Genomic DNA, 56375 nt, shown 5'->3' on the forward strand with positions numbered 1-56375 from the left:
AGGCGCTGGCCACCCCCGAAGGCGTGGCCGGATGGTGGGCCGAAGACACCCATGGCGACCGCGAGGTCGGCGGCACGGTCAAGGCGCGTTTCACGAACAACGGCCAGGAGATCGGCGCCATGGAAATGAAGCTGGAACAGCTCATCCCCAGCGAGCTCGTGCTCTGGCGATTCCTCGCCGGCCCTGCCGAATGGATCGGCACCCACGCGCGTTTCGCACTGAAACAGGAAGGCGACTACTGCATCGTGCTGTTCACCCACGAAGGCTGGAAGGAGCGTGTCGAGTTCACCTCCCACTGCAGCACCAAGTGGGCGGTGTTCCTGATGAGCCTCAAAGCGCTGCTGGAAACCGGCAAGGGCCAGCCCAACCCGCATGACGTCAGGATCGACAACTGGAACTGAAGACGCCCCGCATGAATGCAGACAAGGTGTTCAAGGCCCTGGCCGACCCCACGCGCAGAACGCTGCTGGACCTGCTCTGCGAAGACAACGGCCAGACCCTGGGTCAGCTCTGCGAGCACTTGGACATGGCCCGGCAATCGGTCACCCAGCACCTGGGCCTGCTGGAAGACGCGAGCCTGATCAGCACCGTGCGTCGTGGTCGCGAAAAGCTGCACTTCATCAACCCGGTGCCGCTGCATGAAGTCTACGAGCGCTGGGTACGCAAGTTCGAGCAGCAGCGCCTGAGCCTGCTGCATGACCTGAAACGAGAACTGGAAGGAGAATGACGATGTCCGCAGAGACCACCCGCTTCATCCACGTGATCTATATCGCCTCCACGCCACAGAAGGTGTTTGAGGCCATCACCCGACCCGAGATCGCCAGCCGCTACTGGGGCCATGAAAACGTCTCGGACTGGAAGCCCGGCTCGCGCTGGCAGCATGTGCGCGCCAACGAAACGCGCTCGGTCGAGTTGGTCGGCGAAGTGGTGGAAAGCACCCCGCCCTCGCGTCTGGTCATCACCTGGGCCGCCGCCTCGCAGGCCGACAACCCGGATGCCTACAGCCGGGTGACCTTCGAAATCGTGCCCTACCAGGACATGGTGCGGCTGACCGTTACCCACGACGAGCTGGAACCCGGCAGTGGCATGGATACCGGCATCCGCCAAGGCTGGCCGATCGTGCTGTCGAGCCTTAAGTCGCTGCTGGAGACGGGCAAGGGGCTGGATGTGTTTGCCAAGCCAGCGTAGCCGTCGGGAGGGTTGGCCCGCGCGAGCGGCACCGGGCAGATGGCCCCCTGTCGCCGCCGCCGCGCAATCCCCAATCGCTCCCGCACATTGCATTTCATGGAACAATAGGGAGCACATGGTTCTCGAGTTCCGATATGTCCCCCGCGTTGCTAACCGTCGATCAGGCTGCCCAGCAGCTCAGCCTGCACCCCAAAACCGTCCTGCGGCATATCCGTAGCGGCCAACTGCGCGCGACCCGCATCGGCAAGTCCTATCGCATCACCGCTGAAGACCTCGACGTGTTCACCGGCACCGTGCGTGAGCCCTCCGCTGCGCGCCCACAGCTGACCACAGTGGTGGATATTCCAGGATGCGGTGCGGCACGTGCCGCCGACCTGGTCCGTGCCCTGCATGCGCGCGTCACCGGCCGCGAGGCCGACGATGAGCCGCTGCGCATGGAGACGATCTATTCGCCTGAGCACGATGTGCTCAAGCTGATCGTGATCGGTGGCCTGGCGGGTTCCGCAGCGCTGCTGGTCAGCCTGCAGCGCCTGCTGCAGGACCGCAGCGCATGAAGCGGCAGCGCCCCGGCATTCCTACGCAGCACGTACTTGCCGCCTATCGCCAGGTGCTTTCGGACTGGCCGGTACCCCACGAATCGCACCATCTCGCCACCCGCGCCGGTTCGACATTTGTGGTCAGCTGCGGCCCGGAACACGGCCCTGCCCTGGTGCTGCTGCATGGCACCCTCAGCAATGCCGCCAGCTGGATGTTCGATGCCGAACGTTGGAGCGAGTTCTACCGCGTGCATGCCGTCGACATCATTGGCGAACCGGGCCTCAGCGAAGGCACGCAACCTGCGCTGGACAGCGATGCGCATGCGCAATGGCTGGATGATGTCCTCGACGCACTTGGCGTGGAAAGCGCAGCATTCGTGGGCCTGTCGTTCGGCGGCTTCCTGGCACTGGACTACGCGCTGCGAAGGCCTGCCCGGGTCAACGCACTGGTCCTGGTCAGCCCCTCGGGTATCGGGCGCCAGCGTGCATTCCTGCTCAAGGCGCTGCCACTGTTGCTGCTTGGCCGATGGGGACGCGAGCGCCTGCGCCGCGCGGTCATGGGTCCCGCGCCACTGCATGCACCTGCACGTGCGCAGCCGCTGCTCGACCTGCTGGCATTGATCCGTGCCGAGGTTCGGCCACGTCCGCTGCGCATTCCCCGCATCAGCGACGAGCGCCTGGCTACGTTGCATCCGCCGGCAGCCCTTGTCATGGGCGCGCGTGATGCCCTCATCGACGCCCCTGCCGCCGCCGAACGCATGAAACGGCTCGTCCCGACGGCGGACGTCACCCTGCTCGCAGACGCCTATCACTACATCCCCGGCCTGCGCGAAGACATCCTCGCCCGGCTGCGTCAACTGCAGAACCTCCAGCATGAATGATTCCATTGAACACCTCGGCACCACCCGCCTCCTGCGCATCGCGCCGCGGGGCCCCGCACTCGATGCCGACGGCCTGCGCGATCTGGTCGGCGATGCCCTCGGGCATCAGGCCGAGTGGATTGCCGTGCCGGTGCAGCGCCTCTCTCCAGAATTCTTCGAGCTGCGCTCCGGCATGGCCGGGCAATGGCTGCAGATGCTGGTGAACTACCGCCTGCACTTCGCCGTGCTGGGCGATGTCAGCGACTACCGCGCACAGAGCGAATCGCTGGACGCCTGGATCACCGAATGCAACCGCGGCCACAACGGCTGCTTCGTGTCCGACTGGGATGCCCTGCTGGCACGTCTTTCGGCCCCCGCCATCGCCGGCTGAACGCCGCCCCCACGCTCACCCTCACCGAACCCGGTTACGACTGCACTCCGACGCCGCCCGCCACAGCATCGCCCACAGGCTCCCCTGGCGACGTTCGATGCGTGCTTCAGACGCAGATTCCCTGCACAGCAAAGTGGCGGCGGTCACCCTCGGCTTCTGGGTGATGAAGATCGCCGCCACCACGCTCGGCGAGACTGCGGGCGACCTGCTGTCGATGACACTCAACCTGGGCTACGTGGCCAGCTCGGCCATTCTGCTGACGATCTTCGCCGGCCTGCTGGGCATGCAGTTGTCGGCACGGCGCTTCCACCCGGTGCTGTTCTGGTCGGTGGTGCTGGCCACCAGCACCGCCGGCACGACGATATCCGACCTGCTCGACCGCACGCTGGGCTTGGGCTACGCCACTGGCGCCAGCCTGCTGGCCGGTTGCCTGGCGCTGGTGCTGCTGGCCTGGCGGCTGTCGGAAAAGTCGATCTCGGTCAGCAACGTCGCATCGCGCCGCGCCGAAGGCTTCTACTGGACCGCCGTGCTGTTCTCCAACACGCTCGGCACCGCGCTGGGTGATTTCCTCGCCGACGATTCCGGGCTCGGCTTCACCGGCGGCGCACTGCTGATCGGCAGCCTCATCGCGCTCACCGCGCTGGCCAGCCGCATCAAGGGCATCAACCGGGTCATCCTGTTCTGGATCGCCTTCGTGCTCACCCGCCCGTTCGGCGCCACCTTCGGCGACCTGCTCACCAAGCCGCTGGAAAAGGGTGGTCTGGGCTTTGGCACGGTCGGCTCGTCGCTGGTGTTGTTCACCATCCTGGCCACGCTGGTGGCGCTGCCGATGCTGCAGCGTAAGGCGCAGCCAGCCAGCTAGCGCGCCGTCCAACCCCCATCCACCGGCAGCGCAGTGCCGGTGATCTGCGCCGCCGCGTCCGAGGCCAGGAACACGACCATCTCGCCCAGCTGCTCGGGCGTCACGAACTGCAGCGAAGGCTGCTTCTCGGCCAGCAGCGCGCGGGCGGCGGTCTCCTGATCCGTGCCTTCCTTCTGCGCCAACGCGGTGATCTGTTGCTCGACCAGCGCGGTTCGCACCCAGCCGGGGCAGATGGCATTGGCGGTGATGCCGGTGCCCGCATTCTCCAGCGCGGTCACCTTGGTGAACCCCACCACGCCATGCTTGGCCGCCACATAGGCGGACTTGTTCACCGAGCCCACCAGCCCATGCACCGATGCAATGTTGATGATGCGGCCAGCGCCCTGCTGCTTCATGTGCGGCAAGGCCGCTGCCGTTGCATGGAACACCGCCGACAGGTTCAGCGCCAGGATCGCATCCCACTTCTCGACCGGGAATTCCTCGATCGACGCGGTGTGCTGGATGCCCGCGTTGTTCACCAGGATGTCGATGCGGCCCATCTTCGCGACGGCGTGTTCGATCATCCCGCGCACCGCTTCGCCCTTGGACAGGTCAGCGCTGTCATGCGCCACCCGCACGCCGAACTCGGCTTCCAGTCCAGTACGGATGCGTTCGATCTCCGCCGCATCGCCGAAGCCGTTCAACACGATGTCGGCCCCTTGCCGGGCCAGCGCGGTGGCGATGCCAAGGCCAATACCGCTGGTGGAGCCGGTGACCACCGCAACCTTTCCACTGAACATGGGCGAGCTTCCGTCGGAGGTAGGCCGCCAGTGTAGCGCTACCGGCCGCCGCACCCTCCTCCTACGTGCCCACGTCCAACGAGTACGCGAGTAGGAACTCCCTCGCGTACTCATTCCCACCCTGCGCCGAAGCACGGATCAGGTACACCGCACGCGGCACGTCGCTGGCGACACCCTTGCCATGGAACAGCGCCAGGCCAAACTCGGACATGGCCGACGGATAGCCGGCCTCCGATGCCCGTTCAAAATGCGCGGCCGCCCGCATGACGTCCTGCTCGACGCGGTCACCGGTCAGCAGGCACAGCCCTACCGCATGGATTGCCGGGATATAGCCCTTCTCTGCGGCCTGCTTGAGGGTCGCGAAGCTGTCCGCCTCGGCATGTGCGTCGTCCTCCCCTACAGGCATCGAAGAAGAGAGGAACAACGCTTCGGCGCACCCGCGTGCAAGCTGCGGGGCCAACAGCCGCCGCGCCTGGGCAATGCCACCACGGTCGAGCACCGCATCGAAGTCGGTCGTGAGCTGGGTTGGCATGTTCGTCATGGCGCAGGCTTCCTTCCTGTTTGCGGGCATCCGTTCGCCCCATTGGGATTATGAATGCGCATTGCCGTACATTCCTCCAGCCCACGAGGAATGGCGACCCAATGATCTGATTCGCGGGCCAAATCGACACAACCCATTTGCCTATACGTTGTCGCAAATAGTATTGGACCCACCAAGGCATGTGGGGATATTCTCGAATCTACGTGGATCTGCCCAAAAGGTGACAATCTTGACCCTTTCCTCTCCGCCCGTTCCAGCCAAACTCCGGGAAATGCTCAAGGACTATCCGGAACATATCGAACGACTGCAGGAAGTACTGAATCGATCAGCCGAACGATCACGACAGATTCCTTTAATGCCGTTCGACGACGCGATCTCCGCATTGGAGGGCAGGCTCGGAACGTTCATCATGGAGGCACGGAGTGAGCTTGCCGCTGCTGAAGCGGCTGGGAATCCCCAGGATATTGCCAATGCACTTGAAAAAGAACGGTTAATGCTTAGGGCGCGCCTACAAAGCCAATGGATAGGAGATGAGTCGATGTACTCCTATTTTCAGGAGCTAGAGCGTTGAGTTCAGCCGATTGGAGCCTCGCGCCCCAGGCGCATGCGCAGGTGTTTACGGAGAAGGTGCTTCCCCATAGTGGTCTGGACAGTACCACTCCTCAGGAGCACCCCAAGGCAATTGTACTCGCTGGACAGCCAGGCGCAGGTAAGAGCGGGGTTGCCGGTGCTGCGATTCGAGAGCTTGCTGGTGATGCCATTCCCATCGATCCCGACGCGCTGCGGGAGATGCACCGTGACGCTCCGCAGCTTGTCCAGCAGCACCCATACACCTGGTCAGGGCATACTCACAGCGATGCCAGCCAATGGGCAAAAGAGCTGCGATCCCTGGCAGTCGAGGGCCACAGGAATCTCATCCTCGATACGACACTAGGAAATGGCGACGCCGCAGTTAATCTGATCAAGAATCTCCAGGCCAAGGGCTACGAAGTGGAGATTCGGGGAGTTGTCGCACATCGGTTGGAAAGCGAGCTTGGTGTCGACCGAAGGTTTACTGACAAGCTGGACGACGAAGGCTTCGGCCGCTACGTCCCCGAAGATGTACGCAAACACGTTTACGATGCCCTGCCCGGCAATCTGGACAAGGTCCAGGCCGAGACCGGCATCCAGATTCGGCTCTACGGACGCGAAGGCGCTCAGGTCTACGACAGCCATAGCGATACCCGCCTACCGGGCGCAGCGCTGGAAGCCGAACGCGAAGCTCGGCTGAAAGACCCTCGAATCACCCAATCATTGCGCGATGGCTGGCGCGCACAAGGCCGCTGGCACGCCGAGCTTGGGGACACCCTGCCCCTCAACGACAAGGTCAGTCCACCAACAGCGGCAGCCGTTTTCGATGAGCGCGCAACGCTCAAGGTTGTTGAAGGCATTACACCCAACATCCAGGAAGCACGCGTCATCGACCACACCATCCGCGTGCGTCCAAACATGGTGCGGGGCGCCGTCATCGGTGGCGCCGCAGCGACGGTCGTTGAAGCCGCGACGGAAGGAACAAAGATTGCCGACCTGTACGCGCGCGACAACCGGACGGGCGCGGAAGCCGCGCTGCTGGACCTCGGAGCACGCAGCGTCGGCGGTTGGACCGGCGCGGCAGTGGGCGCCAAGGTCGGTACGCTGCTGGGCATCGAGTCCGGCCCTGGCGCCATTGTCACCGGCATCATTGGTGGCGGTTTAGGCGCCTGGGGTGGCAGTGAGATCATCGATTGGATCGAGAAATACCAGATCAACAACCAGGCCGACGGCACCGGCAGGGTCTGGACGTTTGACCCGGCGCATCCCGAAAAGGGCTGGACGCACAGCGAGCGGGAGATCATAGGCACCGTCGGCACCCTGGCCGATCGCCCTATCTACGGCGCGACTACACTGCTCACGGCCGACGCCGAATTGACCCAGCAACTGAACTACCAGGCCTCAAGCCGGGCCGTCGGGCTGCGGCTGTCCGCGCCGGATCAACCGATCAATCCCTTCAGCATTGCCGGCGATGCCAGCGATACACCCAGCGCACTGCCACGCTCCTGGGAGCGCAATCCGGAAACCAGCGAATGGCGGCGCGAGGTCGTCCATCAGGTCCTCGAACACGGCATCAAGAACACCACTGTAGAGGTAGCCGACGCAACCAAGGCAGCCCAGCTTGATGACGCCGCACAGGGCATCATGGCCTTCAACGCCGCCCGAAGCTCGGCGGCCTTTGCCAAGCAGTATGAGGAGGCCTACACCGCACAGGGCTGGTCCCAGTACGGAGCTATTCCTGATGAAGTGATCTGGGCCCGTGAGCATCCCGATCACGTACTCGCCTCCGACGGACGCACCTATCAGCATCAGGGCGATGGTGAGTGGCTGCATGACGGCTGGATCTACGATTCGCTGGCCGAGGGCAACATCCGCGACGAGTTGAACAGTACCTACCCGCAGATCCGGGCCATCCAACAGATGGAGGCGCCCGTACCCAGCGCCCACGAACGCAGTATCGAGGCATTGACCGCCAACGAGCGCGATGCCCACGAACAGGCCATGCAGGAAGCCAATCGACTTGGCGTCGCTGCACCGCAGGTGCAGCAGATGGCCGCCGCTGCCGTGGCTGAGGTTCGCGGAGAGCACGCCGAAGAACGGCTGACGCCACAAGCCGTGATCGATGCGCACAGCGCTGAACGCGCTGCACTGTCGCCCAACACATCACCCTTGGTACAGGAGCATCGCGCTCCTGCGCCTGCAGCGCCGACGCCTTCGGATCGTGTGGGATCCGTGCAGGAACCGGCTCGCCGCGAAGCACCACGACGGGAGCCGATCGCGACCGCTGCAACGCAACCTGCACCGGATGAGTCAAGCGAGCGGCAAGCGCATACCGAGGCAAATCCTCCTGCGCACCCGATGCCGGCAGCTCCTGTGCCGTCACCCGACATTCCCTCCGCTGAGCGATCTCCCGCGCAGCCAGAAGTGAGTGCGCTACCGACGCCGGATATCGGGCACCCGGCTCCTGCGCAGGAGCCCGTTGCAACTGACCCACACTCCCCGGCCCCGTCAATCCAGACCGAAGTGGCTGAAGCCGCGCCGGCTACTGCCCGCCTCCACGAAGCCGAAGCGAAGTCGGCGCCGGTCCAGCCGGAGTCAGACGCTCCAGCCACACTCGCGAGAGCCGAGCCCGCTGCGCCCCCGCTGATGACAGACGCGGCGACCCAAGTCTCGCAGCACGAGCCCCCCTACACGCCACCACCCGTGGAGGCACCGGCGGCATCACCCTCAAGCGCAACGATCCAGGAACCCGAAGCGCCGCCCGCGCCCCTGCTGCCTACCCAGCCCGAGCATCCCGATCATGCGCTCTATCAACAGGTGCGCGAAGGCGTAGCGGCGCTGGACGCCAAACACGGTCGCACCTTCGACGAAGCCAGCGAGCGCATGACCGCCAGCCTGCTGGTGCTGGCCAAGGACAACGACCTGGACCGCGTCGACCACGTACTGCTGAGCAACGCCACCGCAGACAAACCCGCCGGTCATACTCTGTTCGTGGTCCAGGGCGAGCCCAGCGACCCCGCACACCAGCGCGCCGCAATGCCGACCGAACTGGCCGCACAGACCTCGGTCGAAGAATCAATGCAGCAGTTCGACGCCGTCAGCCGCGAAGCGCATCAGCGCGCCATCGCCAACCAGCTGGAGCAGCAGCTGGAAGATCAGCGCGTGCAGCAGGATATCCAGATCCGTGCCGCCAGCATGGGCTGAGTGTGTAAGACACGCGCGAAATCATTCACAACAACCCGCCCTCCTGGTCCCTCTGCTTGCCAATCGGCGCTATTGATATCGCCGCACAATCAGAAGAACGGACTCGCTCGCTCAACGGTCGCGAGCGGATTGGCCTTCCGCACCGCCTCCAGAAAGAGCAGAAAATCGCGGTTGAACAGCGAAAGGTTGTTAGTGAACGTCACGCACTTTCTACCCGATGCTCTGCTGAAGCATACCTGCCAGACATAGCGCGCATAGATGACGTCGGACGTTCGAGTTACTGAGGTGATCTGCGAAAGCGGAACTGCCGTGGGCACCGGCCCACGCCGCAGATAAAAGGACTCCGCATCAAAGAAGTAGTGCTCCCGATCCTCTTTGCCATCCACCATCACCAATGTCATGGATGTACCGGAGATCCGGCGAGGGGGATCCAAACGCAGCCCCGTTTTCACGGACGAGCGAGCAGTTGCCGACATTCGCCGAAGGATGAACCAGAGGATCACCAACGGAAGCGCCGCAAGGACAATGAAACCTGCGGTCTTCAGAACAGTTTCCAGCGTGCTGGGCATACAGATCTCCGGGATGAACGTTCAGGCGATGCCCAAGTAGATCCACGCCACACGTGGATGACTCTCCCTCAACGCCTTTTCACTTCCAATGATCCGGCCCCAAAAACGGCAGGCTCAACACAAACACCGGCACCGCCACAGGGGTCAACGCCGCGCCCAGCACCTTGCCCGCCGCCGAACCCACACCCGGCTTGTCCTCCCTCTCCGGCAGGATCCGCTGCGCCCGCGCATTGATCGGCTGTGCCAGCTTCCCCTTCTCCGCCAGCGCCGTAGCATCCGGCAACTTCACCCGCTCGCCGTCGCCCTCGAACAGCGCGCTGTAATAGCTGCCACCCTTCTTGGAAAGATTGCAGGCACGGTCAAACGCCAACGCGTAGCGGCTCCGGTCCTGCGGCAGGTAGTAGCGCGCACGCTCATCCACATACTTCGCCTCGCGCGGGAGCACTTCAATCCGCTCCAGCTTGATCTGCGCGGCCTGTTCCGGCGTCACCTGCTCCGGCCGCAGCAGCAGCGCATAGCTGCCATGCACCTTGGCCTTGTTGGCCGGGTCGCGCCAATCCTCATGGAAGTACATCTGCGCGCAGGCCACCGCATCGCGCAGCGGGCTGTCCATCAGTGCCCGGTACTCGCGGAACGGCGCGGCATTGAAGCGCATCGGCTCGTCATAGCGCGGCAACAGGTACAGCTGGCCGTCGTCGGCCACGAACGCACTGGTGATCTCGCGGCTTGAGGCGTGCTCCTCCGGGCCACTGGCACAGCCAGACAGCAGGCCAAGGCACAGCGCGGAGAGAATGAAGCGGATGGACGTTCGCATGTCGTGTTGAATGGCTTCCTTGGAAAACCGGCCTCGCCGATAAGGACGGGGCCAGTCCGCCATGGTGCCACGGCGCCGCTTGCGATGCAGAGCCCGCCTTACTTCAACCGCTCCACCAACCGCTGCCCCACTTCCAGCGCCGAAGCCGGGTTTTGCCCGGTAATCAGCTCGCGGTCCAGCACCACATGCCCGGTCCATGGCGTGGCATTGCTGCTGAACCGCGCCCCCGCCCGCTGCAACGCCGTCTGCGGGTAGAACTTCATCTCGCCGCCGCCCAGCAGCGGCTTGGCCTGCTCTTCTTCCTGGTTGCTGATCACCGTCATCTGGTAGCCGCTGTAGATCCACTTCGGCGTGGCCGGCGTCGCACCCGCCTCCAGCTTCGCCACAAAGCTACCCGCATCCGGCAGCGTGGACAGCAGCGCGATCGGCCCGTGGCAGACCAGCGCGGTGGTCTTGTTGCGTAGGTGGAAGTCGGCCAGCAGCCGGCCCAGCGCCGGGCTCTTCAGCAGGTCCTGCATGGGCGCGTGGCCACCGGGAATGTAGACCGCATCGAAACGCGCGTAACCCTGCTGCTCGACGCGCGCCAGGCTGACCACCGGCGAGGCCGTCGGCGAGGTCAGCGCCAGTTTCTCCAGCAGATCCTTGTGCAGCGTCAGCTGCGCGGCATCGTTGCCGAAGTACGCCGCCGTCACCGAGGACGCATCTACCGTCGGCGCCCGCCCCTGCGGCGTGGCGAAGGTCACCTCGTGGCCCGCGTCCAGCAGCAGCTTGACCGGCTGCATCAGCTCGTTGAGATAGAAGCCGGTGGACAGCACCTTGCCGTCCTTCAGGTCCAGATGGTTTTCGTCGGACAGCACCACCAGCACGTTGGCGGCATGCGCGCCGGTGGCAGCCAGGGTCAGGGCCAGCCCTGCGGCCAGTCGGGTCATCAGGTTCATGGGGAGCTCCTATCGGGGAATGGCGGCCACTTTATTCATCGCCCCAGCGGCGATAAATTGGTCACATCGCAAAACATCTGTTCCCCGGAGAGCCAAATGAGCCGCAAGTTCGACTACCTGGGCGATGTGGAGGTGTTCCTGGCGGTGGTCGAGCACGGCTCGTTCACCGCCGGCGCGGTGGCGCTGTCCACCACGCCCTCGGTGCTGAGCCGCGCGGTCACCCGCCTGGAAGCACGGCTGGGCCGGCAGCTGCTGCAACGGACCACCCGCCGCGTGGGCCTGACCGACGCCGGGCGGCTCTATCTGGAACAGGTGCGCACCGCCTTCGGCCTGCTGGACGACGCCGAGCGCGACGTACTGGCCCAGGACGGTGCGCTGGCCGGCCGCGTGCGCCTGAGCGTGCCCACCACCTACGGCCACTACCGGCTGCCGCCCGTGTTGGCGCGCTTTGCGCAGCAATACCCGCAGGTACAGGTGGAACTGAACATCACCAACCGCAACGTGGACCTGGTGGCCGAAGGCTTCGACCTGGCCATCCGCCTGGGCCAGCTGCCGGACAGCGGGCTGGTGGCGCGAAAGCTGGAGGACGCGCCGCTGCTGCTGGTGGCCGCGCCGGACTACCTGCAGCGCCGCGGCACGCCACAGACGCTGGACGACCTGCAGCAGCACCTGTGCCTGCCCTTCGTGATGCCGCGTACCGGGCGGTTGGCGCCGTGGATCTTTCGCGACGACGGGCGCGACGTGGACTGGCTGCCGCGTTCGTCCATCGAGACCTCCGACGATGTGCTGGGCGTGGTGTCGCTGGCCGAACAGGGGATCGGGATTTGCCAGAGCTATGCGTTCATCGTGCGCGAGCGGTTGCAGCGTCGGCAGCTGGTGGAAGTGCTGCCGCAGCTGCGCGGGAGATCGCGCCCGTTCTCGGTGATCTATGCGCCGCATCGGCGGCAGTCGGCTGCGGCGCGGGCGATGATTGAGTTGTTGGTGGGGAATGCGGGGCATGCTGACGATGCCGTTGATTGAAGCTACGAGCTTGCTAACGGTGTCGGCTTTGAACCGCTTTTCGGGATGTGCGGCTGATCGCGCGCCGTTGCTTGGCGAGGCGGACTAGGAACTGTTGCAAAGGAAGCCGTCGCGCTATTCGCTTGTGGCGTGGGCGATTGCGCCACTTTGATTCGCCATCAGCATAGCAGCTGCGCGAATGCGTCTTATGGCGTCGCGTGCTGCACGAATGGTGCGTGCAACAATAGTCCTTCGCTCTCGGATTCCGCGATTCCTTCGCGAATTTCTATTGGCATTCGAAGCAGCAGCGTAAACACCATGGCGCGCCACCGACAAAGGGTGGTCGGGTCTGCAAACCCGAAGAAAGCGATGTCTGTAGTTTGCGCTTGCCCGTCGGCACCGTCCTTAACCGGTGCCGGCGGGCAATCCGTCGGCCTGTATGGCGGGCGGTGCGTGGGGGCCCTCGGGCCCGCCGGTTTATGACATCGCTTCTTCCGGTTTGCAGCCACGCATCGTCCGCCACCTCGCTACGCGGTGGCGCTGTTAAGCACAGCCACGGAAGCCGACGCCATGAACGAATCCGACACCTTTTCCTCGTACACCGTTGTTGAGCCCATCAACGACGACACTCCCCTGCCCGACCTGAACTCCCTGCTCGGCATCCTCAAGCGCATGCGCGGTTGCGAGGGGGCTGATGGGCATCCGTGGCCAGAAACCGATGTGTCACCCGGCCGCCGCGTGAGCCTGGCGCGGAGCGAGCGCGCGATGGTCGGGGCGCTGACGGTGCTGGAGCTGTTGCACGCGGCAGACCGCTGCCGAGTGGCAGCGGAGCCGGAGCGGCATCTGGATGAGGGGGTTGTGGATGGCTTGTTTTTGGCTTGCCGGGGACTAGCTGAGTGGGCTTGTCATGAGATCAGGCCAGAGTAGTTTCCCTTGACAGCGCAGATCCCTGCCAACAAACCCAGCGCGCGCTTCCGGCCAGTAGAGGCCGCTCACAATTCCTTTGATTGACCCGAACCGCAACAGCGTGGGCTTAAATGTATTGTTAGATCTTACCAGGCATATATGGCGCCATTTCCTCTTTTACCTTTTTAAGCCAGCCCTCATGATTAATTTGCCCCCCAATATTCTCTAAAGTCTTGTGGAAATCATCTTGGGATTTCGGAAAATCTGTTGCGAAGAGTTTGTAGAGCAGTAGGCCGTTAAGGTTGATGCGGGATTCAGTAATTGCTATCTGGTCTCGCCCTCTCTCCACTCTGCCTCCGAAGCCGACGTTTGCGCTCCACGGAACCTCAAACAGCATGACCCAAGGATCGAAGCCTGCAGCTTGCAAGTCCTTCAAAGACCCCCGGTTTACTATATGATCTGCGTGCAGATTGGACGGAAGAGTCCGACCCGGATCCCGCAACTCCCACTTTGCCTTTACCGCATCCCTGTATCTATTGCTGGCGGCGCTCGCCCAAACAAAATCAACGAATAATCCTAGACATCCGTTGAAGTAACCAGAAACGAGCATCGCATCACTGGAGGATATGCCAGGAAGTTCCTTCACGGCCAGTTTTTTCTCAGCACAGTACTCTCCTAGGCCATTAAACTCCCTAAAATAAACCGGAACTTCCTCAGCAGAATTTTCGAGAACACTTGCCAAGTCCACCCTTGACAAGATGATAAAGGCGGCTTGCTCACTCGTCGAATGACCAATGGGTCGGGTATCCATATTCCGCCTTAGAAAGGTGTGGGTATGTAATGCCAGGCCAAGCTGTTAATATTATACGATAAAAATGCCCGGCGCAGAATGAAGGCGCCCTGCTCTTCCGCCTACTCAGTGTTGCGAGCCGCCACGGCTCGCTCGGTTTTGCGCCTGCAATCGACCATCCTCTTGGCCTCAAACTAGCGGCTTTCAGCGCCAACCCTAGTTCTGATGATATCGGGAAGTTTGAAGACATCCGCCACGACGTCATTCTTCCGCGCCGGATAGATGTGCGCCAGTGCATTGGCAGCAGCCGCGTCTGTTCGGAAAATGTCTACTCTGGGCAGATAAGAGACGTGCAAGGCATCCGCAAAGTCGCTCCCTATAGGCTTGCGAGGAGTGGATAATTGAGATGATCGGCGCAGCAGTTCCGCCAAATAGCGCAATAGAGAATCGAAGGACGGCATTGAGTCATCGACAATCACGGAACCGTCGTATTCTCCAAGTTCATCCATGAGGCTATGCGCTATTGAAGCCCGTAGCTCCACAAGCGATTTATCGAGCCCGCTACCAATTGCCTCTGCCAGTTCATTCCTCTGTTCTGCGCCCTCAATGGCGACGACTTGCCTTGCCACTTCTTCCCTGATAGCTGTTACAGCCGCCACGTAAGAAACATAGCCGCCACGCAATATTTCTGGAAGATTCAGATTGGCATCCTTGGAGCATGCAAGCCAGGTCGCAAAGGACGTGATGTCTTGTATGCTCCTCTCAATCATCGCTACGACGTCACACCACTCTACATCATGTCCGTAGTACCTAATTAGAACATTTGAGTCTTTGAAGAACGGATAGTTTCTACGAAACTCAGCGGCCAGAGGGCTGCTATTTTTTCGCACCTGGCTTTCCATGGCCCGCCGCTCCTTCCTGTTCGGCGGACTGGGGGCCCGCTCCATGGGCGTACCAGCGATACCCAGGTCGGGGAACCAATTATTGGAAATGACCGGCGCCTCACCGCCTGTTGATTTAGATACAACGGAACGAACTTCATACTCAATCAAAGATGTAAATGACGGCATGCTTTCACTTCCGCAAAAATCCGCTATTGTGCGGATGCGGTCAAGACCTTCTGCTGTCGCAGAAGCGTCCTTAGGAAAAACCTCGTAAACATGGACATCACTGAATACAAATCTGACATTCCCATCCTTCTTCAGCTGGAGCAGCTCCCACTTTAGCGAAGCATACTTTGCGTGATCCTTGTGCTTCGTGGAAAAATGCGAGAAGTCTTGACTATCCAGATATACAGTTAGCATTCCATTCACCTCCAGCGCTTTGCGTATGGGCGCACCTGCCGTGAAGTATTACATGGCGGGTTCAGTAGACACCATGGACGTCTGATCCTCTAAGATGAAAAGGGTGCCCTTTGAGGCGGGCGCCAGTGCTGACGAACAAAGCTCCGTCGAGCGCGCCGAACTCAACCACCCCAACGGCACTGCTCCGCATGACGGCACTCACACTCTCGAGCAGGATGTGTACTCTATGGCGCAATAGTTTGATCGATAGGGCGCGGACATCATGAGCACTGCTTGCGAAACCCCGTCTAGAAGTTCATCCATTCAAGGTAGCGAAGATCGCTCACTGTCGTCACTTTGATCGAGCCGCATACTATTCTCTGCCCCTCGACTCCAATCGACGGTACAGCCTGGCGCTCGTCGTCGAGCATGGCAGCAAGCTAGACGACACTCTATAGCTGGCTAGGTCGGCATTCCAAGATACCCTCATTGCGATCACCGAAAACGGAGCGCCATGATTAGCTGTGGCGCTAGCGGCAGGCGCTGGGGCCGGCCACTGTAAAACATGATGACGCTGCCGTAGCAGCCGCTTGGCTTAAGGACGTCCGCTTCCGGCCAGGAGCGGTCGATCGACCTTTGAATTACCAAGATCAGCGAAGCGAGTTCCGCTTGAATGAATCGCTAGGCCCGTCATCAGGCACCCAGTTGTCAGCCAATATGACAACATCATGGCCTAGTGCCAGCAACTTGTCCCGGAACGTGTTCACGTGAGACGCGCCGCAAATGAAGACAACCGGGAAGTGATTCGAACCTACTAATCTTGAAACCCAAAAATTTTCGCGGATGTCATACGAACGACGAACTTGGGCCTCGACCTCATCAGGGTCTATGCCAGCGAAAAATCCGGCAAGCTCAATTTCATTGCGCTGTTGAATGCCTAGCCGCTCCCTGTCTTCAGGCGATGGGTCAGCCAAGTCATGAGCGATGCCGAGCTCACCCGCAATGTGTTGGGCCACGGACTGCGCCAAGCCATTCTCAGCCAGACCAGCACTGCTCATCTCTTCAGCAATTAGAACTACATCCTTTGTGACAATCACCTGCCGCAGATAGTCGCGAAAAGCATCGATGACATCAGGGGGAACATTGGGAGTGGCACGCTGAAATTCATGGCTTGTACCGACGATCAGCACGGCGGGCATAGGGGCTTAACTCCTTAAGCCGAGCAGCGAAGCGGCTTCGACTTGAATGAATTGTTAAAGGTCGCCCTAGTAGCCCAAGGCATCACGCACTCTTGCTCGGTCCGCGGCAATCTCTCCTGAGAGCTTTGTATGTGACGGCTCATCAAGCGGTAGCGCAAGAGGAACCTTGAAAGTGAGGCGGTTGGTAGCAGCACTGGAGTTGGCAGACTGACCTCCCGCTCCAAGCGAAAGGATAGTGGCGACATTGAGCTTGGCTTGAGCGTTTGTCCCGGCATTCTCTGCGACAGAAACCGCAACATCAAAGTCGACTAGGAAGACGTGGTGTAGATCGTCGACCGAGGAGAAATAGGAATTGCCGCCCTTCAAAGGATTCTGAGTTGCCGGATTGACAATGCCACCCAAGGCGCGCACGTCAATCTGTGCATCCTTGACGCCTGTGGCAATCTGCACAAGGGTTTCCCTTACAAATTCCTTTAGGTCCATAAAGCACTCCAATTACCCAATAGACGGACCCTTGGATCCGGCGATACGACTTGCTCACAAAGCAGCGGCTGACGACTATTTTCTTTCAATCAATTTGTTTTTACGGCGACTGGGTCCGGCTAACGAGCCGGCGTGCGACCGGACCCAAATAGGTATGCGGCCCGGTTAGGCTTGGGCCTCAAGTTCAATACTCAACTAGATCTTAGGGCCGCAGGGTCCGGCTAACAAGCCAGTGGGTAATCGGACCCAGCGGCAGCCTCAATCGCCGCGCCGATAGGCGCAATGCTTGCTATGAGTCGCATCACGCCCAGCTTCTCAAGCTAGGCGAACGCTGGCCAATCCCTCTACCAAGAGTTGGCCAGGGTAACTTTTCGCACACCTCAACCCTTCGAGCGCTGGAACAAAGGAAAGCTAGTCGGCCAGAAGGCCCCACTGAAGCTGAAAGACATTTGGGCTATCCGGATCAGATGTTCCATCATTGCAAGAGCTGATGTCTTTCCACTTCCCCAAGGCCCCTCAATAGAAATTACAGATCCCGAGGTAGATGAAACCCGATCCAGCGCGCTTGTTGCAGCCGCTGCAATGCCACTTCGCTGAATTTTATCCTGCTCAATTGCAGCGACTCCGGCAAGAGCCTCATCTGGACTGACCGCACATTGCTTCATTCATCGGTGAATCCGTACTTAGACCTTCCCTCAAGTAAGCAGATACGACATCTAAGAATGTGAGGGGCTGCTGCTCGGCTGACTCTAGAAACCTGATACAACAAGGGCGCCTCTCGGCGCCCTCGTTCGTTCAACTCATTCCCACTCGATCATCAACAGCTCACGCAAGTCCGCGTGGTTAAAGGGATTTGCTTTGATCGACATAGGCCGTTACCGTCGCTTTTACCGTCAGAAAAACAGGTCCTTTGCTGGTGCGGGTTTACGCGGCATCGGCTCATCATCAATCAGCGCTTAGGATACCGCAGCAAGTCGCGTGGCGAGCAAGTCGGCCTGCTCGGCAAACTTCTTCGCATCGGTCTTCTGCAACTGCGCCAGGTTGTGCAGCTTCCAGCGGATGCCCGGCAGTTGTTCGAGGTGTGCGATGTCCAGCAATGACCACTCCGGCGTGCCAGCGGCCAGCGACATCAGAAAGCGCCGCTCATCGCTATCCAAACCCTGCTGGATTTCGCGCACCATGCGCTCGCGCACGGCGAGCAGCGCATCGAGCGACACCGGCTCGGTCGTCATGCCCTGGAAGTTGTGCTCGTAGTCGTGCCGGATGTCCCGCAGCGGCGTGAACAACACTTCATGGATCGGCCGATTGCTGCTGGCCAGATAGACCACGAAGGCGCGCCGGATACCGGGCGTGATGCCCTCGTGCGCAAAGAGCTGCATCACGTCGAACAGGTCACGCGGGTGCTGCCGATCGAGCGCCGCCACCAGCTTGCCGCCGTACACATCTTCCAGCGACACCACCGGAATCTCCAGATCAGCCATCAACACGTCACGGGCCATCGGCGTCAGCGAAGCGCGGTGCACCTGATGCACCGTGCCGCGCATGACGAAGTTGACTTCGACCTTGACCTGAGTCGAGCCGCGACGCACCAGCAGCTTGGTCTCCCCTGCCGCCGCCGCTGGCGCGTGTGTCTGGAATCCCCGCTTCTTCAACCGCTCGGCAGCTCGCCGGATCGCCTCGTTGATGCGCGCCAGTGCCTCGTCGCGCGGCAAGGTGTGGTCGGGAAAGACCAAATCCAAATCCACCGACAAGCGCGGCATCTCACGCACGAACAGATTGATCGCCGTACCGCCCTTCAATGCAAAGGTGTCGTCCGCGAACACCAATGGCGCCACCTGCGTCAGTAGCCGCGCGGTATCGAGATAGGTCTGGTTCATGGCTTGAGCACCAGCAGGCCATCGGCCGAGCGGGACACCCAGGGCCGGTCGCTGCCGGTCGGCAGTGTGGCCGGGTCGAGCTTGGCCGCCCAAGGCAGCGACGCCTCGCGGCCGAGTTGCAGGCACAGCCGCACGGTCTTGACGTTCGTGCAGCGTTGCAACAGCTCGCGCAGCACATCCGCGCGCAGGCTATAGGCGCTCTCCACCAGTTCACGGGCTTCCTGCAAAGGCTGGCGCACGCCGACCTCACTCAACAGTTCCAGCAAGGCGCGCTCCGGTGCCGACACCTGCGGTGCCCCGCTGCGCTGCTCGAACTGGCCGACGTGCAGCAAGGCGGCCGGCTGCTCGTCGAACAGCCGTTTGCGGTGGTATTCGGCCGGGAAGCGTTCGGTGAACCATTCCGGCAGACGTGCGGCCTTCCAACCATACAGATGCAGCACCGGCTGCTGCGACACGTACTGGCGCACGCCATACCAGTCCAGCGCCGACTTGCCGCCGACGTGCAGCCCCTCGAATTGGCGCTGCAACAGCAGCAGACTGGGATGGAGCGCCGGGGGATCGTTCGGACGGCAGAACACCCCACGCGCCAAGCGCGTAAGCCACCCTGCCCGGACGTAGTGAACAGCCAAGTCGGCAGAGATGCCCAGCGTCGCCAAATCCTCCGAGGTCAGCGGCGTTCCCGGCGCCAACCGGGTGTAGAGCACATTTAGCTTGCTTGAATTAGTCGTAGCCATGCTACGATATATACATCTTTTCCAATCGATCGTCAATTTGATATGGAGGAACCAATCGTAGACTGGATACGACAATGTAATCTTATCCAAATAATCACCCTTTCGGCATAGCCGTGCGGGAAGAAGGTCGGGTGTCATCTCCCCTGCCCCGCCGGAATCCTCGATCCCCAGCGATAAACGCCTCCAGCATGTGCGGGATCAGCGTCATGGCATCGACCGTCTCGCCATACGCCTGCGCGTGCAGCGAGGCGTAGCGGTCGAGGTCGGCTTTCAGGCTAGCCGGGCAGGCGAAGGTCAGCTTGATGCTCTCGGTCTTGGGCAGCGGCCCGAGCCGCAGCTTCTTGGTTGTGCTCATTGCATCGCCCCCCGTTGGAAGAACATCGGCTGATAAGGTCGGAACACCAAATCGCGGTTGACGATGATGCGCACCGGCAAGCCCGGCCGGGCGGTCAGCGTCGGCTGGATATTCATGTTGCGCCGGGTGATTTCCTGCCCAACTTGATTGATGCTGTCCTGGGCGCTGTCGCGCCCCGCGATGACGATGCGGTTGCCGTCCTGCCGGTTCTCCGGCGCGGCCAGCTCGGCGCCCACACCCAGCAGCGTCGTCAGCACCGCGCCCGCGACGATGCGATTCCAGTGCCAGTTCACGTCATCCTCCAGGCCGGCGTAGCCGGCCGGATCGGTGCCCACTAGGTTGTCGAGCGTCAGCGAAGACGTGTCGGGCAAGATGATCCGGTTCCACACTACTTGCACGCGGCTCTGCCCGTAGCTGACCTGGCTGTTGTAGCGCCCAAGGATGCGCGCCCCCTGCGGAATCAGCAGGAACTTGCCCGTGGCTGTGTCAAAGACCGGCTCTGTCACCGTGGCGATCACGTCGCCCGGCAAGTCCGACTTGATGCCTGTCACCAGCGCGCCCGCGATCACGGTTCCAGCCATCACCTGATAGGGCGACGCCGGCAGCGCCAGATTGCCGGAATTGCGGGTTTCCGTAGAACCGGCTTTCAGGAACGCCTCTTTCTGGTCTTGCCGGTTCTGCACGGCGGTCGGGTCGGCGGGCTGGGCCGCCGTCGAGGCAGGCCCGGCAGCGAGAGGATCGAAGGCCGCGAGCGTGCTTGCAGCACCCGGCGCTGCCTGCGCGACCGTGGCGGCGGTCTGACCTTGGCCGCCCGAGCGGAAGAACACCGACGAGGCCGCCGCCGCGTCCGCCTCCTTGCGCAAGGCATCCTCGGGATCATGGCCTGGCGGCGCATAGGCCGGCGTCACCGGCTGCTGCGAAGCGACGATGGCAGGGCCAAGGTCGCCTGGTAACGGCGGCCCTAATTCCGGCACTTTTGGCGGTAGCTTCGAGTAGTCCGAAGGCAGGCCATCCAACCCTTCGGACTTCGACACACGATCGACGTTGTAAAGCTCGGTCTGTTCATTGGCCCCGCGCCGCTGCGGTTGCAATGACCAGATCGTGGCCCCGAGCACGGCGACCGACAGGCCGCCAACGAGGACGGCCAGCACGCGCCGGTTCAGGCGCATGACGGGGCGTGGCTGGGCGCGCAGCGGCACCGCCTCGGGCGCAACCTTGCCCGCCTGCGGCGTGGCGAGGTCGGTAGTGTCGTCTTGGCTCATGGTCAATTCCTCCGCGCAACGCCGTCCGTGCGCTCGATCCGTACCACGTCGCCCTTGTCACCACCCAGGCGCAGTTCGGCCGCGCCGAACAGCCGATCCACGATGTAGTACGGCGAGCGGAAGCGGTAGTTCACCAGTTGCCCATCACCTTGTGGCCCAATGACGAACAGCGGCGGCAGCTCGCCTTGCGCGATATCAGGCGGGAACTGGATATAGACCTTCTCGCCGTCATCGAAAGCGCGCAGTGGCTTCCACGGCGGATTGCTACCCGAGACGGTGTAGCGGAAACGGATCTTCTCCAGCGACAGCCCGCTATCGACCGGCGCGGCGGCACTGGCCGCCTGCGCCTGGCGCTGCAAGGCCAGCATCTTGTCCTTCGGGTACTCCCAGGACACCGACGCCATCCACGTCTTCTCGGTCGAGGTCAACTCGATCAGGTAGGTGCGTCGGCTGGTCGTGATGACCAGATTGGTCTTCAACCCCGAGCGAATCGGCTTGACCATTACGTTCACGCGCAACGCATCACCGCTGCCGCTCGATGTGTCGCCCACGATCCAACGCACGGTATCGCCGGCGGCGACCGTCACCAGCTCCTCACCCGGCTGGAGCGCGATTACGGTCACGCGACCCACGGCCGCATAGACCTGATACAGCGCACCATCGGTATAGGGCCACACCTGAATCGCATTGACGTAGCCCTCGCGCGTGGGCGCGATGCGTGCCTCGGCGTTGGCCCGAGACACGCGCACGGTCTCGTCCGCCGGCTCCGGCGCGGGCTTGGCAGCCTCGGACTCGGGCAATGGCTTCAACTGCGTTGGCATCGGCAGCACCTCGGGCACGGCCACCATCTCCACCGGCTTGGGCGGCTCCGGCAGCGGCTGGGCCTGCACGGGCTCATCGAGCGAGATGGTCGGCGGCGGCTTGCCCTGTGTGGCGCAGCCCGCCAGGGCCGCAAGCGCCAGCACGGAAACATAAATACGGAAAGACGATTTCATGGTTTGGCTCCTTCGGAAGAATCCAGTTCACGCGCCCAGGACAGGCCGTTGACGTAGATGCCCAAGGGGTTCTTGCGCAGGCGCTGCTCGGTGCGCGGGGTCTGCTGCACGATGGAAATCACGGCGTTCCAGCGTTCAGTCCCTGCGGCAGCGCCGTTGACGAAGCGCTGCTCCGTCCAGCGCACGTTGAAAGACGTGTCGCTGGCGCGAGTCACGCTGGTGATCTGCACCGTCACCGACTCCTTGCCAATGCGTGCGAACGGGTCGCTCACGCGCGCGTAGTCGTTGAGGACGGCCGCGCCTTTGTCGGTCGTGTAGTCGTAGGCATCGAGCCAGTTCTGGCGGACAACGATGGGGTCGATTGACAACGAGCGCACCAGACCGATGAAGCGGCCCAGGTGGTACGCAGTCTGTGCATCGCTGGGCCGGTACGGCGTGGCGGCTTCGCCGACCGCGCGCACCTGGCCGGCGTTGTCCACCTCCACGACGTAGGGTGTCACGATGGACTGCGCCGAACGCCACACCAGGCCGCCGGCCATCAACAGCGCGAGCGTCAGGCAGCCGAAGGCCATCAGCCGCCAGTTCTTCGCCTGCACGCGCGGCGAGCCGATGCGGTCGTCCCACACTTGGCCGGCAGCTTGGTACGGCGTGGCAGGCTGCGGCGTGTCGGCATAGCGCACCTGCGGTTTCTTGAATCGCATGGTCAGCTCTCCTTATGAATCGCTTCAGTCGTCGGAGCCGCGCAGGCTCGGCCCTTGGCCAGAGCCGCCGCCATCGCCACCGCGCAGCGCGTGGGCGGTGGTGGTCGCGGCATGGGTGATTTGTTGGCGGCGGTGCAGCCGCTTGGCCCAGGCAGGTTGTTCCGGTGCCTGGGCCGCAGTGGCACTTGCCGGGGCGGGGCCACCTGACGCTCCCGCATCCCCATTCCAGCCTGCGCGGAAGGGAGCGGCCATGCGTTGCCCGGCAGCGGAGGCTCGGGACGCAGCGCCTCGCCCAGCTGCCTGCGCACCCGTCTTGACGACGCTGCCCAGTCCCGCCATTGCGCCTTTCGCACCACCTCCTGCGGCGGCGGAGCCGGCCTGGAATGCCGACTTCGTACTGCCAGCCGCCGATGTGGCCGCACGCGCACCAGCGCCGGCCAGCTTGGCGGCTGCCGGTGCCATGCGCGCGCCAGCCGCCACCGCACCACCGACGCCGGTTGCTGCAGCACCGATAACGACGGCCGTGCCGGCTGCACCGACAGCGGCACCCGCCATCGCACCCGCGCCGAGCTGCGGCGCACCGGACACGAGGCCTGTGGCGATGCCAGGGCCGAAGATGCCCAGCGCCAGCAGCGTGAGTGAGGCCAGCATGATGACCAGCGCGTGGTCGATGGACGGCTCGGCGGGATGAACCTGAAACTGAGAGAACAGGCCCGATCCAATGCCCACGATCACGGCCAACACCAGCACCTTGACGCCGGAGGCCACCACGTTGCCCAAGACCTTTTCGGCCAAGAACGAGGTCTTGTTCCAAAGCGCGAACGGCACCAGCACGAAGCCCGCGAGCGTGGTCAGCTTGAACTCAATCAGCGTGATGAAAAGCTGGATCGCCAGCACGAAAAAACACAGCACCACGATCAGCCACGCGAGGAACATCACCACGATGGGGTCAAGGTTCACGAACACTTCGGGGAACCCGGCCATGTCGCCGATCTGCTTCAGGATCGGCGCACCCGCGTCAATGCCCATCTTCGCTAGGCGGCCCGGCTGCAAGAAGTTCTCCATCGTGATGGCCGAACCGGTGGCGGTGATACCCAAACCCGCAAAGGAGCGGAACACGATGCTGGCCAGCCAGTTGAAGTTATTGAGAATGTAGGCGAAGGCACCGACGTAGAGCACCTTGCGCAGCAACTTGGCGATCACGTCCTCGCCCTGGCCAGTGGCGTGGCTCATGGCCCAATACAGTCCGGCGATCGTCATGTCGATGACGATCAGCGTGGCCGTGAGGAACGCCACTTCGCCCCGCAGCAGCCCGAAACCCGAGTCGATGTAGGTGGCGAAGGTGTTGAGGAACTGGTCGATGATGGTCACGTCATTCATGGCGTGCCCTCTGGTTCATCGAAGCTGGGCGGGATCGGCGGCAGGTCCGCCAGCGTCCGGTATTCGTCCGGCCCGGACTGGCCGGCGAAGAAGCGCCGCCGGAATACCTCAGCTGCGGCGCGGCAAGCGTCCTCGCCCGTGGTCGGCATAACCTGTTGTGGATGGGCCGCGCATTGCGCGCGCAATGCCTTGAGCCGCACGGGATCGGCGGACAAGGCATCCGCAAGGTTGTCGGTCGGCTGCTCGCCGCACGCGGCCAGCAGCACGACAAGCATCACAACAGACGGGGCGAGGACACATCGCATGGCGACCTCCCGTCAGTCGCGGTAGAAGTTGATGGACTGCGGTGTGTACGGCGTGCCTTCACCGAGGAAGCGTCGTCGCACCTCGCGGGCACGCTCCGTGGCCGCCGCTTGTCGCGCCAGCTCCAGCGAGGCGGCCCGGTCTTGCGTGATCTGGAGCCGCTGTGACTGGATCGACTGCTTGGCCTGCAAGGCCAGCAACTGGTTCATGGCCTGCATGGCTTGCAGCGCACCCTCGGCCGACTGGCTCTTGCCCACCAAGTCGGCCAGCACGCTTTCGTCATCGCTCAGGTTCTGCGACGCCTGGGCCTGCATCTGCATGGTGGTTTGCAGGCCGTTGAGCGTGTTCTTCCAACGCTCCTGCGCATCGAGGTACATCTGATTGCCGCTCACCGTGGCGGCGTATTTCTCGGGGTACAGGCGTGCGAACTCCCAGTCGATGCTCGTCACGTCGTAGGCCAAGCCCTTGGCCTGCGCGATGAGGCGCTGGGTGGTCGCCAGGTTGGCGCGCAACTGGCCCACCACGCTGGACGGCAGGCTGGCCAGGTTGCGCGCCTGGTTGATGAGCATCTGCGCTTCGTTCTGGAGCTGGCGGATCTGGTTGTTGATCTGCTCCAGCGTGCGAACGGCCGTGAGCGTGTTCTGAATCAGATTGGTCGGGTCGAGCACGATGTCGCCGACGCCGAACAAGGCATGGGCGGGCTGCGCGATACCGAAGGCGAGCACGCAGGCAGCGGTCAGCGCGGCGAGTTTCGAGGCATGGGTTTTCATGGCAGGTTCTCCTGGGGGTGGTCAGCGGTACGGAGGGAACCCGGCGCAAGGCCGGGGAACGAGGGCAGCAGGTCAGCCGCCCAATTGAGGCCGCGATGGCGCAGCCACGCGCCCGCGAAGCTGGGCGTGCCAGCGTCGGCGAGCACCGCGTCCATGTCGCGCTGGTCCTGCGGCGTGGACGCGCCCGCAAACGCCAGCGCCGCCAGCCCCAGGTCGAGGTCGAACAGGCGGTTGCCGAGCCGGGATTGGTAGTAGTAGTCGCGCTTGGGCTGCGCGATGGCGACGATCTCGATCTGCCGCCTGTTGAGGCCGAAGCCTTCGTAGATCGTGCGAATCTGCGGCTCGGTCGCCTGCGGGTTCGGCAGGAAGATGCGGCTGGCGCAGCTTTCGATGATCGCGGGCGCGATGCTCGAATCCTTGATGTCCGCCAACGACTGCGTGGCGAAGATCACCGAGACGTTCTTCTTGCGCAGCGTCTTGAGCCACTGGCGGATGCGTGCCGCAAACACCGGGTCATCGAGAAACAGCCACGCTTCATCGAGGATCAGCAGCGTAGGCGCACCATCAAAGCGTTCGTCGAAGCGCGCAAAGAGGTAATGCAGCACGGCCATGACGGCGGCCTTGCTGTGCATCAGTTCTTCCATCTCGAAGCATTGCACGTCGGCCATGCCCAGCCGGTCATGGTCGGCATCCAGCAGCTTGCCGTGCGCGCCACCCAGCACATACGGCGCGAGCGCCTGTCGCAGTGCATTCGATTGCAGCAGCACCGACAGGCCTGTCATCGTGCGCTGCTCCACCGGCGCACCGGCCAGGCTTCCAAGCGCCGACCAGATAGCCGTTTTCTCGTCGGGGCCGACGGTCACGCCTTCGTGCAGCAAGCGGCCTTCGATCCATTCGGCGGCCCAAGTGCGGTAGCCCTCGCGGTCGATGCGGGCGAGCGGCTGGAAGGCGATTTCGCCATCCGTGCCCAGGTCGTAGTGCTCGCCGCCCAGCCCGAGGATGGTGGCCCGCATCGAGCGGCCCATATCGAACGCGAAGATGCGCGAGCCGGGATAGCGGCGGAACTGCATCGCCAGCGTGGCGAGCAGCACCGACTTGCCCATGCCCGTGGGACCAGCCACCAGCGTGTGGCCCACGTCCCCAATGTGCGTCACCAGCCGGAACGGAGTGGCGCCATCGGTGCGCGTGACGATCAGCGGCGGGCCGTCGAGGTGGTCGTTCTTCTCCGGCCCGGCCCACACGGCAGACACCGGCATCATGTGCGCCAGGTTCAGCGTCGAGACGATGGGCTGGCGGACATTCGCATAGGCGTTGCCGGGGATAGACGACAACCACGCATCCACGGCGTTGAGCGTTTCGGGGATGGTGACGAAGCCGCGTCCCTGGATGACCCGCTCCACCATGCGCAGCTTCTCGTCGGCTGCGCCGGCGTCCTCGTCCATGACGGTGACGGTCGCCGTCAGGTAGCCGAAGGCGACTTGATCGCTGCCCAACTCCTGCAAGGCCGCGTCCGCATCGGCAGCCTTGTTGTTGGCGTCGGTATCGACCAGCGGTGATTCCTGCTGGAAGATCGTTTCGCGCAGCAGCGCGATGACGTTCTTTCTTTTCGCAAACCACTGACGGCGCAGGCGCCCCAGCTCCCGTTCCGCCTCGGATTTGTCCAGGCACAGAAAGCGCGTACTCCAGCGGTATGCAAATCCCAGGCGGTTGAGGTCGTCCAGAATTCCCGGCCAGGTCGAGGTCGGGAAGCCGCGCACCGATGCCACGCGCAGGTGCTGGTCGCCCAGCATGGGCGCCAGGCCACCAACCAGTGCAGAATCGGTCAGCAGCGCGTCGATATGGAACGGCACTTCGGGTACCGCCAGCGAATAGCGCCGCGTCGAGACGGTCGAATGGAGGTAGGTCAGCGTCTGGCTGTCATCGAGCCAGGTGATTTCCGGCATCACGCCATCGAGCAGGTCGAAGACGCGATCCGTCTCCGCGCTGAAGGCTTGCAGCCGCTCGCGCCAGTCCACGCCATTCGTCGGCGTGTTCTCGTAGAGCATCTTGGCTGCGCGGGCGCGCGACTCCTCCGGCGGCAGATACACCAGCGTCAGGTGGTAACCGCTCTCGAAGTGGTGGCCCGATTCCTCAAAGGCGGCCCGGCGCTCTTCCTCCACCATCCACGAAAGCGGCTCGGGGAACTCCGAGCGCGGGTAATCGGCGGCGGGACGGCGCTCGGCTTCGATGAAAAGTGCCCAGCCCGATCCCATGCGGCGCAGCGCGTTGTTCAACCGCGCCGACGTGGCGACCAGCTCGCCTTGTGTCGCGCTGTCCAGATCAGGCCCGCGAAAGCATGCCGTGCGCTGGAATGAGCCATCCTTGTTCAGCACGACGCCCGGCGCGACCAGTCCGGCCCACGGAAGCCAGTCGGCGAGCAGCGCGGGCCGCTGGCGGTATTCGACGAGGTTCAGCATGGCATCACCTCACACGTCCAGCAGCGATCGGTGCTTGATGTGCCGCGCGAACACGGCTATGAACTGCGGATCGACGCGCGCGCCCCACACCGCCAGCGAATGGCCAACGATCCAGAGCACCACGCCGGGAATCCACAGTTGCAGGCCCAGCCCGACAGCAGCGGCCAGCGTGCCGTTGGCGATCGCCACGGTGCGCGGCGCGCCGCCCAGCAGAAGCGGCTCGGTCAGCGAGCGATGCAGCGGCACCTCGAAGCCGTCTGCGAAGGTGTCTGGGGCGCTCATACGACAGCCCCGCCAGAGAAGCTGAAGAAACTCAGGAAGAAGCTCGAAGCCGCGAACGCGATGGACAGGCCGAACACGATCTGGATCAGCTTGCGGAAGCCGCCCGACGTGTCACCGAAGGCAAGCGCGAGGCCGGTGGCGATGATGATGATGACCGCAACGATGCGCGCCACCGGCCCTTGAATCGACTCCAGGATCGACTGCAAGGGGCCTTCCCACGGCATCGAGGAACCGGCGGCCTGTGCGGTTCCAGCCAGGAGCAGCAGCAGCGCGGCCAGCAGCAGCCCTTGCCCCGCAGGGCGAGCAAGGCTGCGCAGTCGCGCAAGGCGCAAAGCCGGATTCGGAAAAAAACGGAAAGCAGGAACGATCATCTGCGTCATGGCAGTTCTCCAAGTGAGTCAGGGGATGGGGAGGTCGCCGCAGCGGGTGCGGCATCGGAAAGTGGCGACAGCTCGGAAAGCGGCGTTTTCAGCGCGTCCGCCCCCCAATCCACCAGCCGGTAGCCCATACCGTCAAAGCCGACGACACGGGCGATGCTCTCGATGCGGCGCTTGCGCCCGCGTCCGGCGATATGGATCACCACGTTGACCGCCTCGGCGATCAACGCACGGGGCGGGTTCACCGCCACTTCGAGGATCAGTTGCTCCAGGCGCAGCAGTGCCCCGAGCGCGGAGCCCGCGTGGATCGTGGCGATACCACCGGGGTGGCCCGTGCCCCACACCTTGATGAGATCCAGCGCCTCGGGGCCACGCACCTCGCCAACGACGACACGATCCGGGCGCAGGCGCATTGACGAACGCACCAGCTCGGTCATCGACACGACGCCATGCCGCGTGCGTAGCGGAACTTGGTCGCGCGCCGCGCATTGCAGCTCCACCGTGTCTTCGAGCACCAGCACACGGTCGCCGGTGGCGGCGACCTCGGCGAGCAAAGCATTGGCGAGCGTGGTCTTGCCGCTGCTGGTGGCGCCGGCGATCAGCACGTTCTGCCGCTCGCGCACGGCGCGAAAGAGAAAGCCCGCCTGTGCGCTGGTCATCATCCCGTCGATGACGTACCGCTCCAGCGGGATCACGCCGATGGCGCGCTTGCGCAGCGCGAAGGCCGGCCCCGGCGCGGCCGGTGGCAGTATGCCCTCGAAGCGTTCGCCCGTTTCGGGCAGCTCGGCGGACAGTAGCGGCTGGCCGCGATGGACTTCCGCGCCGACGTGGGCGGCCACCAGGCGGATGATTCGCTCACCGTCCGCCTCGGACATCTCCACGCCCATAGGCGCTCGGCCCGACGACAGGCGATCCACCCAAAGGGTGTGATCCGGGTTGAGCATGACCTCCACCACGTCCGGGTCTTCGAGCGCAGCGGCGATCAACGGCCCCATCGCCGTGCGCAGCATCTGGATGCGCCGGTCGAGCGAGGCCGCTGCGGACGAGCGCGGTTCGGGCGGGAATTGCGGAACGACACTCATGACGCACGCTCCTGTGCTTGCGCGGCCGCCGCCGCGTCCTCCATCCGCATTGGGTCTGGATGCAGTTCCTCCACCACGTCGCGCACCAGGCTGCGCCCACGCAGCAGGTGGCGGCCCAACTGCTCCACGAATTGCTCGAAGCGCGCCTTGCCTTGGGCGCGCGCGGCCTCTTGGTGCGCTTCGGGAACTGGCGTGCTGACGGTCAGGTAGTAGCGAATGAACAGCGCTAGCGTTTCGATGGCGATGTTCTGGTCGCGCTCCATGCGCTCGGCCTGGCGCGAGAGGCGATCCAGCCGCTTGGCAATGGCCGCCTCGCGCTGGTCGGCGGCATCGGGCGACAGCCACGATGCGAGCGCCGCCGCGACGATGGACGACTTGGACACGCCTTTCTTGGCGGCCAGCTCGTCCAGGCGCTTGGCGTGCTCCGACTGGATAAAGAGATTCAGGCGGTATTGGCTCATAGCTCGATTCCGTCGTTTGGGTTCAGCGATGCCAGCCGGGCCGTGCGCTGCATGGCAGGGTCAAGCTGGCGAGGAAGGGGAAGTGGCAGGTCGTCGTCATCGAGCAGTGCGAGGTCGGCTGCGGACGCGGCCGGCTCAGGGTCGTAGGCGACGATTTCGGAGAGTTCGGGCTGACGTCGCGGGCCGCCGTCGTCGGCGCTGCCCATGTCATCAATGGGAACGGTGACCGGTGCGACTGGCACGGCAGGAATCGCCAGCGCGCTCCAATCGTCCGGGCGCAGCGGGGGCACGTCGGAGTACTGCCCGTCCGCCAGCGCAGGCGGCGGCAGCACGCGGCGGCTGAAATTGGTGTCCGCGTAGTAGCGCAGCTTTTTGGCCTTGATCGGCGGACTGCTGCCCACCATCACCACGGCCTCGTCGGGCGGAAGCTGCATGACCTCGCCTGGCGTCAGCAGCGGGCGCGCGGTTTCCTGACGCGACACCATGAGGTGGCCCAGCCACGGCGCGAGCCGGTGGCCCGCGTAGTTGCGCTGGGCGCGCAGCTCGGTGGCCGTGCCCAGCGTCTCGGAGATCCGTTTGGCGGTGCGCTCGTCGTTCGTGGCGAACGTCACGCGCACATGGCAGTTGTCGAGGATCGAATGGTTCTGGCCGTAGGCTTTGTCGATCTGGTTGAGCGACTGCGCGATGAGGAAACTGCGGATGCCGTAGCCCGCCATGAAGGCCAAGGCGGTCTCGAAGAAGTCCAGGCGCCCCAGCGCCGGAAACTCGTCGAGCATCAGCAGCAGCTTGTGGCGGCGTTCGATGCCGTCGGACCCATCGAGCGATTCGGTCAGCCGCCGGCCGATCTGGTTGAGGATCAGACGGATGAGCGGCTTCGTCCGCGAAATGTCCGAAGGCGGCACCACCAGATACAGCGACACCGGATGCTTGGCCGCGATCAGGTCGGCAATGCGCCAGTCGCAGCGAGACGTGACTTCGGCTACCGTGGGGTCGCGGTACAGGCCGAGGAAGCTCATGGCCGTGGACAGCACGCCGGAACGCTCGTTGTCCGACTTGTTGAGCACCTCGCGCGCAGCCGAAGCGACAACCGGATGCGGCATACCTCCTTGATCCAGACCCAGGTGCGGCGTGGTCATCATCCGATGCAAGGTCAGCTCGAACGGGCTGGCCGGGTCGGAAAGGAAGTTCGCAACGCCGCGTAGCGTCTTGTCCTCGCCCGCGTAGAGCACATGCAGGATGGCCCCGACCAGCAGCGCGTGGCTGGTCTTCTCCCAATGGTTGCGCTTCTCCAGCGCGCCTTCGGGATCGACCAGGATGTCCGCGATGTTCTGCACGTCGCGCACTTCATGCGCGCCGTGCCGCACCTCCAACAGCGGGTTGTAGGCGGCCGACCTCGCGTCGGTCGGGTTGAACAGCAGGCAATGCGAGAAGCGCGAGCGCCAGCCTGCGGTGATTTGCCAGTTCTCGCCTTTGATGTCGTGGATGACGGCGGATGCGGGCCAGGAAAGCAGCGTCGGCACTACGAGGCCAACGCCTTTGCCGCTTCGCGTGGGCGCGAAGGTCAGGACGTGTTCCGGCCCTTCATGTCGCAGGTACTGGCGGTCGTGCTGGCCGAGGAACACGCCGGCCGGCTGCGTGAGGCCCGCCCTACGAATGTCCTGCGCGTTCGCCCAGCGGGCCGAGCCGTAGGTGGTGACGAGCCGCGCTTGGCGCGAGCGCCAGACCGACATGGCAATGGCAACGCACACGGCGACCATGCCACTGGCGCCGGCAATCGCGCCGCCAGTGTCGAACACCTCCGGTGCATACGCGCCGAAGAAGAACCACCACTCAAACAGCTTCCAAGGGTGGTAGATAGACGTGCCAAGAAAGTCGAACCAGGGCGAGCCAAGGCGTAGCCGATAGCCAAGGGCCGCTGCTGTCCATTGTGTGGCGCCCCACACGCCGGCGATCACGATGCCGAACACTACGGCGATCTGACCGAACAGCACGTTCGTCCCTTGCATGACCTGGCCTCCGATTTCTCCTGCGCTGATTCCTCATGGGAAAAGCGGCACAAGGGCGCGCCGCAGGCGTCAGGATCGGTGCCGGGTCAGTGCCGGTCAAAGACCGTTTCGGGCAGAAAGGTCGAGCAAAAAGACAGAATGCGCGCGATGGCGAACCAAAGAAAAGCGCCGCAAGTGCAGGCGCATTGCGGCGTGTCGAGCAGAAAGATAAAGTCGATGCGACGAACCGCCAACAATCAGAACTTGGGGGATTCCTTCGGTGGTGTGTATGGGGTTTCGCCGTCGCCATAGAACCGCTTGCGCGTGGCCTCGGCTACCCGATTGCACAGCACGTCGCCCAGCTTGGGGCGATCTGTCTTGCATTGCTGGCGCAGTTCCTTGAGCCGGTCGGGGTTGGCCGCCAGTTCTTCCACCGTCGGGATATTCGCTTCCGATGTGTTGGCCTTCTGAGGCGTTTCGGACTGGCCGCAGGCAGTCAGCGCGGCTGCAAGCAAGAATGGGATGATCCTTTTCATGGCGCAGGTTCCTCCAGGGAATCGGAGTAATGGCCCGGCTTGGGCCTTGGGGCTTCCGGTGACTCGATGGCCTGCACGCGCTCAATGAACCGTGCAAGCACATCGAACGGCTGACCTTCAGCGTGCAGCAGGTAGGTCGTCAGCGGCGGCACGCGCAAAGCCAGCGGTCGGGCCACCACGCCCGAGTCGGGGTTGGCCGCAATGCGCGCTGCGCCCGTAAATCCAAGCCCGAGGCCGGCCGATACCAACGCCATCATCAGATCGCACGTAGCGACCCGTTCTGCGACCAACGGCTCCATGTCGGCCCGGCGCAGCACCCGATCGACGAATTTGGCATGGCCTTCGCACACTTTCGGATCACATAGAACCAGCGGATAGCGCAGCAGTTCCTCCAAAGGGATGCGCTTGAATGCAAGCAGCGGATGCCGGGCTGGCACCGTCACTATGAGCGCGTCCTTCCAGACTGGTATGGCGACGATGCCGTCGCCCACTTCGTCGGATTGGGCAAACCCTACGTCGTACAGATCGTCATGCAACCCTTTGATCTGCTGCGACAGCGGCACCTCGAAGAAGCGGATTTCGACCTCGGGTTCTTCTAGGCGACACAACGCCAGCAAGGTCGGCAAGCGCGACGGCGTGATGCCATCCGACAAGGCCACGCGCAACTGCCCATGAAAACCGTTTGCTGCCGCTTTCACGCTTTCACGCGCTTGTTCCAAGGCAGCGAACACACGGCGCACATGCTCCAAGAACAATGTTCCGGCACGGGTCAGCCGTGTACTGCGCGTGGTACGGGCAAACAGCAACACGCCTAGTTCTTCTTCCAGCTCCTTGATGGCGCGCGACAGTGGCGACTGCTCCATATGCAGCCGCTCGGCTGCACGGGCAAAGTGCAGTTCTTCTGCAACAGCGAGGAAACAGCGTAGATGTCGGAGCTCCATTGTTTTACCTCTTGCCAACGCTTCCTGCCCGATCTTCACGCATGCCTTATGACCGGCAGCAATCTTGAAAAATTCGCATGAGATGCGTAATTATCACCCAAACATGAAAATTTTGTACAATCCTGCCATTGTTTGACCTCCAAGGCACCCGCGATGCCCACCGACAACAACGAAGGCGAAATCCTCACCATCAGGCAGGTATCCGACTACCTGAAGGTCACGGAACGGACGATCTACAGGTTGGCCGGGGCCAAGAAAATCCCAGCCTTCAAAGTTGGAGGGACGTGGCGGTTTTCGCGCGCAGACATTGACAACTGGATCAAGCAGCAGTCCTTGGAAGGACTCGACGCTGCGCGCGAGGGTGTCCACACGGCCAATGGCCAAACCAACGATGGAGTGCGTAAGTAATGCTTGGATTGACTCTTCGGGATGAGTTTCGGGGCAAGCGCCTCAAAGGGACGGCCATTGAGCTTTCCAACGACTCGAACACGGGTGCCACCCAGATCGCCGCACAGGCATTCCTGGAGATCACCTATCCGACCCACGATCTGCTGAAGGGCATCGAAGCCGTAGGCCCCAACCAAGGGCGGCCAGTGGTCGTGATCGGCGAGCGCGGCCTGGGTAAGTCGCACTTGATGGCAGCGCTCTACCACGCGGTCAACGATGCCGCATCGACGAGCGCATGGCTCAACTCCTGGTCAAGCACGCTGGGTGATCCCGGCATCGGCAAGATCGCACTGCGCGATGGCATGTTGGTCATTGGCGAGAGCCTGCACCGGCAACGCTACAAGTTCCTGTGGGACTTGCTGTTCGAGCGCCATCCGCGCGGCGAATTCATCAAGGGCAAGTGGGAAGGCATGGGAGCGGCCAAGACCGACATCCCCTCAGACAAGCTCATCATCGAGCTGCTTGAGCATCGGCCCGCAATGCTCCTTCTCGACGAATTCCAGACTTGGTACGACGGCCTGACCAATACCAAGCAGTACCCCTGGAAGCAATGGGCGTTCAACTTCATCCAGATCCTGTCGGAGATCGCCAAAGAGCGCCCCGACCTACTCGTGTTGGTGATCTCCGTGCGCAATGGTGGAAGCGATGCTTACCAGCAGGTGCACCGCGTCAACCCGGTGGCCATCGACTTCAAGGCGGGAGGCAATGCCGAGCGTATCCAGCAGGATCGACGGCGGATGCTGTTGCATCGCCTGTTCGACAACCGTCTGCAGATTGCAGACGGCACCATCGAATCGCTGGTTGCGCAACACGTCTCCGAATACTTCCGCCTGCTGGATGTGCCGCCCGCCGAGCAGGATCGCAAGCGCCGTGAATTCACTGAGTCCTGGCCTTACGCACCGCACTTGCTGCGCCTGCTTGAGGAACAGGTGCTGATAGCCACGGATGCGCAAGAAACGCGCGACATGATTCGCATCCTGGCCAACCTCTACAAGAGCCGGGGCGAAGCGGTGCCTGTGCTCACTGCCGCTGATTTCCGGCTGGATGACGATGCCTCGGGCATTGGAGCGCTGCTGGATTCAGTGTCCAACGAACACCACCGCACCCTGCGCGAAAAAGCGCAGCACAACATCATTTCGGTGACCGAGGCGGTGTACGACCACGCCAACCTTGCCCCACACCTGCAAGAAATCCTGAGCGCGCTGTGGCTCCGCTCCATCGCCGTCGGCAATCTTGCCGGGGCCGATCCTGCCACGTTGCAGGTGGACATCACCCGCAGCAAGCCGGTAGATGGCAATGCCTTTCAGGTCGAACTGGCGACCATTGTCGAAAACAGCTTCAACATTCACCAGGATGGTCCACGGTTGGTCTTCCGCGAGGAAGAAAACCCCCGCGCCAAGCTGATGGCCTGCGCGCGCAACGACAAGCTGTTCACCGATGGTTCCGATCAGGTGCAGCTTGCCAAGCAGGTGCGCTACGTCATCGGAGGCAGCGATGAGGTCGCTAAAACCTTCCGCGTGATTGCCCTGCCAAAATCGTGGCAGAACGATCCGTGGACATCGCTCGACGAAGCCGAGCAGCCGGAGCGCTGGGATGACCGGCTGCCCATTCTGGTGCTGCCAGATGAGCCGGAAAAAATGGACCAAACACTGGGCCGCTGGCTCAAGGACCACCTGCAAAAGCGCCGCAACACCATTCGCTTCTTGTTGCCCCGTGCCGGCTCCACCAACGCCTTTCAGGACCGTGACCTCCTCATCCTTGCCCGCGCCGAAATGAAGGCTCAGGAATGGAGTGGGCAGAACCCCGAATACAAGAAACTTCATAAGGAATTTGAAGGCACGCTGCGCGAGAACCTGAAGAAGCGCTTCGATCGGTTTGCCATCCTGCACCGCTATGACCACCAGAACCCGCAGCAATCCCTGTTCAGTGTCGAGCACCTGAAAAAGCAAGGTGCTCAAATCCCCGAGGGCATCGAAGAAACCCTGACCAACGACCTCTTTGTCCCCGAAGATTTCGAAGACCTCGTTCTTGAAGCCGCCTCGGAGAACGCCCCCCTCGGCAAGCTGCTGCGTGAACTGCAAGAGCCTCGCCCTGCTGGTCAGGATTGCATCCCCTGGCTGGGGGAAACCGCGATGAAGGAACGCATCCTGCGCTTGTGCGCGCGCGGCAAGATCGCCATCAACCTGCGCAATCTGGAGCACCTTCAAACCCACGCGGGCGAGGACGAGGAAACTGCATGGCGGCGCTTGCGCCCCAAGCTCTCCTACACCGGGCGTCAGCTTGATGAAGTGTTCCTGATGGAACCCTCGGCGGTGCCCGCGACCGGAGGCACCACGCCACCCGCGCCGCAGCCGCCTGCAGGCGGCAACGGTGGATCGGGCGGCGATACTTTTGGTGGCGGCACTACCACTCCGCCCGTCTCCCCTTCCGGTGGCGACAACACCCCCGGCGGTGGTGCATCACCGAATGGCGGCGACATCTTTGGTAGTGGCACAAGTACCACTACCAAATCACGCACCCCGCTCTCTAACCCGCCAACCTCGCCGCTCAACCTGATCGGCAAGCTCGAAGGCTGGGGCATTGGCCCAGCCACGCCTGTGGCAGAAGTCTCGATCAAGGTGTCTGCTGGTCAGAACACGCAGATTACGGGCGCGCAACTCAAGGAACTGCTCAAGAAGCTGCCTGATGGCATGACCTTTGAGCTGAGTCTTGAGAAGGAGGACAACTGATGGCGTTGGATGCTCAAATCTTGCAGCGCCTGACCCAGGACAGCCCGAAAGAAGCGTGGCGCATCATTACCGATCGGGTGCTGGAGATTGCCTCGAAACCGCTGGCCGAAGGCAATGCCCCCAGCGAGGTGGTCAAGCGAGACCGCGAAATTGCCGAGCTCGATTTGTTTCTGGCCTCCAGCGGCTGGGATCTGTGGCGGGTCTTTGCCCAACCCGAAATCTGTGGTGTTGAACGTACCTCAAACCGGCTTACGCGTTGGTGGAGCGAACCCGGCTATGGCCACAGCGTCGCGCGCGCCGTGCTGATTCTGGATGCCCTCTCGCTGCGCGAACTGCCCTGGCTGCTGCAAGGGGCCAAAGAGCGTGGATTCACCCTGCACACAGTGGGCGCCACAGCATCTGAACTGCCCAGTGAAACCAACCCGTTCGCCCGCGCATTGGGGCTGACCAGCCGTAGCCAGCTACAAGCCAACGGCGGCGGTTTGGCCCACAAGCTGCAACCGGCGCAGACCGAAACCATCGACTTGCCGTGGAAGGACTGCGAGGGTTTGGTGGACAACGCCTCGGGTGCGAAGAATTGGGTGTTCTGGCATCACTGGCCAGACGTCAAGCTGCACGACTACGGCGCGGGCCAAGGTCTGGAGCTGCTGACCAGAGATGCCGCGCAGCAACTTTCCAGTGACGACTTTTGGAGCTTTATTGAGCGCCTCGCCACTGGGCGGCGCTTGGTCATCACATCCGATCACGGCTACGCCGCCACGGGCTACTTCCCCGATGCCGATGGTGAGGTTGCCTCGCACCTCAAGCAGACTTTTTCAAGCGGTCGCAGCAAGGCAGGCAATGGCGACGCAGGCCCCTTCGTTCCTCCCGTCGCCTTGCAAATCGACAGCCCGCATGGCGCACACCTGCTGGCGCTGGGGCGCAGAAAGTGGCGCAGCCAAGGCGGCTACCCGACTTTGACGCATGGTGGTCTCTCGCTGCTGGAAGTGCTGTCACCTTGGCTTGAGATAAGTAGATGAACGGGTTGGAACATTTTTTTCGGAGCATGGGCTAATGGCACAAGCTGATTTATTGGTTGATTTGGTCAAAACCGCGACCAGTGGGGATCAGCTTGCCTTCCGCAAGGCCGCAGAAGGATTGATCCAAGAAGAAAAACAGAAGGGACACCGTTTGCTCGCGGAGCGACTGACCAAGGCATTGCAACCCAATGTCACTCAAGCTGCCCGCTCCCCGGTCACCAAGATGAGCGGCAGCGCCCCACAAAAAGATCTGTTTTATGAAACCACACCAGAGCGCAATCTGGATAGCTTAATGCTGCCTGAAAAGATCAGGGTGCAGATAAGAGAGCTTGTGGAAGAGCAACATCGTGCAGAGCTACTTCATGCACACAACCTTCGTGCCAGAAACAGCATTCTGCTCGCAGGCCCCCCCGGAAATGGCAAAACAACGCTGGCCGAAGCGCTGGCGTTCGAGCTGATGTATCCCCTCATCGTCGTCCGATACGAAACTTTGGTGGGAAGCTATCTTGGTGAAACTTCCAGCCGATTGAAAAGCGTGCTGGACTACGCTAGGACACAGCGCTGCGTCCTATTCTTTGACGAATTCGAGACACTGGGCAAAGAGCGCGGCGACACCCATGAAACGGGAGAGATCAAGCGCGTCGTCAGTACCTTGCTGATGCAGTTGGATGAAATGCCAGACTATGTAGTGGTGGTCGCTGCCAGCAATCACCCTGAACTTTTGGACAAAGCCGTCTGGCGGCGCTTTCAATTGCGCATTGAGTTGCTAACACCTACCCGAGCACAACTGACGCAATACATCGCCTCGATTGGCCAGCGGTGTGACGTGAATTTTGGATATGAGCCGGCAACCTTGGCGAAGCACCTGTTGGGGTTGAATTTCGCAGAAACCGAAGAGTTTTGCCTTAGCGTAGTTCGCCGCGCCGTTCTCGACATGAAGACGGAAAATGCCCAGCAAGTGACCAAGCTGAAGCTGGAGCAATGGAAAGGCCGTTTGAAACCAACCACCGGCAAAGGCGCGGCGACTGTCAAGGAAGCAGCCAAAGAGGGAGGAGATAGCTGATGGCAACCTCTCTTCCTCTTCTCGTATTCCCACAAGCGAGAACCATCGCACCACCCGCAGGTAACGGATTTCCGTCAAGTCAGCCCCATGTTCCAGGACATGGAAAACAGGTGGCTCGACTAGGCACGCAACTGACCACACTCCAACAGGAATTTGATCGCTATAAAGCCAGCGTTAGCGGCTCCGTGGCTGGATTCGAGCCTGAAACCGTTCTGGTGATTGAAATAGCAGGCAGCGTCAATGAGTTCCGACAGGCCGTCGAAGCCATTGGACTGGAGTGGCTGGGGGAATGGGATGTTGATGACATTCCCCCCGACGAGGATTTTTTTGAAGTCAACACCAAAGGGGAGCGTGCGAACAAGGCGGTCAAGGGGCGGATGTTCCTGTCTCTCAGCAATGAGGCAGGGATGCGGCAACTCCTGTCGCTATGGGAGCAATGGAAGAACAATCAGGCGTTGCCGATGGGGAAAACCAAGTGGCGCGATGTGTTCAATCAAACTGTTCAAATCCGCCGCTGGGGCATTGAAGAAACCCTGCGCGAGACAGGCATGCTGGGGCGCTGGAGAGATGCCCTCGACCCCAACAACTCGGAGGAATCGATCCACTGTCAGATCGAGCTGTTCTATCGCAAGTCAGAAGACAGGCGCAGACAAAGCGAGCGCAATATTGCCGCATTGCTGGAAGCGGCTGGTGGCCGAGCATTGAGCAGCTTCATCGACATGCCAGAGATCGCCTTTCATGCGGTCAAGGCAGAATTGCCCGTAGAACGTATCCGGCAGCTTTTATACGATCTGGATTCCGAGGCGCACGATACCGACATTCAGCTCTTCAAGTTTCATGGTGTCATGTATTTCCGTCCCACCGGGCAAAGTCTCGCCGTAACGGAAGATGGCGAAGGCGTTGACACTGAAATTGCCGAGGGAATAGTTGAGCTGCCACCTGTTGCAGCCATTCTCGATGGCGTGCCCAACATCCAGCACCAAGCGCTGAAGGGGCGCCTATTGCTGGACGATCCGGATAATCTTTCTTCGCAGTATCAACCAGGAGAAAGAAAACACGGTACGTCAATGGCTTCTTTAGTTGTGCATGGTGAGCTGGTGGATGGCGAACCTGACCCATTGCCACGTCTGGTGTATGTGCTTCCCATCATGCAGCCAGATCCTCATTCCATGAACCGAAGCGAGCATGTGCCCGATGAGGTTTTTTTCGAGGATCGCATTGCGCGCGCAGTCAGGCGAATGTTTGAGGGCGAAGGCGCAGTGCCAGCGCAAGCACCCGGTGTTTGCGTCATCAATCTCTCCATTGGAGACCCGGCACGCCCCTTTATCCACACGCCCAGCCCTTGGGCTAGGCTGCTGGATTGGTTGTCATGGAAGTACCGTGTGCTTTTCTGCGTCAGTGCAGGGAACTATCCGGACGCCATCGACATTGCTTTATCGGGGCCGGACTATCTGGCATTGACCGACTCCCAAAGGGTCGATCATGTGCTGAAGTGCATTCAGGCCCAACTGTCCGTGCGGCGAATTCTATCCCCGGCAGAATCCATCAATGCCATCACGGTGGGAGCGACACACGCCGACGGCGTTGACAATTACTATCCGGGGCAACGTACAGATCTTCTGCCCAACACGGTGCTGTTTAGCCCTGCTGCTCGGCTGGGGCATGGGTTTCGTCGTTCCATCAAACCGGAAGTATTATTTCCAGGTGGCCGACAACTGTATCGCACTCCAATGCTGGACAGCCAGACGGTCTATCACGTGGATAGCAGCATTGCCGCGCCAGGGCAGAAAGTAGCATCGGACAGCAACCAAGCCGGTGCTTTGTCTCAGACCATTCATACGCGCGGCACCAGCAATGCTACAGCGCTTGCCACCCGCAGTGCCGCACGTATTTATGAAGTGCTGGATGCACTGCGAGCGGAAAACGAAGAGAACATTCCGCCAGGGCTGATTTCCGTTCTCATCAAGGCGCTATTGGTGCATGGAGCCAAACAAGATGGCGATGCCAGCAAGGCAATCACTGCGGCACTGAAAACATCCGATAACTCACGCCAGTTCAAAGAGCTGTTGGCACGTTACCTTGGCTATGGCGAGGTTCAAATCGAACGAGTACTGGCATGTACCGAGCAGCGCGGTACGGTGCTGGGCTGTGGCGAGATTCGTGAGAATGAAATTCACGAATATCGGTTCCCCCTGCCCCCAGACCTTTCCGGCAGTCAGGCGTGGCGCCGGTTGGTAGTGACGTTGGCATGGTTCAGTCCAATCAACCCAGACCACCGAAACTTCCGTGAAGCCAAGCTGGAACTATCCCCCGTTGGCGGCTGGAGTGGTGTACCCCTCAAGCTGGCGCGCCAAGATGCAGATCACAACCAAGTGTTGCGTGGAACCGTGCAGCACGAGGTGGTGGAAGGCTCTAAACAGATCGCTGCATACCAAGATGGTGACAGCATTCTGCTGCACGTTGCCTGCAAGAAAGATGCGACGGCCCATCTTGACGATGCCATTCCTTACGGCCTCGCTGTGACCCTGGAGGTTGGCGAGGGCATTCAAATTCCAATTTATCAGCAACTTCGCACCCGACTGCAGCCGCAAGTCGCTGTCGGCGCAGTTGGAGGACAGCCTTGATGGCCACCAAAAAAGAACTACTCGCACAGCAAGTCGCCAAAGCCGTCGGTGCGGGAAAACCTGTCGCGCTGGAAACCGTCGATTTCAACGATCCCAACCGTCCCAAGACCTGCCTGGAGGTTGATTTCCCCATCCTGCCCGTCAATCAGGTAGCGATCATCGAAGGCAACGCGGGCAAGCCGATTTACCAGATGTCCAAATGGTGGGCGCGGCGACGCTCCAGCGTATTCCGCTCCATGCTGATCGCGGCGGCCACCAAGGCCCCGGAAGACAAATCGCACGCGGCCAAACTGGTGTGGGATAACTACTACGCCAACCACCAGAAGAAAGGCGCGTTCAAGCACCTGAAGGTGGCCGACATCTTCATGGGCGGCGGCACCACGCTGGTGGAAGGCTCGCGCCTGGGTATGCAGATGGTCGGCAACGACCTGAATCCGGTCGCCTGGTTCGTGGTCAAGCAGGAGCTGGCCAACGTCGATCTGGAATAAGTGAAGAAGCTGCTCGCCGACATCGAGGCCGAGGTCAAGCCGCAGATCATGCCGTACTACTACTGCGACGGCCCGGAGGGTGAGAAAGGCAAGTGGACGCATCTGCCCAGCAACAAGGCGATGCCTGCCGATTTCGACCCGTTGACCATCCCGCAGAGCGAGCGCAAGGACTACCGCTACGAAGGCCCGGAGGCGATCTATACCTTCTGGGCCAAGCATGGCCCTTGCCAGGTGACGGGCTGCGGTCACCGCACGCCGATCATGACCAGCCCGGTGATGGCGGTGAAGACCATCAGCGTGAAGCACTGGGAACACACATGCAGTAAATGCAGCGGCGAATTCCACGTTGAAGAGGACGCCGCAAGGATGGCGCCGGATGCGCCGCTGGTTGTCGCGCCGGATGAACACCCGTTCTCTGTGCTCGACAAAAAACGCGGCGTAATTTGCCCGCACTGCGGCCATGTGGAGGAGGCTGCCATCCGCGTCAAAGATGGTCTGGTCATTGAGGGTACGCGTGGGCAGATCAAACTGGGCAAGGGCAAGAACAAGAAGGTCGAGTTGAGCTTGCTGGTGCATCCGCAATGGCTGGCGGGTTCGCCCAAGCAGGATGCGGAAGGCCAGCCCTACGGCGGCTCGGCGCAGGACGATGTGGCGGCGACTACGCGCTGGGATGTTGCGCGCGCTGCGAAGATTCGCCTGCTGGAGGTGCGCGGCACGCTGCCGGATGAAGTGACGTGCCCAGAAACTAAGGTCACATTTCCGACAGACCGCGCCAACAAGGCTGGGAATGGAAAATTTACCTGCACAAAATGTGGCACTACCCAAGACATCATTGCTGCATTGCGGCCAACCGAGAAAACAGCGCCTTTCGGTGCTTACGCTGTGCAGGGCTACGCTCCCCTGCGTGATGAAGCGGGCAAGCCTTACAGCGGTCGTTTCTTCGCAGCCTTCGATGTAGGGCATGCGAAGCAATACGATGCGAGCCTTTCTGAATGGGAAGCGCGCAAGAATGACGATCTAAAGGCCTATTGGCCACAATCCGATATACCACCAAGCCTGCGTGCCATGGTCAAAGATTTGATCGCCAACGGGCACGGATACAAGCAGTGGGCAGACATGTTCAACCCCCGCCAGCTTTTGGTGCACGCACAGCTGTTGAAGGCAATTGTCAATGTTGGGAACTATGACTGGTCGGTGCGCGAGTATGTGTTGGGGGCTTTCCAGCAATATTTGCGTAATCAATGTTTGTTTAGTTTTTGGAATCCACAGCGAGACACCCCAGAGCCGATGTTCTCGAACAGCAACTATCATCCGAAATTAACGGTAGTTGAAAACTGCGTATTTCCTGCCTTGGGTCGTGGTAATTGGGCATCCAGCACAGAGGGCATTCTCGAAGGTCGAGAATGGGCTATCCACCCTTGGGAAGTTGTCAGTATCGAAAGTCTGAGTCGTCGTGATCTTGTTCTAGCCGAAAAACTGAGTGGAAAAAGTGAAAAGGTCCAACCGGGCGACCCGGTGTTGGATGTGGCAGTGCATCAGGGCTCTTCCACCGATTTGATCCAGCTTGAAACTGGCAGCCTAGATTTAGTCATCACTGATCCGCCATTCGGCGACCTTTTGCAGTATTCCGAACTGGCTGACTTTTTCTATGTCTGGCTGCGACTGGCGCTTAAGAGTAAGTACCCGGAGATTTTTAGTGCGGAATACACGCCTAAGTCGTTGGAGGCCGTTGCCAATAGCTTTCGCGAGCCAGAAGACTCCAATGGCTTCTATCAAAGGCTGCTAACGCAGTGCTGGCGCGAGGCGCATCGCCTTTTGAAGCCGAGTGGCATCCTGGCTTTCACCTTCCACCACAGCGAGGACGAACCGTGGGTAGCGGTGCTTGAGTCGTTGTTCGACGCAGGCTACTACCTCGAAGCGACCTACCCAATTCGCTCCGATGAAACCAAGGGCGATAACGCTGAGTTCGGTGCACAAAAAATCGAATACGACATCATCCACGTCTGCCGCAAGCGCACCGAGGAACCCAAGCCGGTGAGCTGGGGCCGGATGCGTCGGGAAGTGATGGCCGATGTGCGCCAGTTGCAGGCCATGCTGGAGAACCACGCCAAGGAAGGTCTGCCCGCCGCCGACATCCAGGTGATCCGGCGCGGCAAGGCGCTGGAATACTTTTCGCGCCACTACGGCAAGGTGTATGTGGATGAAGGCCGCACCATCTCCGTGCGCGATGCGCTGGTGGGTATCAACCAGCTCATCGACGAAGACGCCGACAAGGGCAAGGAAGCGCCGCCGGTCAACGCCGAGCCGATGACGCGCCAATTTTTGCGCACCTTCGGCACAGCCACCGAGATGAAGCGTGACCAGCTGCAGAAGTTTCTGCGCGGCACCATCACCACGCCGGATGACTTTGAGCAACGTGGTTGGTGCAGTGAGGTGAAAAAGGTCTTCACCCGCACCGCACCGCTGGATTTCGCTCGCGATTGGCAAGGCAAGCACAAGCGCAAGCTCACCTCTGACCTCGATCAGGCATTGGTGCTGATCGGCGCCTGCGTGGATGGCAGCGGCATCAATGCCTCGGACACGCTGACGAACGAAAACTTCAAGCCGCACATCGCACTCAAGCCGCTGCTGGAGTGGTTGCAAAAGAACGGATCGGATCAAACCACCCGCAACGCGGCCTCGCGCGCGGTGTCGATCTTTTCAGCCTGGCAAGCCAGCCAGGCACCCAAGCCACTGCAGGTTTCGTTGTTCGATGACGATGAGGAGTATGCGAAATGAGGCAGGTGCTCGATACGGTATGGCAACGGCGAGGCACCAGTTGGCTGTGGGACGAGGAAGCGCGTAACACCGTGTGTGCGGCGAGCGAGGTTTGGAGCCTGCGGCAGTTTTTGCAGGCGGCAGCCCCCGGTGCGCAGGGCTGGCCGGATGACCTGCCCAGCAACGGCGGGCAGACGTTGGTGGTGGCCGGGCTGGAGGGCAGCCTTGATTTGCTGGCTCCCGATCAGGCCGAAATCTGGCTGGGCGACACGATCAAACGCGCCATCCTGTCATTTCAGGATGCATACGCAGGCGAAGCAGCCTTGATCTTCTGGCTGCCGAAGGGCCAGGGCCGTTTGCGCGTGCAGGCATCCACCGACGCAGTAACCTGGCTGTGCGAAGCGCCGCATCGGGGGCAACTGCTCGACTTTGGGCGCCTTCTGTGGGGTGAGGCCAACGAGTATCCACAGGAAATCTTGCTGCGCGAGGGCGCGAAAGCGGCCGGCCTGTTTCACCTGCGGATCACTTGAGGCCAGCGCGTGCAAGCAGACGATTTTCAGGATTCGTTCCAGCCCGGCGAGCGCATCACCCACACCGAATTCGGTTCAGGCGTGGTGCTCGAACCCGGGCACGATGGCTATCTGCGCGCGTTCTTCGGCGTGGTGGGCGAGCGCCGCGTACCGACCAGTTCGTTACGCCGCGAGCGCACCCGTACCGAGCGCATTCTGCAATCGGTGGCAGGCGGCTCCGACCGGGCACGCAAGGCATGGCTGTCTTACGAGGCGCACGCACTGCCGGTGATGGAGAGCGCCTCGGCGCTGACCTCGGCACGCATTGATCTGCTGCCACATCAGGTGGTGCTGACGCACCGCATTGCCACTGCCTCACCACGGCGTTACCTGATCGCCGACGAGGTGGGCTTGGGCAAAACCATCGAAGCCGCGCTGATTCTGCGTGAACTGGCCAGCCGGGGCGAGTTGACCCGGGCGCTGATGGTGGTGCCCGCAGGCTTGGTGAACAACTGGCACCGCGAATTGAACGAGGTGTTCAATCTCGACTTCGAGGTGTTCGGCTCCGAAGGCGACATCACCGACCGCAAGACCAATGCCTTCGCCAAGCACGACCGGCTGATTGCCAGCATCGACACCTTGAAGCGCCCTGCCCGTATCAAGCGTCTGCTGGATGCGCCACGATGGGACCTGGTGGTATTCGACGAAGCGCATCACCTGACCGCACACCGCACGGGCGGCAAGGTGCGCAAGACGGAAAACTACAAGCTGGCCGAAGCGCTGAAGGATCACGCGCGTGATCTGTTGCTCCTGTCTGCTACGCCGCACCAAGGCAATCACTTCCAGTTCTGGATGCTGGCGCAGCTCTTGAACCCCACGCTGTTTGGTAGTCCCGAGGACATGCTGGAAAACCGCCATCGTCTGAATACGGTGATGTTTCGCCGCACCAAGGCCGATGCCTGCCAACCCGATGGCTCACCGCTGTTTGCCCGGCGCTGGGTGCATACCGAGTCCTTCTTGATGAATCAGGAGGAGCGGCTGTTTTACGAGAAGCTGCGCGAGTACCTGGAAGATGGTTTCGATCTGGCCCGCCGCCAGGGCAACCAAGGGCGCGCACTGGGCTTCTTGATGGCGATCTTCCAGAAGATCGCGGCATCAAGCTTTGCCGCCGTTCGCCGCACGCTCAAGCGCCGCTTGTTGATGCTGACGCTGCACGAGGCATTTCTGCGCGACAAGGAGCTGGACATCGAAGGCCGCGAACGCCTGACCGAGGAAGCGCGCGAGCTGATTCATGCGGAATTTGGCTTGCCGCGCGACAGCGTTGGTCGCAGCGAGGTGGATCGCGTGTTGGCTGACCTCAAGTACCGGCTGGTGAAGAAGCTGGATGAAGAGGCGCTGGAAATGGCCTCCGACCCCTATGGCAGCGAGTATTCGGCCACGCACGCCGAGGAGGCAGCGTCTGCTGTGGTCGATTTGCATCTGCCCGAGGAGCGCCTGCGCATCGGTGATTTGCTGCGCATCTTCCCGCAGCAGCGCGAGACCAAGGTGCAAAAGCTGCTCGATGGCTTGGGGCATTTGTGGCGACAGAACGCCAACGAAAAGATCGTGATCTTTGCCACCTACCTTGGCACGGTCGATCTGATTGCCCGCGAGATTGAACAGGCTTATCCCGGCCAGGGCGTGGTGGTGCTGCGTGGCGGCGACCACGGTGCCAAGCTGGCAGCAGAGCGGAAGTTCCGCCTGAAAGACGGGCCGCGTGTGCTGGTGTGCACAGCGGCTGGCCGCGAAGGGTTGAACCTGCAATTTGCGCGCATTCTGTTCAATTTTGACCTGCCTTGGAACCCGATGGACATGGAGCAGCGCATTGGGCGCATCCATCGCTACGGCCAGCGCGATACTGCACAGGTTTACAATCTGGTGCTGTCGGACACCATCGAGGGGCGTATCTTCCTGCTGCTGGACGAGAAGCTGACTGAAATTGCACGCACGGTCGGCAAGGTCGATGACCAGGGCAATGTGGCCGAAGACATGAGAGCGCAGATTCTGGGACAGCTTTCCGAACGGTTGAACTACGACCGCCTGTACCAGGAGGCGCTGTCTGACCCTGAACTGAAACGCACACAGGTGGAGCTGGAAGCGGCACTGTCCAATTCCCGCGAGGCACGGCAGGTGGTGTTCGACCTGTTTCAAGACCTTGACGGTTTCAGCCTCGATGACTACCAGCCCTTCTCGGATGTGTCCTCCAGCCTGGATCGGCTGGTGCGTTTTCTGTCGGCGGCCGTGGCAGACCGCCAGCAGAAGCTGCTGAAGGTGGACGAAGAAACCTACGACCTTGTGACAGTGGATGGCACGCGCCGTGCACGGTTCACACTGAACCGCGATACCGCCACCAGCAGGGACGATCTGGAACTGATGGGGTTGGATCACCCCTTGGTACAGGAAGAGCTTGGCCGCTGGCGCAGCGTGACGCCCGAAGACATCGGCATTGCGGTGGCTGGGGATGTTGACGAGCCGGTGCTGCTGTCCTTGTGGATGGTGGAGGCGTCTGCCGGCAACGGTGAGCGCCGTGTGGTGGTGCAGCCCATCGCAGTCAAGCAGGACGGGACACGGGTGCCGACTATTGAGCGGCAATGCGAACGGTATCTGCAAGCATCGGCGATCTCGCCGAGTTTTACACCGGAGCAGCGGCTGGCGTTGTTTGCCCACACCGTGGAGCCAACGTTGCAACGTGAGTTGAAACACAAGGGCGCGGCCAATGGAGATGGCAGCTATTCGGCCGAGCTGATTGGATACGTTGAGGTACTGAAAACGCCCGCTTGAAGCAGAAGGGCCACGCTGAATCCGAGGGCGAGAGAATTCTTCAAATAGTGAGGTTACGCTGTTTTCCAATCTCCCATGACACGCCGCCGCCACGTACCGTCGCGGCGAGCTGCTGGCCCAGCCGCTGCTCGATCACGGGTTTCCACGGCACGAGGCTGAAGCCCATGCCGTCATCGAGCATGGCGTAGCGCCCGCTGGCAAGCATGACAGAGCGCCGGTAGATTCCTGCTACGCGCTGGCCGTCAGCCACCGGGCGATGCGCCAGGCCGGTTTCGGCAGTAATGTCCTTGGCCGCCTGCGCCAGTTCCCGATTGCGCAGCGTGCCCAGCAGATTGCGCGCCAGGATCACGCGCTGCCCTCGCCGCTCGGCCAACCCCTGTTCGGACAGGAATTCAGCACGCTGCTGCATCGCCTGCTTGGCCTCGCCGCCAAAGCCCAGATCGCCCAGGCCTGAGCCGCCGCCGATCAACTGCTGGTCGAGCCAGGTGGCGCCGATGACACGGGCCTGCCGCTCGATGGGCAGATGCGATTTCAGCTCCACGGCCACGCCGCCCAGGCGCTGCGCGTCGTAGCGGCGGCCCTGTTCGGGCAGGTCGCCAGGCACCTTCCATAGCCCTTCGGCCACACGCTCCACGATGCCGGTGCGGCGCAAGGCTTCGAGCCGGCGAATGTGGGCTGCCACGACCTCCTGCGGATCACGGCCCGGTACGGCCTGGCCCTGCGCGACGGCCAGGTGATGGTAGGTGCGGTATAGGCCACCGCTTGCCAGCGCGGCGATGTTGCGGTCGGCCGCACGCACGTCGGCCGCCCCCTTCACTTCCACCACGGCGCCGGCCGGATAGTTCGCCAGCTCGTCGCGGGCATTGAGCGCGACGTAATGGGCCTTGCCGTCCACACCGTCGATGACCAGATAGCCCCGGTCGCGCAGTTCGTCGGCCAGCCCTTTCGCGGCCACGCGCCCGAGGATAGTCCGGCCATCGTCTCCCGGCTCGAACACCGCCAGCTCGCGCGGCTCGCCACGCATGGCCCGCTGCATGGTGCGAATGATGTCACCACGCTCGCCGAGAGCACGCAAGGTTTTCTCCGCATCGGCATGGACAGCCCAGGTGCCCGGCTGCGTCTCGTCGGCCAGGCCCAGGCGCTGCAAGTGTTGCAGGCGGCCGATCAGCAGCAGGCGCTGGCGTTGCAGCCGCGGTTCGTTGAACCGTTGGATCTGCACTCGGCCATCCTCACCGGCCTCGCGCTGCAATGTGCGATCCAGGCTCGTCCACCGCTCCTGCTCCACCTCGCGCTGCAAGGCCTGCTGGATCTCCAGCTCGGTGCGCGGCCCCAGCCATTCGGTCGCCAGCTCGGCGGCGCGATGGCGGAAGCCATCGGCGATGTAGTCGCCCGCGATGATGAGGTCCTTGCCGGTATCGTCACGCCCGCGCACGATCAGGTGGGCGTGCGGGTTGTCGGTATTCCAGTGATCGACTGCCACCCAATCCAGCCGCGTGCCCAGGTCGGCTTCCATACGGTTCATCAGATGCCGGGTGTAGGTACGCAGGTCGTCCAGCTCGGCGCCGTCCTCCGGGGAGACGATGAAGCGGAAATGGTGCCGGTCGTCGGAGGCTCGCTCCTTGAAGGCGTCAAGGTCGGCTTCGTCGGTCTGCGGCCCGTAGGCCCGGCCCGGTTCACCATCGCGGCCCGCGCCGTCGCGCTCGATGTAGCGCAGATGTTTCGCCAGCGATTGGGGGCTGGCGTTGCGCTGATTGACCAGCAGCGTCTTGATGGTCACCCGCCGCGACATGGGCGTCAGCTTCGCGCCGGCGAAGCGCGCCGCCGTATGGCCGCGCCCCAGGCGCGAGCCGGGCCGCTGGCCGGCGCCCTTGCCACTGCCGCCAGGACGGCGCACTGAAGACTTGCCGCCGCTGGCCTTGCCCGCCTGCTTGAGCACCTTGGAGACGAAGCCCTGGCCCTTGCCTCGGTTCTTCGGGGCGCTCGGACGCACCCGGAAATCGTCGTCGCGGCGGTCGGTCATGGCCGCTCTCCCTGCAAGCTATGGCGTGTCCGGGCGTGCGAAGCACGCGGACAGCCCTGCATTGGCACGGGCTTCGCGCCCCAAGCGGCACGGCGGCGAAGCCGCTGCGTGCCGCGCCACCCCGACGTGCAGACTGGCTTTCGACGCGGCCCGGTGCCGCGTCCTTTTGTCTTGCCTTCCGCCTTTGCCCCTCGCTGGCGCTCCGGGCAGCGGCGGCCCGGTGGCGCTGCTGCGTGAGCAGCCAGCGCGCCGGCGAACGCGAACACGGCCACAGGCCGGGCGCGTTCGAGACAAGACGCCTGCACATTGGACGGCTGCGCCGAAGGCAGCGCGAAGGGCGGCGAGGATGCGCTCGCACTGCACGCGCGACGACACAGCGACGGCCAGCGGCACGACACGCCCGATGGCACGACAAGATGCACGGCAACGTGCAGCAAGTCGGCGGCCATCATCGGCGGGATTCCAGCCAGACCGGATGCGCGATGCCGATCACGGCGGATGCGCTGACCGGCCCGAAATACCTGCTATCGAACGACGCCGGGTTGGTCACACTGAGCAAGAACAGTTCGCCGGGTTCGAGGCGACGGCATTGCTGCCAGGATGGCAGCGGCCGGCCCCAGCGGTCGGCGGGCAGCACGGCGGCCGAAGGCACGCCGTCGATGCGGACGATGCGGCCAGTGATGCACACCTCCTGCGGCGCGACGGCGCCCACGCGCTTGAGCAGCGGCACGCTCGCCGGCAGGTAGCCGCGCTGCGCTGCCAGCGCGGCGGCGTCTGGCGGCAGCGCGGTCAGGACGATGCCGCCCACGGACAAAGAGCGTGGCAGCGAGCCGGTGCCGTGGCCCAGCGGATCGACGCGATACCAGCCGACCGCCACGCTATCGGACGGGTTGTAGATCAGGCGCGGCAGCGGATGCACGAAGGACGCCCAGGCCAGCGCAGCGAGGCCGCAGGTGGATATGCCCGCCAGCACGAGGCGAGCGCGCAGGCGCGAACGAGGACGCGGCGGAATGCCCGCTGCACTGGCAACGGCGGATGGAAGCGTCATGGCAGTGCCCTCCCGATGAGCCAGGCGGCGTGCCGCTCTGCGGTGTATTCGGGTAATGCCAAACGCGCCGCGAGCCGGTTGGCGAGCGTGCGCCAGTACGCGGGCGAGACAGCGGCGGGTGCGATGCTCAACGCCTCGATGGCGTCGATGCGCTCCAGCGCGGCGCGCACTTGGTTCTCGCCCTCGGCGTGCAGCAGCAAACGCGCACCCGGCTGCACGCCAGGAATGCGCTGCGCCGCATCGAGCGGCGTGCAAGCCTGCATCACCATGAGCTGCCAGCGCACGGTGCCGTAGTCGTTGGCCTGCCAGCGGACACGGCACAGAACCGCGTTCGGCAGGAATACGGCGCAGCGCCGCCAGCGGTCGAGCCAGATGATGCGCGCAGGCTCGCCGAAGCGCAGATAGAGCTTGAAGCGTGGCTCGATGTAGGCCAGCGCCACGCGCGTCAGCAGTGCGCTGGCAGGCTGGCCAGCGAGCGCGGCCGGTGATGGTTGCAGCGCAGCCGTGGCCGCGACAGCGGCAGGCGAAGCGAATGCGGTCATGGCGTGCTCTCCCTGCGGTGTTCTGGAAACTCGCGCTCCAGCAGGCCGCGCAGCAGATCGGCCACGGTCACGCCTTGCGTGAAGGCCGATACCTTGATGCGCGCGCGCATCGCGGGCGTGATGTCGAGCGTGAGGCGAGCCGTGTAGAGGTCGCCCTTGCCCAGCGCATCGGCGTCGCCCTGACGAATCCACGCCTCGGCATGCGGATTCACAGGCGGACGCGTGCCGATGCCGACGCGCTTTGCCGTGCGTTTGCTGTTCGGCAGCGGTTTCTCGGTCATGTCGGCCACCGCAGCAGCTCGTCCACCAGGGCGGTGATTTCGCGGGCGGCAGCGCTGTCGGGCGCCGTCTCGCGTGCAAGCCGCCCAGCGGCCACGCTGTCGGCGAACACGATGCGTTGATGCACTTCCGCGCGCAGCGCAGGAAGCGGCTGGTCGGCGAGCGCCTGGCGCGCTTCGCGCCCGATCACGGTGGTGCTGACGCGCCGATTGATGACAAAGGCTGCGGCGAGCAGCGGCCGGAACACCTGAGCCTCGCGGATCAGTGCCACCATCTCGGCGCTGGCCCACAGGTCGTAGGGGCTGGGCTGCACGGGGATCAGCACGCGCTCGGCCGCCAGCAGCGCGGAACGCGCCAAGGCGGCGATCCTGGGAGGGCCGTCGATGACGACGTGATCGGCCCGCCTGGCGAGTTCTGGTGCCTCCTGATGCAGCGTTTCGCGTGCGAGGCCCACGGCGCTGAACAGCCTTGGAAGACCTTGCTGGCTTCTGCGCTGCGTCCAGTCCAGCGATGAACCCTGCGGGTCGGCGTCCAGCAGGACGACGTGCTGGCCGCGCATCGCCAGCTCGCCGGCGATGTGCGTGGCGAGCGTGGTCTTGCCCACGCCGCCTTTCTGGTTGAGCAGAGCGACGATCATGGCGCGGCCCTCCGTGCTGGAAAGCCTTGCTTCCATTCGCTTGCAAAACCTGTTATCTGGTGGTCGTGATTGCCTGCCGTTTCTGGCCGCGTGGCGGTTGTCCACCGCAGCGGCGCTTCCCTACTAAAAGTTAGAGAGATTAAGTTAGGGAAGTTAGAGGGCGCGCAAACCCAATGCTGGCGCGGGTTTGCGGCCGATCGGCACGCCTGATAGCACGATAGTCCCACGCCCGATAGCACGATACCCCGCACGCCTGATAGCACGACACCATTCACAGGCTCTCCCGGAGTTATCCCCGTGCCGTTTGCGGCACGGGCCGGAAGGTCAGCAATTCCGTTCCGTCGTCCGGCATCCGCTCGATTCCCAACACGTAGCCGGGCAGCGACTGCCGCGCGACCAGCGCGCGCAGGTCGCAGGCGAAGTCGTAAGGCTTCGCGGTGCTGCCCGATTTCTGGTGCAGGTAGCGAAAGTCGAACTGCCAGCCGTGCGCCTGCCTGCCGCCATGCTTGCGCACCAGGCGATAAAGCCACCGCTCGATGCCACCCGTCAGCCGGAAATACGCCGGGTCGATGGTCAGCACCAGGGCTGCATCGAACACGCCCGCATAGAACCAGTCCGGCAGGATCAGCTCGATGCCCAGCGGCGTGCCGCTGGGATCGGCCAGCTCCTTCCATTCGTTGATCCACGAGAAGCGATGCAGGCGCCGCCCGGTCGTCTCGCGGATGGAGGTGGCCACCGTGGTCGATTGCAGCCGATCCAGAGCGGCTTTCAGTCGCTGGTAGTCGCGCAGCGACTTGCCGCGCCCGATGAAGCGCAGGATCTCGTAGGGCGTGGCGCGCATCAGCCGCGACGGCCGCAGGCCCGCGTCCTTCGCTTCCACGATCTGCGAGGCCGCCCAAATGAGGATGTCCGCATCCCAGATCGTGGCGATGCCGTGCTCCTGCGTGCCTTCCACGCGGATCGTCACATTGCCCGCGCGAAAGTCGATGGGCTTGACCCGCTTGGACTTCGCCAGAGAGAAGAACGGATAGGCCATCAAATCCTGGCTGTCGCGCGGCGCCATGCCTTCGCCCGGTAAGGCGCGGAACAGGTCGAGCTGTTCGTGTTCCTGCATCGGCTGCTGCCGCGCGGGCAGCGCAGGGCTGGACATGGCAAAGGCCACCCGCGCGCCAGCGATCAGCGCGCACGGCTGTCCGCCGCATGGTGCTCGGCGTACTCGGGATCGGAAGTCGTCTCGAAGCTGCGGTCGGCCGCCCATGTGTCGAGGTCGGCCACGGCGTACATGACGCGGCGGCCGAACTTGCGAAAGCGCGGGCCACCGCCGATCACGCGCTGTTTCTCCAGGGTGCGCGGCGACAGGCGCAGGTACTCGGCGGCTTCGTCGTTGGTCAGGTAGCGTTGAGGCTGCATGGACGCAGCGACAGCAGTGGCGGCAGGCCGCAAGGGAGCGGAACGCATGGCGTGAACCTCCATCGGTTGAAAACGCCGGCTGCACCAGCGCAACCGGATGGAGGCAGTCTCAGAAAACCAAGCTGTTCTGCTCAGGGTCGTTTTGCGTCACCATCAGAACGACCCTTCTCAAGGGGCGAAAGTTGTGCTAGCTGGCGATAGCCGCCGCGCATCAGTGCATCGCCTCGCCGCACTAGGCGGCGCACCTTCGAGCGCAGGCCACCGTCGCTGTACCAATCGGCCAAGGCATCCACGCCGAACAAGCCTTCACCGACCTCGCGCAAGGACGCGCCCGCCAGGGTGGCGTCGAGCGCTTGCAGGGTATGCAGTTCCAGCAGCGCGGCCGGTGTTGGCCTGGGCTTGGCATCGGAAATGGCTGCGCCCGGCGCATAGCCGCGCGCAGGCGCGGTAGTGCCGCCGCGATAGGCATGAACCACGGCCATGCCGTCTTGCAGGCCGGGTGCCAGCGCGAAGCGCAGGCACCGACCAGAACTGCGCGCGATCAACGCCAGACCCTTGCCATCATGCAGCAGGTGTTTATGGCCGGGGATGTGCCAGAACGCGAACGCGGCGGCGTCCAGTGGTGGATCGGCATCGGGGTAGAGCTGCACCACGGCATCGGAGCCGGGCAGCCAGGCCGGATGCGCGTCGCGCGCATCCAGGGCTGGGTCTTCCAGCAGGCGCAAGCCCCAGCGTTGCGCCGCCTGCTGCGCAGCTTGCAACCGGCGATGATGGCGCAGCCAGTCAAGCCGGTAGTCGGGATTCCTGCGCAGGTATTCCCAAGCCAGCGCGAGCGCATCGAGCCACAGGACAAACAGGTACGCCGCAGTGGGATACCAGTGCGCGAGGTGATGGGGGTTGACCATGACGCCTCCTCCCTGAGAACAGGATTCGCCGTCACGGAAGAGACTACGCGCTACATCGCCATCGTTGGAAAAATTGGAGTTTCAAGATAGGAAGGGGTCAAGACCGAATGGCTCCGATGCGTTGCAGTGTTTGTCTCAATACGGCGGCGGCAGCACTCCGAACTTGGAGCGCTGCATTGACCAGCCTGCCGCAACCCGCGCCACGCATCATGACTGTTTCGATCAGACTGGCCGGGGTATGCCGCAAGAATGCCGATTGAGACCTGACCGGCATGACACCAGACTGAAAAAATCACAGTCAGCCTTGTTCAGTCCGGGATAGCCCCGTCGCGCTGGGCCAGCCGGGTGTATTCCGACAGCGTGCGCGTTGGGCAGAAATAGAGGTCACGCATCACGGGCTGCTGGCGCGGCCCGACGATGCCGGCCAGCTCGGATAGCTTGACGGTGCCTTGCGCCGGCATACCGATCCCCAGGTCGATAAGACCCCAGGCGGTGTCGCCATCAGCGGGATCGAGCGCGGCCAGCAGCCAAGTCACATGCGCGTCCGGCGTGAACAACCGGACTACGGGCACCGGGTCGATGGCCCGGCCAGCGGCGCGGGCCTGGCCGTGGGCGAGCAGACACACACGGTCGTCCTCGGTGATGAGCGGATTCATGGCGATTCCCGTCGGCTGCACGAATCCGCCAAAGCGTGAAGGCGCAAAACCGTATCGGCGGATTTGGGCATGAACACGATTGTGATTCCGTGGGTCTGCGCCTTTGTCGGAGTCCGTAAATACGGATTTCTGCAGAAGCGTAAAACGGTGGGGTTTTGATGAATGAGTTAAAGATAACGTGGTTTTAATTGTGCGGCGAATCGACGCTTCTGTCCATGCAGAAGCGATCCGTCCAGCCCGGCCGACCGGCTGGCTCCACCACCCATGACGCCGAGTTGGCTCACGCCTTCGGCGCTGCGGTGCGTGCGCTGCGGATAGAGCGCGGTATCGCGCAAGAATCGCTGGCGCACCTGGCTGGCGTCGAACGTTCGCACATGGGCAAGATCGAGCGCGGCGAGCACATGCCAACGCTGGCGATCATCTTCAAGATTGCCGGCGCGCTCGAATGCAGCACTGCGGTGCTGATGAGCGAGGCTGAAAGCCAGCTCGCAGCGGCAGCCCTGCCGTAGGCTTGGCGGGGTCGATCCGGCGCAGGCCGGTTCGGCGGTGTTCAAGGGGCGCCAAGTGCAGCGCGGCGGGGATGGGCCTTGCGCCGATCCCCTGGAGGCAAGCGTAGCGCGCAGCGCCGCAGGCGCGAAGGCGTGAGGGATTGGAGTCGAATGGCCGTGACGGCAAAGACGGCACGGGGCGCAGCCCGCAAAGCCCGGTGGCGCAACGCGCCGAAACGCCATGCTTTGATCGCAGCCACTGGTGCTGGCTTCCCAACATGAAGATGCGACCCGAAAAAGGCCACTGCCTATTTCGGTCTGGTATGGGACGTAGTGATAGCGCAGCGCCCCGCCGCAATGGACGGGGCGCTGCGGCGGTCACGCCGCCTGGGGCTTGCTGCGCGACCAGATCAGGTCGTGCGTGTCGTCCTCGCCTTCGATCAGGCGGGCATAGACCGGAGCCGGGAACGAAGGATCGTCGAGGGTCACGGACTTGTATTCCCGCCCGGCTTCGCTGGTCTTGTT

General features: G+C 62.7%; 57 protein-coding genes (2 of these 57 only partly in view). 21 read left to right on the plus strand and 36 right to left on the minus strand.

Annotation, left to right across the window (positions count from 1 at the left end; all coding sequences use genetic code 11):
• From N5J73_RS00525 to N5J73_RS00555, 7 genes are all read left to right on the plus strand, one after another.
• A protein-coding gene (locus tag N5J73_RS00525; RefSeq protein WP_049449669.1) for an SRPBCC domain-containing protein crosses the window boundary here: on the plus strand, positions 1 to 401 show its 3' portion. The gene continues 55 nt to the left of window position 1, outside the view; only the last 401 of its 456 coding nucleotides appear in the window; the start codon falls outside the window, past its left edge; it ends in the stop codon at positions 399 to 401.
• Between the two features lie 11 nt (positions 402 to 412).
• Entirely contained in the window at positions 413 to 727 is a 315-nt protein-coding gene (locus N5J73_RS00530) for a metalloregulator ArsR/SmtB family transcription factor (RefSeq protein ID WP_049449671.1), read from the plus strand.
• Between the two features lie 2 nt (positions 728 to 729).
• Positions 730 to 1188 carry an SRPBCC family protein gene (locus N5J73_RS00535; RefSeq protein WP_049436314.1) on the plus strand — a complete coding sequence of 153 codons (459 nt, stop codon included), beginning with the start codon at positions 730 to 732 and terminating at the stop codon, positions 1186 to 1188.
• Between the two features lie 134 nt (positions 1189 to 1322).
• Positions 1323 to 1742, plus strand: a complete 420-nt coding sequence (locus N5J73_RS00540) for a helix-turn-helix domain-containing protein (protein ID WP_043397067.1) — start codon at positions 1323 to 1325, stop codon at positions 1740 to 1742.
• Complete coding sequence (locus N5J73_RS00545) at positions 1739 to 2605, plus strand: alpha/beta fold hydrolase (protein WP_164078533.1); 867 nt, start codon at positions 1739 to 1741, stop codon at positions 2603 to 2605. Before N5J73_RS00540 ends, N5J73_RS00545 begins: the two co-directional genes overlap by 4 nt.
• The gene (locus N5J73_RS00550) at positions 2598 to 2975 is read left to right on the plus strand and encodes a DUF4180 domain-containing protein (protein ID WP_049449676.1); all 378 of its coding nucleotides are present in this window, start codon (positions 2598 to 2600) and stop codon (positions 2973 to 2975) included. Before N5J73_RS00545 ends, N5J73_RS00550 begins: the two co-directional genes overlap by 8 nt.
• A 97-nt stretch (positions 2976 to 3072) precedes the next feature.
• Positions 3073 to 3837: a membrane protein gene (locus N5J73_RS00555; protein ID WP_049449678.1), complete on the plus strand. Its 765-nt coding sequence runs from the start codon at positions 3073 to 3075 to the stop codon at positions 3835 to 3837.
• On the opposite strand, the gene N5J73_RS00560 is transcribed toward N5J73_RS00555, so the two are convergent.
• The gene (locus tag N5J73_RS00560; RefSeq protein WP_164078532.1) at positions 3834 to 4616 is read right to left on the minus strand and encodes a 3-hydroxybutyrate dehydrogenase; all 783 of its coding nucleotides are present in this window, start codon (positions 4614 to 4616) and stop codon (positions 3834 to 3836) included. The two genes, N5J73_RS00555 and N5J73_RS00560, sit on opposite strands and share 4 nt — an antisense overlap.
• Before the next feature lie 61 nt (positions 4617 to 4677).
• Entirely contained in the window at positions 4678 to 5157 is a 480-nt protein-coding gene (locus N5J73_RS00565; RefSeq protein WP_049449684.1) for an SEL1-like repeat protein, read from the minus strand.
• Between N5J73_RS00565 and N5J73_RS00570 the strand changes: the two genes are divergently transcribed.
• Entirely contained in the window at positions 5147 to 5728 is a 582-nt protein-coding gene (locus tag N5J73_RS00570; protein WP_160314183.1) for a hypothetical protein, read from the plus strand. The genes N5J73_RS00565 and N5J73_RS00570 overlap by 11 nt on opposite strands.
• Positions 5725 to 8931, plus strand: coding sequence for a zeta toxin family protein (locus tag N5J73_RS00575; RefSeq protein WP_049451513.1), 3207 nt, complete (start codon positions 5725 to 5727; stop codon positions 8929 to 8931). The genes N5J73_RS00570 and N5J73_RS00575 overlap by 4 nt, the downstream gene beginning before the upstream one ends.
• Positions 8932 to 9020: 89 nt before the next feature.
• Here the strand turns inward: N5J73_RS00575 and N5J73_RS00580 are convergent, their stop codons facing one another.
• From N5J73_RS00580 to N5J73_RS00590, 3 genes are all read right to left on the minus strand, one after another.
• Entirely contained in the window at positions 9021 to 9500 is a 480-nt protein-coding gene (locus N5J73_RS00580; protein WP_239508853.1) for a hypothetical protein, read from the minus strand.
• 79 nt (positions 9501 to 9579) lie between these two features.
• Positions 9580 to 10314, minus strand: coding sequence for a hypothetical protein (locus N5J73_RS00585; RefSeq protein WP_049447884.1), 735 nt, complete (start codon positions 10312 to 10314; stop codon positions 9580 to 9582).
• 98 nt (positions 10315 to 10412) lie between these two features.
• Positions 10413 to 11252, minus strand: coding sequence for a type 1 glutamine amidotransferase domain-containing protein (locus tag N5J73_RS00590; RefSeq protein WP_049447883.1), 840 nt, complete (start codon positions 11250 to 11252; stop codon positions 10413 to 10415).
• A 96-nt stretch (positions 11253 to 11348) separates the two neighbouring features.
• Between N5J73_RS00590 and N5J73_RS00595 the strand changes: the two genes are divergently transcribed.
• The gene (locus tag N5J73_RS00595) at positions 11349 to 12272 is read left to right on the plus strand and encodes a LysR family transcriptional regulator (protein WP_049447882.1); all 924 of its coding nucleotides are present in this window, start codon (positions 11349 to 11351) and stop codon (positions 12270 to 12272) included.
• A 549-nt stretch (positions 12273 to 12821) separates the two neighbouring features.
• Positions 12822 to 13178 (plus strand): hypothetical protein, encoded by a 357-nt coding sequence (locus N5J73_RS00600; RefSeq protein ID WP_049447881.1) that lies wholly within the window; start codon positions 12822 to 12824, stop codon positions 13176 to 13178.
• Between the two features lie 118 nt (positions 13179 to 13296).
• Here the strand turns inward: N5J73_RS00600 and N5J73_RS00605 are convergent, their stop codons facing one another.
• From N5J73_RS00605 to N5J73_RS00705, 21 genes are all read right to left on the minus strand, one after another.
• A complete protein-coding gene (locus tag N5J73_RS00605; RefSeq protein WP_152906705.1) occupies positions 13297 to 13968 on the minus strand; it encodes a hypothetical protein in 672 nt (223 codons plus the stop codon).
• Between the two features lie 173 nt (positions 13969 to 14141).
• A complete protein-coding gene (locus N5J73_RS00610) occupies positions 14142 to 15251 on the minus strand; it encodes a hypothetical protein (RefSeq protein WP_152906704.1) in 1110 nt (369 codons plus the stop codon).
• A gap of 629 nt (positions 15252 to 15880) precedes the next feature.
• Positions 15881 to 16429: a hypothetical protein gene (locus tag N5J73_RS00615; protein ID WP_164078530.1), complete on the minus strand. Its 549-nt coding sequence runs from the start codon at positions 16427 to 16429 to the stop codon at positions 15881 to 15883.
• Between the two features lie 66 nt (positions 16430 to 16495).
• Positions 16496 to 16912 (minus strand): hypothetical protein, encoded by a 417-nt coding sequence (locus N5J73_RS00620; protein WP_049451515.1) that lies wholly within the window; start codon positions 16910 to 16912, stop codon positions 16496 to 16498.
• Between the two features lie 956 nt (positions 16913 to 17868).
• Complete coding sequence (locus N5J73_RS00625) at positions 17869 to 18789, minus strand: nucleotidyl transferase AbiEii/AbiGii toxin family protein (RefSeq protein ID WP_154352421.1); 921 nt, start codon at positions 18787 to 18789, stop codon at positions 17869 to 17871.
• Complete coding sequence (locus N5J73_RS00630; RefSeq protein WP_154353612.1) at positions 18786 to 19523, minus strand: type IV toxin-antitoxin system AbiEi family antitoxin; 738 nt, start codon at positions 19521 to 19523, stop codon at positions 18786 to 18788. Before N5J73_RS00630 ends, N5J73_RS00625 begins: the two co-directional genes overlap by 4 nt.
• Before the next feature lie 94 nt (positions 19524 to 19617).
• Positions 19618 to 19878: a DUF2274 domain-containing protein gene (locus N5J73_RS00635; protein WP_154352420.1), complete on the minus strand. Its 261-nt coding sequence runs from the start codon at positions 19876 to 19878 to the stop codon at positions 19618 to 19620.
• Positions 19875 to 21140, minus strand: coding sequence for a TrbI/VirB10 family protein (locus N5J73_RS00640; RefSeq protein WP_154352419.1), 1266 nt, complete (start codon positions 21138 to 21140; stop codon positions 19875 to 19877). Before N5J73_RS00640 ends, N5J73_RS00635 begins: the two co-directional genes overlap by 4 nt.
• 2 nt (positions 21141 to 21142) lie before the next feature.
• Positions 21143 to 22135, minus strand: a complete 993-nt coding sequence (gene trbG, locus N5J73_RS00645) for a P-type conjugative transfer protein TrbG (protein WP_154352418.1) — start codon at positions 22133 to 22135, stop codon at positions 21143 to 21145.
• On the minus strand, positions 22132 to 22836 hold the full coding sequence (gene trbF / locus N5J73_RS00650; RefSeq protein ID WP_099605284.1) for a conjugal transfer protein TrbF: 705 nt from the start codon (positions 22834 to 22836) through the stop codon (positions 22132 to 22134). The genes trbG and trbF overlap by 4 nt, the downstream gene beginning before the upstream one ends.
• A gap of 24 nt (positions 22837 to 22860) precedes the next feature.
• A complete protein-coding gene (gene trbL / locus N5J73_RS00655) occupies positions 22861 to 24216 on the minus strand; it encodes a P-type conjugative transfer protein TrbL (RefSeq protein ID WP_099605285.1) in 1356 nt (451 codons plus the stop codon).
• Entirely contained in the window at positions 24213 to 24521 is a 309-nt protein-coding gene (locus N5J73_RS00660) for a hypothetical protein (protein ID WP_150359735.1), read from the minus strand. Before N5J73_RS00660 ends, trbL begins: the two co-directional genes overlap by 4 nt.
• Positions 24522 to 24533: 12 nt before the next feature.
• Positions 24534 to 25289, minus strand: coding sequence for a P-type conjugative transfer protein TrbJ (trbJ, locus tag N5J73_RS00665; RefSeq protein WP_279940469.1), 756 nt, complete (start codon positions 25287 to 25289; stop codon positions 24534 to 24536).
• Positions 25286 to 27745 carry a conjugal transfer protein TrbE gene (trbE, locus tag N5J73_RS00670; protein WP_154352417.1) on the minus strand — a complete coding sequence of 820 codons (2460 nt, stop codon included), beginning with the start codon at positions 27743 to 27745 and terminating at the stop codon, positions 25286 to 25288. Before trbE ends, trbJ begins: the two co-directional genes overlap by 4 nt.
• Before the next feature lie 9 nt (positions 27746 to 27754).
• The gene (locus tag N5J73_RS00675; protein ID WP_154352416.1) at positions 27755 to 28027 is read right to left on the minus strand and encodes a VirB3 family type IV secretion system protein; all 273 of its coding nucleotides are present in this window, start codon (positions 28025 to 28027) and stop codon (positions 27755 to 27757) included.
• Complete coding sequence (locus N5J73_RS00680; RefSeq protein ID WP_099605290.1) at positions 28024 to 28407, minus strand: TrbC/VirB2 family protein; 384 nt, start codon at positions 28405 to 28407, stop codon at positions 28024 to 28026. Before N5J73_RS00680 ends, N5J73_RS00675 begins: the two co-directional genes overlap by 4 nt.
• Positions 28404 to 29486, minus strand: coding sequence for a P-type conjugative transfer ATPase TrbB (gene trbB, locus N5J73_RS00685; protein WP_154352415.1), 1083 nt, complete (start codon positions 29484 to 29486; stop codon positions 28404 to 28406). The genes N5J73_RS00680 and trbB overlap by 4 nt, the downstream gene beginning before the upstream one ends.
• Complete coding sequence (locus tag N5J73_RS00690; protein ID WP_099605292.1) at positions 29483 to 29947, minus strand: ribbon-helix-helix protein, CopG family; 465 nt, start codon at positions 29945 to 29947, stop codon at positions 29483 to 29485. The genes trbB and N5J73_RS00690 overlap by 4 nt, the downstream gene beginning before the upstream one ends.
• Positions 29944 to 31953, minus strand: coding sequence for a conjugal transfer protein TraG (locus tag N5J73_RS00695; protein ID WP_164078529.1), 2010 nt, complete (start codon positions 31951 to 31953; stop codon positions 29944 to 29946). Before N5J73_RS00695 ends, N5J73_RS00690 begins: the two co-directional genes overlap by 4 nt.
• Positions 31954 to 32189: 236 nt before the next feature.
• Positions 32190 to 32468, minus strand: a complete 279-nt coding sequence (locus N5J73_RS00700; protein WP_099605294.1) for an EexN family lipoprotein — start codon at positions 32466 to 32468, stop codon at positions 32190 to 32192.
• Positions 32465 to 33409 (minus strand): LysR family transcriptional regulator, encoded by a 945-nt coding sequence (locus tag N5J73_RS00705; protein WP_154353611.1) that lies wholly within the window; start codon positions 33407 to 33409, stop codon positions 32465 to 32467. Before N5J73_RS00705 ends, N5J73_RS00700 begins: the two co-directional genes overlap by 4 nt.
• A 153-nt stretch (positions 33410 to 33562) precedes the next feature.
• Here N5J73_RS00705 and N5J73_RS00710 point away from each other — a divergent pair, with 153 nt between their 5' ends.
• From N5J73_RS00710 to N5J73_RS00750, 9 genes are read left to right on the plus strand one after another with little or no spacing between them, the layout of a single operon-like run.
• The gene (locus N5J73_RS00710; protein WP_154352413.1) at positions 33563 to 33817 is read left to right on the plus strand and encodes a helix-turn-helix domain-containing protein; all 255 of its coding nucleotides are present in this window, start codon (positions 33563 to 33565) and stop codon (positions 33815 to 33817) included.
• Entirely contained in the window at positions 33817 to 36585 is a 2769-nt protein-coding gene (locus N5J73_RS00715) for a DUF499 domain-containing protein (protein WP_154352412.1), read from the plus strand. Before N5J73_RS00710 ends, N5J73_RS00715 begins: the two co-directional genes overlap by 1 nt.
• Positions 36585 to 37604 (plus strand): hypothetical protein, encoded by a 1020-nt coding sequence (locus N5J73_RS00720; protein WP_154352411.1) that lies wholly within the window; start codon positions 36585 to 36587, stop codon positions 37602 to 37604. Before N5J73_RS00715 ends, N5J73_RS00720 begins: the two co-directional genes overlap by 1 nt.
• Before the next feature lie 34 nt (positions 37605 to 37638).
• Positions 37639 to 38667, plus strand: coding sequence for an ATP-binding protein (locus N5J73_RS00725; protein WP_099605299.1), 1029 nt, complete (start codon positions 37639 to 37641; stop codon positions 38665 to 38667).
• The gene (locus N5J73_RS00730) at positions 38667 to 41291 is read left to right on the plus strand and encodes a S8 family peptidase (RefSeq protein ID WP_154352410.1); all 2625 of its coding nucleotides are present in this window, start codon (positions 38667 to 38669) and stop codon (positions 41289 to 41291) included. The genes N5J73_RS00725 and N5J73_RS00730 overlap by 1 nt, the downstream gene beginning before the upstream one ends.
• Positions 41291 to 41779 carry a hypothetical protein gene (locus N5J73_RS00735; RefSeq protein ID WP_204315339.1) on the plus strand — a complete coding sequence of 163 codons (489 nt, stop codon included), beginning with the start codon at positions 41291 to 41293 and terminating at the stop codon, positions 41777 to 41779. The genes N5J73_RS00730 and N5J73_RS00735 overlap by 1 nt, the downstream gene beginning before the upstream one ends.
• Complete coding sequence (locus N5J73_RS00740; RefSeq protein ID WP_204315338.1) at positions 41780 to 44557, plus strand: DUF1156 domain-containing protein; 2778 nt, start codon at positions 41780 to 41782, stop codon at positions 44555 to 44557.
• The gene (locus N5J73_RS00745) at positions 44554 to 45066 is read left to right on the plus strand and encodes a hypothetical protein (protein WP_154352409.1); all 513 of its coding nucleotides are present in this window, start codon (positions 44554 to 44556) and stop codon (positions 45064 to 45066) included. Before N5J73_RS00740 ends, N5J73_RS00745 begins: the two co-directional genes overlap by 4 nt.
• Before the next feature lie 9 nt (positions 45067 to 45075).
• Entirely contained in the window at positions 45076 to 47865 is a 2790-nt protein-coding gene (locus tag N5J73_RS00750) for an SNF2-related protein (RefSeq protein WP_154352408.1), read from the plus strand.
• Positions 47866 to 47905: 40 nt separating this feature from the next.
• Here the strand turns inward: N5J73_RS00750 and N5J73_RS00755 are convergent, their stop codons facing one another.
• The 9 genes from N5J73_RS00755 to N5J73_RS00795 all read right to left on the minus strand — a co-directional run bounded on the left by N5J73_RS00755 (position 47906) and on the right by N5J73_RS00795 (position 55362).
• Positions 47906 to 49885 (minus strand): relaxase/mobilization nuclease and DUF3363 domain-containing protein, encoded by a 1980-nt coding sequence (locus N5J73_RS00755; protein ID WP_154352407.1) that lies wholly within the window; start codon positions 49883 to 49885, stop codon positions 47906 to 47908.
• 448 nt (positions 49886 to 50333) lie between these two features.
• Positions 50334 to 50933, minus strand: coding sequence for a S26 family signal peptidase (locus tag N5J73_RS00760; protein ID WP_154352406.1), 600 nt, complete (start codon positions 50931 to 50933; stop codon positions 50334 to 50336).
• A complete protein-coding gene (locus N5J73_RS00765; RefSeq protein WP_154352405.1) occupies positions 50930 to 51475 on the minus strand; it encodes a DUF2840 domain-containing protein in 546 nt (181 codons plus the stop codon). Before N5J73_RS00765 ends, N5J73_RS00760 begins: the two co-directional genes overlap by 4 nt.
• Positions 51472 to 51756, minus strand: coding sequence for a chromosome partitioning protein ParB (locus N5J73_RS00770; protein ID WP_154352404.1), 285 nt, complete (start codon positions 51754 to 51756; stop codon positions 51472 to 51474). Before N5J73_RS00770 ends, N5J73_RS00765 begins: the two co-directional genes overlap by 4 nt.
• Positions 51753 to 52391, minus strand: coding sequence for a ParA family partition ATPase (parA, locus tag N5J73_RS00775; RefSeq protein WP_154352403.1), 639 nt, complete (start codon positions 52389 to 52391; stop codon positions 51753 to 51755). Before parA ends, N5J73_RS00770 begins: the two co-directional genes overlap by 4 nt.
• A gap of 289 nt (positions 52392 to 52680) precedes the next feature.
• Entirely contained in the window at positions 52681 to 53541 is an 861-nt protein-coding gene (locus N5J73_RS00780; protein WP_154352402.1) for a replication initiator protein A, read from the minus strand.
• 26 nt (positions 53542 to 53567) lie between these two features.
• Positions 53568 to 53849, minus strand: coding sequence for a helix-turn-helix domain-containing protein (locus tag N5J73_RS00785; protein WP_154352401.1), 282 nt, complete (start codon positions 53847 to 53849; stop codon positions 53568 to 53570).
• Between the two features lie 83 nt (positions 53850 to 53932).
• Positions 53933 to 54706, minus strand: a complete 774-nt coding sequence (locus N5J73_RS00790) for a DUF2285 domain-containing protein (RefSeq protein ID WP_154352400.1) — start codon at positions 54704 to 54706, stop codon at positions 53933 to 53935.
• A 308-nt stretch (positions 54707 to 55014) separates the two neighbouring features.
• Entirely contained in the window at positions 55015 to 55362 is a 348-nt protein-coding gene (locus N5J73_RS00795; protein WP_154352399.1) for a DUF2958 domain-containing protein, read from the minus strand.
• Positions 55363 to 55577: 215 nt separating this feature from the next.
• Here N5J73_RS00795 and N5J73_RS00800 point away from each other — a divergent pair, with 215 nt between their 5' ends.
• Positions 55578 to 55871, plus strand: coding sequence for a helix-turn-helix transcriptional regulator (locus N5J73_RS00800; protein WP_053506350.1), 294 nt, complete (start codon positions 55578 to 55580; stop codon positions 55869 to 55871).
• 357 nt (positions 55872 to 56228) lie between these two features.
• On the opposite strand, the gene N5J73_RS00805 is transcribed toward N5J73_RS00800, so the two are convergent.
• Positions 56229 to 56375, minus strand: the final stretch of a protein-coding gene (locus N5J73_RS00805; RefSeq protein WP_154352398.1) for a DUF736 domain-containing protein. It continues 168 nt past the right edge of the window; the window shows 147 of its 315 coding nt (coding positions 169-315); its start codon lies beyond the right edge, outside the window — the gene reads right to left on this strand; it ends in the stop codon at positions 56229 to 56231.

This window comes from Stenotrophomonas sp. GD03654 (genome assembly GCF_029845105.1).
GTDB classification, from domain to species: Bacteria; Pseudomonadota; Gammaproteobacteria; order Xanthomonadales; family Xanthomonadaceae; genus Stenotrophomonas; species Stenotrophomonas africana.

Coding starts and splice junctions, on each gene's coding strand:
- N5J73_RS00530 (WP_049449671.1), top strand. CDS start 413: ATGAATGCAGACAAGGTGTTCAAGGCCCTGGCCGACCCCACGCGCAGA.
- N5J73_RS00535 (WP_049436314.1), top strand. CDS start 730: ATGTCCGCAGAGACCACCCGCTTCATCCACGTGATCTATATCGCCTCC.
- N5J73_RS00540 (WP_043397067.1), top strand. CDS start 1,323: ATGTCCCCCGCGTTGCTAACCGTCGATCAGGCTGCCCAGCAGCTCAGC.
- N5J73_RS00545 (WP_164078533.1), top strand. CDS start 1,739: ATGAAGCGGCAGCGCCCCGGCATTCCTACGCAGCACGTACTTGCCGCC.
- N5J73_RS00550 (WP_049449676.1), top strand. CDS start 2,598: ATGAATGATTCCATTGAACACCTCGGCACCACCCGCCTCCTGCGCATC.
- N5J73_RS00555 (WP_049449678.1), top strand. CDS start 3,073: ATGCGTGCTTCAGACGCAGATTCCCTGCACAGCAAAGTGGCGGCGGTC.
- N5J73_RS00560 (WP_164078532.1), bottom strand. CDS start 4,616: ATGTTCAGTGGAAAGGTTGCGGTGGTCACCGGCTCCACCAGCGGTATT.
- N5J73_RS00570 (WP_160314183.1), top strand. CDS start 5,147: ATGTTCGTCATGGCGCAGGCTTCCTTCCTGTTTGCGGGCATCCGTTCG.
- N5J73_RS00565 (WP_049449684.1), bottom strand. CDS start 5,157: ATGACGAACATGCCAACCCAGCTCACGACCGACTTCGATGCGGTGCTC.
- N5J73_RS00580 (WP_239508853.1), bottom strand. CDS start 9,500: ATGCCCAGCACGCTGGAAACTGTTCTGAAGACCGCAGGTTTCATTGTC.
- N5J73_RS00585 (WP_049447884.1), bottom strand. CDS start 10,314: ATGCGAACGTCCATCCGCTTCATTCTCTCCGCGCTGTGCCTTGGCCTG.
- N5J73_RS00590 (WP_049447883.1), bottom strand. CDS start 11,252: ATGAACCTGATGACCCGACTGGCCGCAGGGCTGGCCCTGACCCTGGCT.
- N5J73_RS00595 (WP_049447882.1), top strand. CDS start 11,349: ATGAGCCGCAAGTTCGACTACCTGGGCGATGTGGAGGTGTTCCTGGCG.
- N5J73_RS00600 (WP_049447881.1), top strand. CDS start 12,822: ATGAACGAATCCGACACCTTTTCCTCGTACACCGTTGTTGAGCCCATC.
- N5J73_RS00605 (WP_152906705.1), bottom strand. CDS start 13,968: ATGGATACCCGACCCATTGGTCATTCGACGAGTGAGCAAGCCGCCTTT.
- N5J73_RS00610 (WP_152906704.1), bottom strand. CDS start 15,251: ATGCTAACTGTATATCTGGATAGTCAAGACTTCTCGCATTTTTCCACG.
- N5J73_RS00615 (WP_164078530.1), bottom strand. CDS start 16,429: ATGCCCGCCGTGCTGATCGTCGGTACAAGCCATGAATTTCAGCGTGCC.
- N5J73_RS00620 (WP_049451515.1), bottom strand. CDS start 16,912: ATGGACCTAAAGGAATTTGTAAGGGAAACCCTTGTGCAGATTGCCACA.
- N5J73_RS00625 (WP_154352421.1), bottom strand. CDS start 18,789: ATGAACCAGACCTATCTCGATACCGCGCGGCTACTGACGCAGGTGGCG.
- N5J73_RS00630 (WP_154353612.1), bottom strand. CDS start 19,523: ATGGCTACGACTAATTCAAGCAAGCTAAATGTGCTCTACACCCGGTTG.
- N5J73_RS00635 (WP_154352420.1), bottom strand. CDS start 19,878: ATGAGCACAACCAAGAAGCTGCGGCTCGGGCCGCTGCCCAAGACCGAG.
- N5J73_RS00640 (WP_154352419.1), bottom strand. CDS start 21,140: ATGAGCCAAGACGACACTACCGACCTCGCCACGCCGCAGGCGGGCAAG.
- trbG (WP_154352418.1), bottom strand. CDS start 22,135: ATGAAATCGTCTTTCCGTATTTATGTTTCCGTGCTGGCGCTTGCGGCC.
- trbF (WP_099605284.1), bottom strand. CDS start 22,836: ATGCGATTCAAGAAACCGCAGGTGCGCTATGCCGACACGCCGCAGCCT.
- trbL (WP_099605285.1), bottom strand. CDS start 24,216: ATGAATGACGTGACCATCATCGACCAGTTCCTCAACACCTTCGCCACC.
- N5J73_RS00660 (WP_150359735.1), bottom strand. CDS start 24,521: ATGCGATGTGTCCTCGCCCCGTCTGTTGTGATGCTTGTCGTGCTGCTG.
- trbJ (WP_279940469.1), bottom strand. CDS start 25,289: ATGAAAACCCATGCCTCGAAACTCGCCGCGCTGACCGCTGCCTGCGTG.
- trbE (WP_154352417.1), bottom strand. CDS start 27,745: ATGCTGAACCTCGTCGAATACCGCCAGCGGCCCGCGCTGCTCGCCGAC.
- N5J73_RS00675 (WP_154352416.1), bottom strand. CDS start 28,027: ATGAGCGCCCCAGACACCTTCGCAGACGGCTTCGAGGTGCCGCTGCAT.
- N5J73_RS00680 (WP_099605290.1), bottom strand. CDS start 28,407: ATGACGCAGATGATCGTTCCTGCTTTCCGTTTTTTTCCGAATCCGGCT.
- trbB (WP_154352415.1), bottom strand. CDS start 29,486: ATGAGTGTCGTTCCGCAATTCCCGCCCGAACCGCGCTCGTCCGCAGCG.
- N5J73_RS00690 (WP_099605292.1), bottom strand. CDS start 29,947: ATGAGCCAATACCGCCTGAATCTCTTTATCCAGTCGGAGCACGCCAAG.
- N5J73_RS00695 (WP_164078529.1), bottom strand. CDS start 31,953: ATGCAAGGGACGAACGTGCTGTTCGGTCAGATCGCCGTAGTGTTCGGC.
- N5J73_RS00700 (WP_099605294.1), bottom strand. CDS start 32,468: ATGAAAAGGATCATCCCATTCTTGCTTGCAGCCGCGCTGACTGCCTGC.
- N5J73_RS00705 (WP_154353611.1), bottom strand. CDS start 33,409: ATGGAGCTCCGACATCTACGCTGTTTCCTCGCTGTTGCAGAAGAACTG.
- N5J73_RS00710 (WP_154352413.1), top strand. CDS start 33,563: ATGCCCACCGACAACAACGAAGGCGAAATCCTCACCATCAGGCAGGTA.
- N5J73_RS00715 (WP_154352412.1), top strand. CDS start 33,817: ATGCTTGGATTGACTCTTCGGGATGAGTTTCGGGGCAAGCGCCTCAAA.
- N5J73_RS00720 (WP_154352411.1), top strand. CDS start 36,585: ATGGCGTTGGATGCTCAAATCTTGCAGCGCCTGACCCAGGACAGCCCG.
- N5J73_RS00725 (WP_099605299.1), top strand. CDS start 37,639: ATGGCACAAGCTGATTTATTGGTTGATTTGGTCAAAACCGCGACCAGT.
- N5J73_RS00730 (WP_154352410.1), top strand. CDS start 38,667: ATGGCAACCTCTCTTCCTCTTCTCGTATTCCCACAAGCGAGAACCATC.
- N5J73_RS00735 (WP_204315339.1), top strand. CDS start 41,291: ATGGCCACCAAAAAAGAACTACTCGCACAGCAAGTCGCCAAAGCCGTC.
- N5J73_RS00745 (WP_154352409.1), top strand. CDS start 44,554: ATGAGGCAGGTGCTCGATACGGTATGGCAACGGCGAGGCACCAGTTGG.
- N5J73_RS00755 (WP_154352407.1), bottom strand. CDS start 49,885: ATGACCGACCGCCGCGACGACGATTTCCGGGTGCGTCCGAGCGCCCCG.
- N5J73_RS00760 (WP_154352406.1), bottom strand. CDS start 50,933: ATGACGCTTCCATCCGCCGTTGCCAGTGCAGCGGGCATTCCGCCGCGT.
- N5J73_RS00765 (WP_154352405.1), bottom strand. CDS start 51,475: ATGACCGCATTCGCTTCGCCTGCCGCTGTCGCGGCCACGGCTGCGCTG.
- N5J73_RS00770 (WP_154352404.1), bottom strand. CDS start 51,756: ATGACCGAGAAACCGCTGCCGAACAGCAAACGCACGGCAAAGCGCGTC.
- parA (WP_154352403.1), bottom strand. CDS start 52,391: ATGATCGTCGCTCTGCTCAACCAGAAAGGCGGCGTGGGCAAGACCACG.
- N5J73_RS00780 (WP_154352402.1), bottom strand. CDS start 53,541: ATGTCCAGCCCTGCGCTGCCCGCGCGGCAGCAGCCGATGCAGGAACAC.
- N5J73_RS00785 (WP_154352401.1), bottom strand. CDS start 53,849: ATGCGTTCCGCTCCCTTGCGGCCTGCCGCCACTGCTGTCGCTGCGTCC.
- N5J73_RS00790 (WP_154352400.1), bottom strand. CDS start 54,706: ATGGTCAACCCCCATCACCTCGCGCACTGGTATCCCACTGCGGCGTAC.
- N5J73_RS00795 (WP_154352399.1), bottom strand. CDS start 55,362: ATGAATCCGCTCATCACCGAGGACGACCGTGTGTGTCTGCTCGCCCAC.
- N5J73_RS00800 (WP_053506350.1), top strand. CDS start 55,578: ATGCAGAAGCGATCCGTCCAGCCCGGCCGACCGGCTGGCTCCACCACC.